General features: G+C 54.2%; 49 protein-coding genes and 1 pseudogene (2 of these 50 running past the window's edge). 30 read left to right on the top strand and 20 right to left on the bottom strand.

Annotation, left to right across the window (positions count from 1 at the left end; translation table 11 throughout):
* From ACR64Q_RS05835 to ACR64Q_RS05760, 16 genes are all read left to right on the top strand, one after another.
* On the top strand, positions 1-1,782 hold the 3' portion of the coding sequence (locus tag ACR64Q_RS05835; RefSeq protein WP_313733912.1) for a TonB-dependent hemoglobin/transferrin/lactoferrin family receptor. It extends 573 nt beyond the left edge of the window; only the last 1,782 of its 2,355 coding nucleotides appear in the window; its start codon lies off the left edge, out of view; its stop codon occupies positions 1,780-1,782.
* Between the two features lie 14 nt (positions 1,783-1,796).
* Positions 1,797-2,042 carry a hypothetical protein gene (locus ACR64Q_RS05830; RefSeq protein WP_313733911.1) on the top strand — a complete coding sequence of 82 codons (246 nt, stop codon included), beginning with the start codon at positions 1,797-1,799 and terminating at the stop codon, positions 2,040-2,042.
* Positions 2,043-2,188: 146 nt separating this feature from the next.
* The gene (locus ACR64Q_RS05825) at positions 2,189-2,920 is read left to right on the top strand and encodes a VPLPA-CTERM sorting domain-containing protein (RefSeq protein ID WP_313733910.1); all 732 of its coding nucleotides are present in this window, start codon (positions 2,189-2,191) and stop codon (positions 2,918-2,920) included.
* A gap of 122 nt (positions 2,921-3,042) precedes the next feature.
* Positions 3,043-4,044 (top strand): ChuX/HutX family heme-like substrate-binding protein, encoded by a 1,002-nt coding sequence (locus ACR64Q_RS05820; RefSeq protein ID WP_313733909.1) that lies wholly within the window; start codon positions 3,043-3,045, stop codon positions 4,042-4,044.
* A gap of 69 nt (positions 4,045-4,113) precedes the next feature.
* Complete coding sequence (locus ACR64Q_RS05815; protein ID WP_313733908.1) at positions 4,114-4,650, top strand: HugZ family pyridoxamine 5'-phosphate oxidase; 537 nt, start codon at positions 4,114-4,116, stop codon at positions 4,648-4,650.
* 249 nt (positions 4,651-4,899) lie between these two features.
* A complete protein-coding gene (locus ACR64Q_RS05810) occupies positions 4,900-5,835 on the top strand; it encodes a heme/hemin ABC transporter substrate-binding protein (protein WP_313733907.1) in 936 nt (311 codons plus the stop codon).
* A complete protein-coding gene (locus ACR64Q_RS05805; protein ID WP_313733906.1) occupies positions 5,832-6,926 on the top strand; it encodes a FecCD family ABC transporter permease in 1,095 nt (364 codons plus the stop codon). Before ACR64Q_RS05810 ends, ACR64Q_RS05805 begins: the two co-directional genes overlap by 4 nt.
* A 1-nt stretch (position 6,927) precedes the next feature.
* On the top strand, positions 6,928-7,743 hold the full coding sequence (locus ACR64Q_RS05800; protein WP_313733905.1) for a heme ABC transporter ATP-binding protein: 816 nt from the start codon (positions 6,928-6,930) through the stop codon (positions 7,741-7,743).
* A gap of 495 nt (positions 7,744-8,238) precedes the next feature.
* A complete protein-coding gene (locus ACR64Q_RS05795; RefSeq protein WP_313733904.1) occupies positions 8,239-8,865 on the top strand; it encodes a hypothetical protein in 627 nt (208 codons plus the stop codon).
* Between the two features lie 156 nt (positions 8,866-9,021).
* On the top strand, positions 9,022-9,354 hold the full coding sequence (locus ACR64Q_RS05790; protein WP_313733903.1) for a hypothetical protein: 333 nt from the start codon (positions 9,022-9,024) through the stop codon (positions 9,352-9,354).
* A gap of 191 nt (positions 9,355-9,545) precedes the next feature.
* Entirely contained in the window at positions 9,546-9,860 is a 315-nt protein-coding gene (locus ACR64Q_RS05785; protein ID WP_313733902.1) for a hypothetical protein, read from the top strand.
* 73 nt (positions 9,861-9,933) lie between these two features.
* Positions 9,934-10,140, top strand: a complete 207-nt coding sequence (locus ACR64Q_RS05780) for a hypothetical protein (RefSeq protein ID WP_313733901.1) — start codon at positions 9,934-9,936, stop codon at positions 10,138-10,140.
* Positions 10,141-10,744: 604 nt separating this feature from the next.
* The gene (locus tag ACR64Q_RS05775; RefSeq protein WP_313733900.1) at positions 10,745-11,077 is read left to right on the top strand and encodes an HlyD family secretion protein; all 333 of its coding nucleotides are present in this window, start codon (positions 10,745-10,747) and stop codon (positions 11,075-11,077) included.
* 40 nt (positions 11,078-11,117) lie between these two features.
* Entirely contained in the window at positions 11,118-13,874 is a 2,757-nt protein-coding gene (locus ACR64Q_RS05770; RefSeq protein ID WP_313733898.1) for a M16 family metallopeptidase, read from the top strand.
* Positions 13,871-14,296 (top strand): cysteine peptidase family C39 domain-containing protein, encoded by a 426-nt coding sequence (locus ACR64Q_RS05765; protein WP_313733897.1) that lies wholly within the window; start codon positions 13,871-13,873, stop codon positions 14,294-14,296. The genes ACR64Q_RS05770 and ACR64Q_RS05765 overlap by 4 nt, the downstream gene beginning before the upstream one ends.
* Positions 14,293-14,427 (top strand): hypothetical protein, encoded by a 135-nt coding sequence (locus ACR64Q_RS05760; RefSeq protein ID WP_313733896.1) that lies wholly within the window; start codon positions 14,293-14,295, stop codon positions 14,425-14,427. The genes ACR64Q_RS05765 and ACR64Q_RS05760 overlap by 4 nt, the downstream gene beginning before the upstream one ends.
* A gap of 117 nt (positions 14,428-14,544) precedes the next feature.
* Here ACR64Q_RS05760 and ACR64Q_RS05755 read toward each other — a convergent pair whose 3' ends face one another.
* Both ACR64Q_RS05755 and ACR64Q_RS05750 read right to left on the bottom strand, forming a co-directional pair.
* Complete coding sequence (locus ACR64Q_RS05755; RefSeq protein WP_020485534.1) at positions 14,545-14,790, bottom strand: hypothetical protein; 246 nt, start codon at positions 14,788-14,790, stop codon at positions 14,545-14,547.
* Between the two features lie 59 nt (positions 14,791-14,849).
* Positions 14,850-15,062 carry a hypothetical protein gene (locus ACR64Q_RS05750; protein WP_313733895.1) on the bottom strand — a complete coding sequence of 71 codons (213 nt, stop codon included), beginning with the start codon at positions 15,060-15,062 and terminating at the stop codon, positions 14,850-14,852.
* 436 nt (positions 15,063-15,498) lie between these two features.
* Between ACR64Q_RS05750 and ACR64Q_RS05745 the strand changes: the two genes are divergently transcribed.
* The 4 genes from ACR64Q_RS05745 (at position 15,499) to ACR64Q_RS05730 (ending at position 21,774) form a co-directional block, all read left to right on the top strand.
* Complete coding sequence (locus tag ACR64Q_RS05745) at positions 15,499-17,691, top strand: TonB-dependent receptor (RefSeq protein ID WP_313733894.1); 2,193 nt, start codon at positions 15,499-15,501, stop codon at positions 17,689-17,691.
* A gap of 118 nt (positions 17,692-17,809) precedes the next feature.
* On the top strand, positions 17,810-18,520 hold the full coding sequence (locus ACR64Q_RS05740; protein WP_313733893.1) for a PepSY-associated TM helix domain-containing protein: 711 nt from the start codon (positions 17,810-17,812) through the stop codon (positions 18,518-18,520).
* Positions 18,521-18,523: 3 nt separating this feature from the next.
* Positions 18,524-19,207, top strand: coding sequence for a Fe2+-dependent dioxygenase (locus ACR64Q_RS05735; protein ID WP_313733892.1), 684 nt, complete (start codon positions 18,524-18,526; stop codon positions 19,205-19,207).
* 557 nt (positions 19,208-19,764) lie between these two features.
* Positions 19,765-21,774 carry a TOL_0244 family TonB-dependent receptor gene (locus ACR64Q_RS05730; protein ID WP_313733891.1) on the top strand — a complete coding sequence of 670 codons (2,010 nt, stop codon included), beginning with the start codon at positions 19,765-19,767 and terminating at the stop codon, positions 21,772-21,774.
* A gap of 136 nt (positions 21,775-21,910) precedes the next feature.
* Here ACR64Q_RS05730 and ACR64Q_RS05725 read toward each other — a convergent pair whose 3' ends face one another.
* The 11 genes from ACR64Q_RS05725 to ACR64Q_RS05675 form a co-directional block, all read right to left on the bottom strand.
* Entirely contained in the window at positions 21,911-22,297 is a 387-nt protein-coding gene (locus ACR64Q_RS05725; protein ID WP_313733890.1) for a NifB/NifX family molybdenum-iron cluster-binding protein, read from the bottom strand.
* 109 nt (positions 22,298-22,406) lie between these two features.
* Complete coding sequence (locus ACR64Q_RS05720; RefSeq protein WP_313733889.1) at positions 22,407-23,252, bottom strand: class I SAM-dependent methyltransferase; 846 nt, start codon at positions 23,250-23,252, stop codon at positions 22,407-22,409.
* A 149-nt stretch (positions 23,253-23,401) separates the two neighbouring features.
* Entirely contained in the window at positions 23,402-28,237 is a 4,836-nt protein-coding gene (locus tag ACR64Q_RS05715; RefSeq protein WP_313733888.1) for a CheR family methyltransferase, read from the bottom strand.
* A 298-nt stretch (positions 28,238-28,535) separates the two neighbouring features.
* Positions 28,536-31,265: an EAL domain-containing protein gene (locus ACR64Q_RS05710; protein WP_313733887.1), complete on the bottom strand. Its 2,730-nt coding sequence runs from the start codon at positions 31,263-31,265 to the stop codon at positions 28,536-28,538.
* A gap of 6 nt (positions 31,266-31,271) precedes the next feature.
* Positions 31,272-34,571 (bottom strand): PAS domain S-box protein, encoded by a 3,300-nt coding sequence (locus tag ACR64Q_RS05705; RefSeq protein WP_313733886.1) that lies wholly within the window; start codon positions 34,569-34,571, stop codon positions 31,272-31,274.
* Positions 34,572-34,574: 3 nt separating this feature from the next.
* Complete coding sequence (locus ACR64Q_RS05700) at positions 34,575-35,195, bottom strand: YfiR family protein (protein WP_313733885.1); 621 nt, start codon at positions 35,193-35,195, stop codon at positions 34,575-34,577.
* Positions 35,196-35,317: 122 nt separating this feature from the next.
* Positions 35,318-37,780, bottom strand: a complete 2,463-nt coding sequence (locus ACR64Q_RS05695) for a TonB-dependent siderophore receptor (protein ID WP_313733884.1) — start codon at positions 37,778-37,780, stop codon at positions 35,318-35,320.
* Positions 37,781-38,067: 287 nt separating this feature from the next.
* The gene (locus ACR64Q_RS05690; RefSeq protein ID WP_026604096.1) at positions 38,068-38,511 is read right to left on the bottom strand and encodes a roadblock/LC7 domain-containing protein; all 444 of its coding nucleotides are present in this window, start codon (positions 38,509-38,511) and stop codon (positions 38,068-38,070) included.
* Positions 38,512-38,531: 20 nt separating this feature from the next.
* Entirely contained in the window at positions 38,532-38,945 is a 414-nt protein-coding gene (locus ACR64Q_RS05685) for a roadblock/LC7 domain-containing protein (RefSeq protein ID WP_020485519.1), read from the bottom strand.
* Between the two features lie 33 nt (positions 38,946-38,978).
* Positions 38,979-39,527, bottom strand: a complete 549-nt coding sequence (locus ACR64Q_RS05680; protein WP_020485518.1) for a V4R domain-containing protein — start codon at positions 39,525-39,527, stop codon at positions 38,979-38,981.
* Positions 39,528-39,550: 23 nt separating this feature from the next.
* The gene (locus ACR64Q_RS05675; RefSeq protein ID WP_313733883.1) at positions 39,551-40,396 is read right to left on the bottom strand and encodes an OmpA family protein; all 846 of its coding nucleotides are present in this window, start codon (positions 40,394-40,396) and stop codon (positions 39,551-39,553) included.
* A 326-nt stretch (positions 40,397-40,722) separates the two neighbouring features.
* Here ACR64Q_RS05675 and ACR64Q_RS05670 point away from each other — a divergent pair, with 326 nt between their 5' ends.
* On the top strand, positions 40,723-41,517 hold the full coding sequence (locus tag ACR64Q_RS05670; protein WP_313733882.1) for an EAL domain-containing protein: 795 nt from the start codon (positions 40,723-40,725) through the stop codon (positions 41,515-41,517).
* A 15-nt stretch (positions 41,518-41,532) separates the two neighbouring features.
* On the opposite strand, the gene amrS is transcribed toward ACR64Q_RS05670, so the two are convergent.
* Entirely contained in the window at positions 41,533-42,615 is a 1,083-nt protein-coding gene (gene amrS / locus ACR64Q_RS05665; protein ID WP_313733881.1) for an AmmeMemoRadiSam system radical SAM enzyme, read from the bottom strand.
* A 156-nt stretch (positions 42,616-42,771) separates the two neighbouring features.
* Between amrS and amrB the strand changes: the two genes are divergently transcribed.
* The 7 genes from amrB to ACR64Q_RS05630 all read left to right on the top strand — a co-directional run bounded on the left by amrB (position 42,772) and on the right by ACR64Q_RS05630 (position 50,740).
* Positions 42,772-43,551: an AmmeMemoRadiSam system protein B gene (gene amrB, locus ACR64Q_RS05660; RefSeq protein ID WP_313733880.1), complete on the top strand. Its 780-nt coding sequence runs from the start codon at positions 42,772-42,774 to the stop codon at positions 43,549-43,551.
* The gene (amrA, locus tag ACR64Q_RS05655) at positions 43,538-44,095 is read left to right on the top strand and encodes an AmmeMemoRadiSam system protein A (RefSeq protein WP_313733879.1); all 558 of its coding nucleotides are present in this window, start codon (positions 43,538-43,540) and stop codon (positions 44,093-44,095) included. The genes amrB and amrA overlap by 14 nt, the downstream gene beginning before the upstream one ends.
* Before the next feature lie 204 nt (positions 44,096-44,299).
* Positions 44,300-45,766, top strand: a complete 1,467-nt coding sequence (gene zwf / locus ACR64Q_RS05650; protein ID WP_313733878.1) for a glucose-6-phosphate dehydrogenase — start codon at positions 44,300-44,302, stop codon at positions 45,764-45,766.
* Between the two features lie 31 nt (positions 45,767-45,797).
* Positions 45,798-46,508, top strand: coding sequence for a 6-phosphogluconolactonase (gene pgl / locus ACR64Q_RS05645; RefSeq protein WP_026604089.1), 711 nt, complete (start codon positions 45,798-45,800; stop codon positions 46,506-46,508).
* Positions 46,509-46,612: 104 nt separating this feature from the next.
* Positions 46,613-48,433, top strand: coding sequence for a phosphogluconate dehydratase (gene edd / locus ACR64Q_RS05640; protein WP_026604088.1), 1,821 nt, complete (start codon positions 46,613-46,615; stop codon positions 48,431-48,433).
* A 141-nt stretch (positions 48,434-48,574) separates the two neighbouring features.
* Positions 48,575-50,020, top strand: coding sequence for a decarboxylating NADP(+)-dependent phosphogluconate dehydrogenase (gene gnd, locus ACR64Q_RS05635; protein ID WP_026604087.1), 1,446 nt, complete (start codon positions 48,575-48,577; stop codon positions 50,018-50,020).
* Between the two features lie 90 nt (positions 50,021-50,110).
* Complete coding sequence (locus ACR64Q_RS05630; protein WP_020485508.1) at positions 50,111-50,740, top strand: bifunctional 4-hydroxy-2-oxoglutarate aldolase/2-dehydro-3-deoxy-phosphogluconate aldolase; 630 nt, start codon at positions 50,111-50,113, stop codon at positions 50,738-50,740.
* A gap of 53 nt (positions 50,741-50,793) precedes the next feature.
* Here the strand turns inward: ACR64Q_RS05630 and ACR64Q_RS05625 are convergent, their stop codons facing one another.
* The 5 genes and pseudogenes from ACR64Q_RS05625 to ACR64Q_RS05605 all read right to left on the bottom strand — a co-directional run bounded on the left by ACR64Q_RS05625 (position 50,794) and on the right by ACR64Q_RS05605 (position 54,013).
* The gene (locus tag ACR64Q_RS05625) at positions 50,794-51,207 is read right to left on the bottom strand and encodes a Dabb family protein (protein WP_026604086.1); all 414 of its coding nucleotides are present in this window, start codon (positions 51,205-51,207) and stop codon (positions 50,794-50,796) included.
* Between the two features lie 49 nt (positions 51,208-51,256).
* Positions 51,257-52,270: a M48 family metallopeptidase gene (locus ACR64Q_RS05620; RefSeq protein WP_313733875.1), complete on the bottom strand. Its 1,014-nt coding sequence runs from the start codon at positions 52,268-52,270 to the stop codon at positions 51,257-51,259.
* A pseudogene (locus tag ACR64Q_RS05615) lies at positions 52,271-52,480 on the bottom strand (DUF898 family protein); the annotation flags it as partial.
* Between the two features lie 129 nt (positions 52,481-52,609).
* Positions 52,610-52,975, bottom strand: coding sequence for a DUF7092 domain-containing protein (locus ACR64Q_RS05610; protein WP_026604083.1), 366 nt, complete (start codon positions 52,973-52,975; stop codon positions 52,610-52,612).
* Positions 52,976-54,013: a YjgN family protein gene (locus ACR64Q_RS05605; RefSeq protein ID WP_313733874.1), complete on the bottom strand. Its 1,038-nt coding sequence runs from the start codon at positions 54,011-54,013 to the stop codon at positions 52,976-52,978. It lies immediately after the preceding gene.
* Positions 54,014-54,225: 212 nt separating this feature from the next.
* Here ACR64Q_RS05605 and ACR64Q_RS05600 point away from each other — a divergent pair, with 212 nt between their 5' ends.
* Complete coding sequence (locus tag ACR64Q_RS05600; protein WP_313733873.1) at positions 54,226-55,806, top strand: methyl-accepting chemotaxis protein; 1,581 nt, start codon at positions 54,226-54,228, stop codon at positions 55,804-55,806.
* A 112-nt stretch (positions 55,807-55,918) separates the two neighbouring features.
* Here ACR64Q_RS05600 and ACR64Q_RS05595 read toward each other — a convergent pair whose 3' ends face one another.
* A complete protein-coding gene (locus tag ACR64Q_RS05595) occupies positions 55,919-56,485 on the bottom strand; it encodes a thioredoxin family protein (RefSeq protein ID WP_313733872.1) in 567 nt (188 codons plus the stop codon).
* 97 nt (positions 56,486-56,582) lie between these two features.
* Here ACR64Q_RS05595 and ACR64Q_RS05590 point away from each other — a divergent pair, with 97 nt between their 5' ends.
* Positions 56,583-57,671, top strand: the start of a protein-coding gene (locus tag ACR64Q_RS05590; protein ID WP_313733871.1) for an AAA family ATPase. 4,032 nt of this gene lie beyond the right edge of the window; 1,089 of the gene's 5,121 nt are visible here — the first part of the coding sequence; it begins with the start codon at positions 56,583-56,585; the stop codon falls past the right edge of the window.

Below are 57,671 nucleotides of genomic sequence, written 5' to 3'. Positions count from 1 at the left end.
ACCGGCACCTTGGCCGGCGCGCTGGGCAGCTGGGAAAGCATGGCGCTATTCACCCACAATCAAAGTAACGAGACCGACAACAAGGGCACGGCGGATTTTGCCGACGGCCGTCGCACCACGCCCAGCCCGCAAGAAAACCTCGGCTATAACCTGCTAGCCAAGCTGCTGTACCGATTTAACGACGACAACGTGTTGCGCCTGACCGGCGAATGGCTGGACAGTCGATCAGATATCGACGCTTTGTATCTGCGCGGTGCCGACATCAGCCTGCGCAACGTCAACAGCATGCTCACTACCGATACCCAATCGCGTTGGCGGCTGACGCTGGATCATACTTTGCAGCATCTGGATACGCCGCTGTTCAACGCTGTGTTGTGGAAGTTTTACACGCAAAAATCCGCTACCGGGCAAGTCACTCTGCAAGATCGCACCGCCAACGTGGACGGCAACACGCTCACCGAGCGAATTTTCGATTATGCCAACGACGACTTCGGCGGCGAACTAAAACTGGGGAAAAACTTTGATTTAGGCGAGACCAGGCATGCGCTGCAATACGGCGGCCAAATCAGCAAAAACAGCATAGCGCAACAACGCGACGGTAGCTTTACTTGCGTCAGCGGCTCGGTTAACCCGCGCACCGGACGTCCTAATAGCATTTGTCCCAAAGGTCGTATCAGCAAGACCGTGACGCCGGACGAGTTTCCGGTACGGGATTTTCCCTTATCTACGGTGACTAAGGCCGGCGCGTATATCGAAGACGCCGTCAGCCTGTTCGACAAGCACATTGAGCTGATCCCCGGCGGCCGCTGGGAATATTTCCGGTTGTTGCCCAAATCCGATTATTTATTCGAAAAAGCTTCGGCGAGCGCGGTAGCAGAAGGTGCAGACCCAATAGTACCGAGCATTATCGACGCCAACGCCTTTTTGCCCAAATTCGGCGCCTTGCTACATCTCAACGAGATATTCACGGTGCACGGCCAGTATGCGCATGGCTTTCGCGGTCCCAACTTCAGCGAGAGCAATCTCGGTTTTACCAATATCACCGGCGGATACACCAATCTGCCCAATTACAATATCCAGCCGGAGACCAGCGTCGGCGCCGAAGTGGGTTTGCGCGGCCAGGGTATGGCGGGGACTTTCGACATAAGCCTGTTTCGTAACGATTACGACCACTTCATCTACAACGCGGTGATTTGTAACCCGGCGACCGCGGCCTGTCCGCCGTTGGGGTTTACCACCTATCAAAACATCAATAGCCCCGACCCGATCCGCATTCAGGGTATCGAAATCAAAAGCCGGTTTTATCTGGACTGGTTAAATCCGTCGCTAATCGGCGCCAGCCTGCTGTTCAGCGGTTCCTTTACTGAAGGCATGAATCTAAAGACCCAACGCAATGACGACGAGGCCCTCAGACAAATTAGCCCGATGAAAGCCGTCGTTGGTCTGCGCTACGACCAACCCAGCGGCGACTGGGGCACGGAAGTGAACCTGACCTTGGTCGGCGCCAAACAAGCCAATACCGCGCCGGCTGACGCCCTATTTCTGCCCAGCGGTTACGGCGTCATCGATTTCAATACCTACTACAACGCCAACAAGCATCTCTCATTCAATTTCGGGGTATTCAACCTGCTCGACAAGAAATATATCGATTGGGAAGACATCAACACCCGCGCCGGCGATCCACATACCACGCTGGGCAATTTCGCCGGTGCGGAGCACTGGGCCGACCGCTATTCTCGGCCCGGCCGCAATCTCGGCGTCACCGTAAAACTGGCCTTTTGATGGAGAAAAATCTTATGACCAAGGGATACAGGGCCAAGAAAGAGGCCCATAAAAAATTGGAAACACTGTTCGAAGAATTGCTGGAACACGAGGGTTTCGGTGAGCTGCGGGTAGACATGCGGCTGTTAAAGCGCGGGCAAAAGGAAGTGATCATCTATTGCGGCAAACAGTACCGCTATGTCCTGGACTTTCAGGTGCAAGACGCGCCGAACGGCAATCGCGACACCAACCCGCTGCTCGGATGCCGAGAGCCGCACTGAGTTTTAAATTTCCGCCACCGCAAAGGCCATTGGCCAGCGCGGATAGCCGGCACGGGGCCGAAGCGGCGGAAGCTATTTTTGACGACAGCAACGGATCGTCTTCGCGGTGAAGAGATGCGTCAATTTACTCACATAGGAAACCAACCATGAAAACTGCACAAAAACTGACCTTAATCGCCGGCCTGTTGGCTGTTTCCGGTAGCGCTTCGGCTGACTTGACCAATGGTCCCGACCCTTACGCCGCCGGCTCCGGCTTCGACACCCCAAGCGAAGCCAGCTGGGGCAACTGGAACCGTGGCGATGCCGGCACGCTGTATGCGGAATGGGACAGCTTCGTGGATAACTCTTATCCCGGCATCCGCACCGCGGCGGCGGATGTGGGCAGCGCCGGCACCACCGATGCCAATATCGGCTGGAACGCCGGCACATTCGCGGCCGGATCGGGCAATTTGTACAGCTTCAGCGTTACCGAGAATTTCACGGCTTCGCTGAGCGGCTCTACCAACAACGAGCCCTTAAGAGCAGCTTTGCAATTCGAAACCTGGGGCGTGCAAATGGACTACAACAGCCTGTTACTGAATGGCGTAGCGCCGACCTTTACGACGCAAACTTTCTACGATGACGACTACGAAAGTTCGTTCGGCCCTGTCGAACTGGTGCAATACCTGGCCTATTGGGACTTATCCGGACCGGCAAGCAATTATTTGTTCTCGTTCAATAGCGCCGGACATAGCTTGAGTTTGGGCCAAGTCGCTATCGACATTGGTCCCAGCACCGATCCCGTAACCAGTGTGCCGCTGCCGGCGGCAGTATGGCTGTTCGGCGCCGGCTTCATGGGCTTGCTGGGTTTAAATCGTAAAAAAGGCCTGGCGGCATAAACGTCGACCTGTAAACGCTTTGCATCCTGGCCGCGCGGCCCGGCTGCAAAGTCCCTAACCTGCGCTGACTTGGAAACATACAGCGCATTCGCTTAGCGGAGCTCAGCGTAATGGCAAAATCCATGACTAAACATCCCGAATCCAGCGCGGACACTTTGAAACAAGCTTGGCAAGACCTGCGCGCCGATCACCCGCATATGCGGATTCGCGACGCCGCAGCGACATTGGGCGTCAGCGAAGCCGATCTGCTGGCAACCGACTGCGGCAACCGGGTCACCCGTTTGCGGGAACACTGGCCCGCGCTGCTGGGCGCGGTAGGCACGCTGGGTCCGGTGATGGCTTTGACCCGCAACGCTTTTGCGGTGCACGAAAAAACCGGGCTCTACGAGGACATATGCCCATGCGGCGACTTTATCCTGATTACCGGACACCATATCGAACTGTGCCTATCGACCGGCGTTTGGCATTCGGGTTTCGCAGTGATGGAAGAAACGCATCTCGGCCCGCGCCACAGCCTGCAATTTTTCGACACAGGCGGCGAGGCCGTGCACAAGATTTATCTCACAGAGCATTCCGATGCCGGCCTTTACCGGCGCTTGATCGACATATTTCGTGCCGACGATCAGTCGCCCAATCTGGCACTACCCACCGATGGCGCCAAGCCGGCGCTTGGCGCCATCGCCCCATCCAAGGATTTGCCGGAACACTGGCGGCGCTTGCTGCTAGCCGACACGACCGAGGCTGCCGTCACAGGCCGGATTGCCGCACCGGCACTACGCGAACTCATGCTCCAACTGGCGGAACTGCTGTTGCCGATACAAGTGGTGGTCGGCAATCGCGGCGCCATGCAACTGCACGACGGCCCTATTCAAAACCTGAAAATTACCGGACCCTGGTTCAATGTTCTGGATCGGGATTTCAATCTGCATCTTAACGAAATGGCCGTGGCCGGCGCGGACATCGTCCAACTCACTTGCGGGCAGCAGGCTTTGACCGGTCTGCTGGTTCGCGGCCAAAACCAGCAGAGCATAGCGTCCGTTTTCGGCGGTTACGACGAAACCGACGGTGAAAGCTTTTTCTGGCGCGACTTGCTACTGGCCTCGGCGGTTACAGGAGGTTCCTAGCATTTTGCATCGCTACCCAAAACCGTAAACCGACACATTTTATTGATACCCCCACACCTGGAAACCAGCATGAACCACAAGACCATCGATCTCGAACAAGTCAGAGCCGCTTATACCGCTCTGCCGCAAACATTTTCCTCCGCGCTAATGGCCACGGTCAGCGCCTCCGGCGAACCCGAAGCCAGTTACGCCGCCTATGTAAGGCACGACGGTCATTATTACATGTATGTCAGCGAACTATCGGCGCACACCCAAAACCTGTTGAACAACGGCCGGGTTTGTCTTTTGTTCGTCGAGGACGAAGACAAAGCCGCGCATTTGTTCGCCCGGCAGCGGGTTACCTATCACTGCTCGGCCGGCGAGATCGACCGCGATACCGACGCTTTCGCCTACATCATGGGCTTATTCGAGGAAAAATTCGGCGCGTTCATGAAACAGTTACAAAACATGCAGGACTTTCATCTGTTTTGCATCCGTCCGCAACGCGGCAGTTTCGTGCAAGGCTTTGCCAAGGCATTTTCGATTGAAGGCGACGATCTGGCGCAAATCCGCCACGTCAACGATGTCGGCCACCAGACCCGCGAACCGGCCGAAGCCCCGGCGTAAGGCGGAGCGACTTTAGCCGCGAGCGAGGCAGCCTATCAATCCGCCATTAAATACCGTTCATCCTGAGCCTGTCGAAGGGCGAACTACCTCGGGCTTCGACGAACCCAGCCCGAACGGAGCACCAGGGATAAATAGGGCCTAATGAATAAATCAAACGAAAAACCGAACATGAAACAGACCACATCCCTATTGATCCGGCCTAGTGAAGTTTTAATATCCGTTCGCCTTGAGCCTGTCGAAAGACGGCTTGTGCTTCTACCAAATCAGCTCGAACGGTTCACACAGTTAAGGGCCGGATCAATACGCCATAAACTTGCTCGAGCCGCATGCGCGGCCTTCCTCTGGCTATCGGCCGCCGCGCCGGCCGACGCCACCGTGCCGGGCCGCATCGTCTCGGTCGGCGGCGCGTTGACCGAAATCGTCTACGCCCTGGACGGCGCCGAGCACCTGGTCGGCGTCGATAGCACCAGCCTGATGCCGGCCGCCGCCCAGGCGCTGCCGCAAGTCGGCTACATGCGCACGCTGTCGGCCGAAGGCGTTCTGTCGCTGCGTCCCGACCTGCTGCTGGCCAGCGCCCACGCCGGGCCGCCGGCGGTGCTGGAACAATTACGCGCGGCCGGTGTGCGTATCGAAACGCTGGCCGAGGACTATTCCGCCGCCGGCATTGCCGCCAAAATCGGCGCGATTGCCGCCTTGCTGGATAAACCGGAGCAAGGCCGGGAACTGGCCGGCCAAGTGCAAGCCGACTTCGACAGCTTAGCGCAGTGGCGCGCGCAAAGCCGTGAACAACCCAAGGTGCTGTTTTTGATGGCGGTGGCTCACGGCGCACCGCTGGCATCCGGCCGCGGCACCGCCGCCGACGCGGTGTTGGCGCTGGCCGGCGCCCGCAATGCCGCCGGCGAACTGCAAGGCAACAAACCCATCGGCACCGAAGCAATGGTCGCCGCCGCGCCGGACGTGATTTTGTTGACCGACGTCGCCGCCAACGCCATCGGCGGCCTGGAGGCGTTCTACCGGCAACCCGGCATCGCCCAAACCCCGGCCGGCCGGCAGCGTAAAGTCTTCGTGGTCGATACCATGGCCTTGCTCGGTTTTGGCTTGCACAGCGGCCAGGCGGTGCTGGAACTGGCCAAACGACTACACGGCGAGCCGGCGGTCGCCATCGACGCGGGTGCCGGCCGATGACCATCCATGCCGCGGCCGCAGTAGCCGGACCGCGTCTTCGGCTGAAACCGGCCATGAGCCGCGCCGGCCTGTGCTGGCTGCTGGCATTGCTGCTGGTTATCGCCGCCTTAGCCGCGCTGGGCAGCGGCGCGGTCGCCATCTCGGCCGGCCAGGCCGTCGCCATCGTCGCCGACCGGTTCGGTATCGCCCTGCCCTGGCCGTTCGGCGCCGACCAGCAAGCGGTGCTGTTGGCGATTCGCGCGCCGCGCCTGGTGTTGGGATTGCTGGTCGGGGGAGCCTTGGCCGCGTCCGGCGCGGCGATGCAGGGTTTATTCCGCAATCCGCTGGCCGATCCGGCCTTGATCGGCGTTTCCAGCGGCGCGGCGCTGGCCGCGGCGGCGGTCATCGTCTTGCGCGACAGCCTGTTCGGTGCAGTGGCCGGCGTATTCGGTGCCTATCTATTGCCGATCGCGGCCATAGTTGGCGGCTTTGCGGTCAGTTGGCTGGTGTACCGGCTGGCCGACAGCGGCGAGCGGCTGGACGTAGCCTCGCTGTTACTGTCCGGCATTGCTATCAACGCGCTGGCCGGCTCGGCCACCGGCTTACTGGTCTATCTGGCCGACGACGACCAGTTGCGCAGCTTGACCTTCTGGAGTTTGGGCAGCCTGAACGGCGCCGGCTGGGACGGCGTCGCCATCGGCGCGCCGTTTTTACTGGCCAATTTGCTGCTGTTGCCGTGGCTGGCCGATGCCTTGAACGCTTTGCTGCTCGGCGAGGCCGAAGCCGGCCATTTGGGATTTCCGGTCGAACGCATCAAAACCGGCGTGGTGGCCTTGGTCGCGCTCGGCGTCGGCGCGGCGGTGGCCTTGTCCGGCGTGATCGGCTTCGTCGGCCTCGTGGTGCCGCATCTATTGCGGCTAGCACTGGGACCGGATCATCGCTGGCTGTTGCCCGCGTCGGTACTGCTCGGCGCCTTGCTGCTGATCTGCGCCGACTATCTGGCCCGCACGTTGGCGGCGCCGGCCGAGATTCCAATTGGCATCGTCACCGGCCTGCTCGGCAGCCCGTTTTTTCTGTGGCTGCTGTTCCGGCAAAAATTGATGGGCCATTGACATGCTGCAAGCCATAGACCTGAGCTTACGCGTCGGCGCGAAAACCTTGCTGGACGGCGTGACGCTGGAGCTGCGCCCCGGCGAAGTACTGGCCGTGGCCGGCCCGAACGGCGCCGGTAAATCCAGCCTGCTACGGGCCATGAGCGGCGAGTTGGCGCCGTTCGCCGGCCAAGTGACGATGAACGGCCGGCCGCTGGCCGCATGGCCGCCGCAGCGAGCGGCGTTGCTGCGCGGCGTGTTGCCGCAAAGCTCCGGGCTGGCATTCCGCTTCACGGTGCGCGACGTGGCCCTAATGGGCCGCAGCCCGCAACGCAAAACTCACACCGCCGCGCAAAACCGGGCCATCGCCGAACAAGCGCTGGCATTGACCGATACCGGCCATCTGGCCGAACGCATCTACACCACGCTGTCCGGCGGCGAACGCCAACGGGTGCAGCTGGCGCGGGTGCTGGCGCAAATCTGGGAGCCGCAAGACCCGCTGCACCGCTATTTGTTGCTGGACGAACCGACCTCGGCGCTGGACCTGGCCCACCAGCACACGGTGCTGGCCATCGCCCGCCGCTTCGCGGATGAACAACAGGCTGGCGTGCTGGCGGTCTTACACGACCTGAATCTGGCTGCGCTGTATGCCGACCGCATCGCCCTGCTGCACCAAGGCCGACTGGCCGCCATCGGCACGCCCGCGCAAACCCTGAGCAGCGAGGTGATCCGGCAAGTGTTCGCTTACCCGGTCAGCATCAGTAGTCATCCGCAAATCCCGGGCGCGCCGTTGGTGATTCCGCGGCGGCAGGCCGCGCCGGGCGTTGTGGGGCAATGAAGGCCGGCGGCAACGAGGCTGCCAATCGAGCGCACCGGATTATTAACCAGACCCTTGATTTCACTGGTTCCGTCGTTCCGGCGTATGTGGGAGACGTTAGACCACACAGCGAATCCAGAGAGAACTCTGGACTCCCGCCCACGCGGGAGCGACGATGTTTGAGGGCCGGGTTAATGACACCCGATTTAGCGTGTTCGGAGGAATACGTTAACAACGCCGCCAGGGAAGGCGGCACCTTATGATTCAATGCCACACTTGTTTAGACATAACGATGGTGTTGTTGGAAGTAAAATCGAATAAACTGGCAGCGAACACTAGCCCTGTAGCAATCGGTCGATCCGGTGATTCAGTAACGGCGATTGCCCCGTTACCTGTCATTAGTTTTGATTGCCGATTGGTATACGGATAGGAAAATTCCATGCTAACCAATCAGTTATTGCAAAAATGAGTATTAGCTTGGTGATATAGGGAAACCTCTTAATAAAAGGAAGGATCATGACATCTCACAGAAGCAGAAATCACGCAGAACACATTGAAAGGAATTTGATTGCGTGCGCTCCTTGGGCAAAAGAACGCACTTACCTATTCGAATGGCTTTGCGCTGCAGAATTTCATTGGTTCTTTGTTCAAGGTTTAGATGCAATCCGTAATGAATTTATTGTTCCTGGCGTCTCTTCTCTGTTGAATGGCATAGAAGCCAGTCTTCGAGTAACTATCGAGCATTTACAAAGCCAAGAAAAAGCACCGCCAGAACCTTCCCCATACAAAGTTCTTAGTAATAACCTATTAGTTAGAGCTCAAGAAATGGGCATGCCAATAGGATTGCTGGCCTTTCCAGGTGAAGAAAATTATGACGAGAAGCTAAAAAGTCAAAAGCCAAATCGTGTTGATGTGGAAGTGGTAAGGTTGAGAAACAATATTTGTCATGGAAATATCTCTGAGTTTATCAACACTGAACTTGGGCCTGAAAACTCCTTTTTCACTCCAATGAGTTTGGCTAATATAGCTGATCAATTGCTGGCTGTAAGTTTTGATTGGGCTAAAGGGCTTGGTGAATATCGAAGAGAGCATGGACTGCTTCACTATGACGAGAGTAAGAAACCGAATGAAAATCCAGGCTAAAAAGGCAAATTCACACGGACTGCCAAAAGCTGCGCCGCTCGTTTCTCACCATGCAGCTTTTGGCACCCAAGAATTTGCGGCGTTATGCTACTTAACGTAAAACCAATTGGGTCCCTATACACCACTCAAAACGAGTCGGACATAGGAGAGCTTTCCTTGAGCAGATCCGGTTTGCGGGTGGTTGTTGGTACAAACCACAGTGGGAACAATGAAAGCCTATGGGTGGAATATCACTTTGATGCGCCTCGCGGGTTCAGATTTCTTGATGAAGGCGATCTGATCAGATACTGGGAATCAGGTGTGTTTACTCACGGCTATCATCTATTTGAAATTACGACAGGTGGTTGGCTTGAACAGGAAACGCAGTTGCCTGGAATGTTAAGCGTTACCTCGGCAGTGGGGACGTTCCGTGAGTGGTTCATTTGTACAACAAACGGATGCATCAATGTTTTGTCTGTAAAGGAACCCTTAATCCGGGAATTGGCCTGATCGAGCAGAAGCATAACAACGCCATCAACACGGACGGTCTCGGCGAACGTTAGCTAGGGTGGGCACGGTTTTTGTTTCCACGCGGATTTTCTGGTTCCCTCGCTTCCGAGTCGGAATCCATACATTGCCCGCAGTGCGCATCCAGCGATACCGACGCATAAACACAACGAGTTAAATTAACGAGTCCGAGCATGGCCAATAAATGGAACATTCCAGACTGGCTCGAACACGAAGTGCGTGAAAGAGACAAAGCCTGTGTCTATTGCGGTGTGAAGTTCACGCCAGCCCAGGTTTCTCGACGGTCGGCGGCCAGTTGGGAGCACATCAGCAACGACGCTGAAATCATCACCAGAGAAAATATCGCCCTGTGTTGTTGCGGCTGTAACGCCAGCAAGGGGCAAAGACAGTTATCGGTTTGGCTGCAATCGAAATACTGTTTAACTCGTGGTATCGGTCCGGCCAGCGTGGCGCCAATTGTGAAGCAAGCCCTCGGCAGTGGTTTGTAAATACACGTATAACCAGTCTGAGTGGACACGGTTTTTGTGCCCACACGAAATTTAAAACTAATATGGATGCGGTGTGCTGGCCGGTCTGGGCCTGGGCGGCGGCGTGCGCTATACCGGCGGCAATTACGGCGATTTGAGCAACAGCCAAAAGGCACCGTCGTATACCTTGATCGACACCTCGGTACATTACGAACTGGGCGCCGCAACGTGTTGGCAAGCTTGCGTTACAACGGGTGAACGGCAATTCCGGCAGGCGAGTTCCACCGGGATAGTCTATTAACCCGGTCCTTAGTTACCGTTCGCCAGTCGAAGTGTGTGCCAGCCTGGACTTCGATGAGCTCAGCCCGAATGGAATACCAGTGGTCAATAGGGCCGGGTTAATAATCGGTCTCGTTGTGCCGTTCTGGAAACGGATGATGAAATATCCGGACCAGCCAGGCCAGCCTGAAATCGTTACCGGGCTACACAAAAGATGAGTTGACAAACAACAGCGTTTTTTTAAAGTCCACTCAGCCTTCGTGCAGAAGGCGTATCGCCAGCCATGTCTCCTGACTAGCCAGCCCTCACGGTGCTAATCAATTCATCCAGGGGACCTTATGACCATATCATTTTTCGCTAGCCGCCATTTCGTTTCTAGCTTTCTCACTAAAGCCGCAAACTCCATCGGACAGCTGATTTTTAGCTACACGTTATTAACCCTGCCCTTAAATACCGTTAGCCTGAATGCCCTTGATGGTACTGAGCCTGTCGAAGGGCCAACCAGCTCAGGCTTAGCCGAGCTCGGCCCAAACGGGGCAGCAGGGATAAATAGGGCCGGATTAATAGCCTAAGCGGCCCAACGAAACGCCTCGCTGTCAAACATCGAAATCCGATAGGCAGGACGCATGTTCTCGACCAATCTTTATCGCGCAGAAGCCATGGCAGCGCAGACCGGACGCTTGGAAGGCGACATCCTGCTGGCGAGACCCTGGTCGTCGTGGCTTGTCTTCGGGATTGTATTAACGCTTGTCGCCATCACCGTTTTATTTATCAGCTTTGCCTCTTATACCAAACGAACCAACGCTAACGGTATGTTGGTCCCAAATGGCGGTGCGATCAGTATTGCCACACCCGCGCCAGGGCTTATTTCGGCCGTTCATGTTGAAGAAGGCCAAACGGTTCATGCCGGAGACACCTTATTTTACATTGAGAGACGAACGCCATCTTTCATCATTTAACAAACCTCGACTTATCCAACCATGGACAGGAATCTTACCCATGAATCGTACCCGCTCGACCTCAATAGCGTTTTTAATACTATCTTTCGTCAATGTTGTTACCGGGCACGCCACGGAAAATAAAACAAACGGGGCCGCCGCCGAGAAATACGGCGCGATCGAGCGGCAATTCGAGAACGGTTTCCGGGCCTTGTTGGTTCCCGATAGTAAGGCCGAGCAGACGGCAGTGACGCTGGTGTATTTCAGCGGTTCGCTCGCCGATCCCGAAGGAAAGGCCGGCCTCGCACATTTGCTGGAGCATTTGCTGTTTAGCGCGCCCACGACACCGGGCAATCATGCGCTGGTTAGCGAGATGGCGCGCCGCAACATTGCCTATAACGGCAATACCAATTTCGACCGCACTAACTACCACACGGCCTTTGCAAGCGACCAGCCCACTTTGAACTGGCTGCTGGAACAAGAGGCTTTGCGCATGCATAAACTGACGATTACGGAAGCGGATATTGCCAGAGAATTGCCCGTGGTATTGCGGGAAAAGGAGCTTGGCGATAGCAATCATCAGCAAAAACTATCGCTACAAATACTGCCGGTTGTCACTCGCTTTGCCCCGTATGTACGCCCGCCGATAGGTAACGAAGCTGAATTACGCAGTATCGCCATCGACGACGTCCGGGCTTTTTATCGGACACACTATCGCCCCGACAATGCGCTGTTGGTCATTACCGGTCGATTTGACGTTGCCGAAACCTGGAAGCAATTGGAAACTCATTTTGGTGAGATTAAATCTCCCAAAATCGTGCAACCACCCGCATTCCAGGTGGCGTCTGGACAGGAGAGTAGCGCCTCGCAACGGAGTTTTCGCGGCGAAGGCGATGTTGCTTCCGTCTCATTATTTTATCCGTTACGGCATTCGTTCGATGCCAAGCCTATAGCGGCCATGGGCCTACTGAGCGGGTTGCTGGCCGGTTCGCCGGCCAGTCGCTTACATGAGTCACTGGTTAGCGCCGGACAGGCGGCCTCTGTCTCGGCAATGCCGTTGCTATTACGCAATGCGGGTGCATTCGAAGTCACTGCGCACCCGCTGACGGCCGATAGCGAAGGGTTGGAGCAACTCCAAAACACCTTAGCAATCCAAGTGCGTTCGCTGGGCGATACCGCGTTCACGGAAAAAGAACTGGAACGTGCCAAAAACTTGTTACGCAACGAAGCGTTACACGTGCAATCTCAAGCCGCATCCTTTGGCTACCGATTGGCTGAATTTGCATCCATCGGCGACTGGCGGCTGTGGTTCGAGAGCATCGACGCGGCCCAAGAAGTGTCTTTGCCGGAGATTCAGCAAACGGCCAAAACGATTTTCCAGCAGAGTATCCCGGTTGCCCAGTTGATGAGCAAAAGGCATGCGGCAAGTATCGCGGCGGAAAAGGAATCCGTGGTACCGCACGCAACAACCGGCGAACCAGCCGCCGCGTCTGTGCCGGCGCACCTGCCGGAAACCGCGAGCCCAGCGGCTAACGATGTGACGGCGACGGCCCTTGATGCGCAAATCGAGCGCTTTAGCATTAACGATTCGCTGGCGGTTGCCCTCTGGCCCAAACCTATGCCGACCGGCCGGGTGCAGGGCCAGTGGAATCTGCGTATGGGCACGGCAGACAGTATGTTCGGCAAACGTATTTTGGCTGATTTGACCGGTAGCCTGTTGGCTCACGGTTCGGCCAGTTTAGATCGACAACAACTGTTTGATCGCTTGGTGGGTTTGGACGCCCACTTGTCGATGACGCCAGTTGATGACCGCTTGGCGATTCGCTTCGATCTGCCAGCTAACTCGTTACCGGAATTTCTTGGCGTTCTGATCGATGTTCTTCGTCATCCGGCGCTGCCGGAGCAGGGATTCAAAGAAGTCGGCAATCAGTTGCGTGTTGCCTACCAAAGCCAGGGCGCAAAACCGCAAGTCGTTGCGGAACAAGCCGTGACCGCATTCACCAGCCAATACCCTATCGGCGACATCCGTCGCGAGCCCGGCATGGCGGAAGCGCTCGCTGCGTTGGAAGGTATCGAATTGAACGATGTAAAAGCCTTCCATGCCGATTATTACGGTGTGAATGGGGAGTTGATGCTGTCCGGGGAGTTTGATGCAAAGGCAACACGCCGCCAGTTGGAAAGCCTGTTAGGCCCTTGGCGCAGCAAGCAGGCCTACCAACGGCCACCCGTACCTTACGCCGCATTGGCTCCCGGCCAGCATGTCATTGCTGTACCCGAGGGCGCGCACGGTGCTTATACGGCGCAGCTCAGACAGCCATTGCAAGCGAACGAGACTGACGCTCTGGCGTTAACACTGGTTAATTTCGCACTGGGCGAGGATGCGCTGCAATCCCGCCTCGGTCGCCGACTGCGTCAACAAGAGGGGATTTCGTACGGTGTGGCTAGCAAGATCAGCGCGTCTGCCTTTGAACCGCGCGCCACCCTGACTATCAGCGCGACCTATGCGCCGGCCCTGCGGCAACAGCTCTCCAAAGCCGTGCACGAGGAACTGGCCCTGCTGGTGAAAACTGGCCTCACAGATACGGAGTTCAGCAGCGCAAAAGATAACTGGCGGCGTCGCAACGACCTGAGCAAGCTGGATCACGACAAGCTGTTTGCTAAGCTGAATCTGCTATTGCGTTTGCGCCGCGATATGCAGTACTACGCCGAACTCAATACCCGTGTTGAAGCCTTGACGCTGGCTCAGGTGAATGCGGCGATTGCGCGCCACATCAATCCCGACCAGTTGCTGGAAGTGTTTGTCGATTCCGCACAATGAAACACTTTAGCCACTCGTATCATTCGTCTTACTTGCAAACCACCGCGGCCGAATGCGGCTTGGCCTGTTTGGGCTATGTCGCCGCTTGCCACGGCACCGAACACCCCATGAGCGAATTGCGCGCAAAGTATGCGGTGTCGCTACGCGGCTCCACTATGATGGATTTGGTCGGCATGGGGGCGGCTCTCGGGTTTTCGTGCAGGCCGCTGCGTCTGGAATTGGCGGAACTCGACCAACTCAGTCTCCCCTGTATTTTACATTGGCAAATGAGCCTTTTTGCGGTGTTAAAGAAACGCGAGTATGCCATGAGTATTTCGCAATTTGCATCGGTCCATCCAACCCGGCGAACACATCGCCATCGTCGGTACTGGTCCTGGACGAAGCGACCAGTCACTTGGATGTCGAAAAAGAGCGGAAGGTGAATTTGGCAATCAATTCGTTAAACATCACCCGATTAACTATCGCCCATAGAGCGGAAACCATAGGCATGGCGGACAGAGTCGTCTCTCTGGATAAGAGCATATACAGCGAAAGCAGAATGGGTAGTTTCTGAAGGCTATTCCGCCATCCGACTATTAAGTTGACCCTGAATAAATTCTAACCAATTGATTTATTCAGGGGCGACTATTTTAGGAAAACCGCCGGGGATTTTCCGGCAAGTGGCGTTTCGCTAATTCAGTCTGGTGCTGGATTTAACAACAGTAAATCCGGCGCGTTTGCTTTTGTCTTTTTGACCGGCTCTGGCCTGGTGCGCGGCTTCGGACATGGTGTCGGCAAAGCTCAGGAAGTCGGCAACTTCCAGGCGCAAGGACATGTTCTGCAAATGCAGGTGGACGACGCCGCATTCGCGGCAAATCAATACCTTACTTAACTCCGTCGCCGCCAAACATTCGTGGGTACAGGGTTTCTTGCTCATACGTTTACTCCTTCAAAAATCGTCTGGGATTAGGTAAAAACTTTTAAGCGCATTAAAAATTATTGCCGCTCCGGATTCGCTAAACCACGACTGAGCTTGGCTTTTGCCTGAGACAAGAACATTTTCCAAACGATTTGTTTCGACCCTAGATCAAGACATCGGAAATCCGTGGCATGGATTTCGCCTTTTTCGACCAATGCCGCCAAAACTTCCGGAGCGATTGCCAAGCGCACAGCCTCGGGTTCTCTAAATAAGGGGAATAATCTTTTCACGTCACGGCAGCTGATTTTTAATCTGTTTCAAATGATAATTATTCTCATTTGAAAAGTAAAGTATTTCTTCGCCCTTGAAAATTTCAGCCGTTAATTCGCCATTTTTTTTGCAGGCGTAAGGCTGCTTTCCGCAAACCTTTAGGCTACCGAGCTCCCGAAACGGCTCGAATGCTTTCAAAGATGTAAGCCTATCCAAACTTTGATTTCGAATGGGGAAACGGTCTGCACACAAATTCCGGAGTTGACATTAGCCTCAAAAAAAATAAAATGAGAATCGTTATTATTTGAGAATGATCTTATTTCTTGGCTTTTTGGAGCCGCATAGCTCGAATAGCGATCAATAACCGATGGACAATAACTGTCGGTTCGTAAAATCTTAGCCACCCAGCATTCCCAGCCAGGCAGCCAGCAACATTTATTTAGTCACGGGAATACTATGTCTGCAAACCATTCGACCACTAAAAAAAACACCCCTGCCAAGTGGCGCTTAGGGGCGCTCTTGCCGCTGGGCGCGGCTCTGAGCGGGGCGGCATTCGCCGCCGACTCGACCGCCGACGTAGCGGCCAACAATGATCAAGAAGTGGTTTTGGAAGACGTTAAAGTCAAAGCCAACCGCGAAAAGCAAGCCATTCGTTTCAAAGCCGAAACCTCGACCACCGGCAGTAAAACCGAGATGGCACTGCGCGATATTCCGCAGTCTGTCAGCGTGGTAAAAAAAGAACTGATCGAATCGCAAAACGCCTTCAATCTGCGCGATGCATTACGCAATGTCAGCGGCCTGACGATTGCCGCAGGCGAAGGCGGCCGGACCGGCGACTCCATTACCTTGCGCGGTTTCGCCGCCAGCTCGGATCAATACCTGGACGGCGTCAAGGACAACGGCCAATACAATCGCGACACATTCTTCATCGAAAAAGCCGAAGTGCTGAAAGGCGCTTCGTCGATATTATTCGGCCGCGGCGCCACCGGCGGCGTGATCAATCAAGTCGCGAAGAAACCGACCGGTAAAACCGGGATTAACGGCAGCTTTACCTATGGCTTGTACGACTTCAAACGCACCGCCATCGACGCCGAAACCAAATATCAAGATTTATCGGCCCGGCTGAATGTCATGTACCAGGATGCCGATTCCTATCGCGACTACAACTACAGCAATCGCTGGGGTATCGCGCCTTCGTTCAAATGGGACATTAGCGCCGATACCGATTTGACCCTAAACCTGCTGCATCAACAAGAAGAAGGCGTATTCGATTACGGCGTGCCTATGTATCGAGGCCGGCCGGCCGGCGTGCCTATCAACACCTTTTATGGCTTTACCGATAACCGGATGATGGACACCGATGTCAATGTGGCCACGGTGGCATTAACCCACCGTTTCAACCAGGATTTTTCGGTGAAAAACTCGATACGTTACGGCGATTACGAACGTAAATACCTGACGCATCTGTATTCCGGCGCAGCGGCCTATAGCGGCGCCGATGCCGGTACTATCGCCCGCTCGCAAGCCTTACGCCTGAACACCCAGGAAAACGTCTACAACCAGACCGATTTTGTCTACAAAAAGCCCTTGTTCGGCTTTAACAATACCTTGATGTTCGGCAGCGAATTCGGCTGGGAAGACTACGATTTCAAATCGAAAAACTCGACCGGCGTCAGCCGGGTGTCGATATTCAATCCGCGCCTCACCGCCAGCGTCACCGGCTTGGCGTACGACTTCAGCGGCACGCTGGCCACTGATCGACTGACGCAAGCCCAAACCTACGCCGGCTATGTGTTGGATCAATTCGAGATCAGTCCAGAATGGAAACTGTTAGCCGGCACCCGTTACGACGTGTTCGACGCGCAACAGACAGACAGGATAGGTACCGCCGACTTCAATAGTAGTGTCGATCAATGGAGCCCGCGCGGCGGCATCGTCTGGCAACCCAGCAAAGCGCAGTCCTATTATTTCAGTTACGGCAAATCCTTCAATCCTTCCGCCGAGAGTCTCAGTCTCTCGGCCAATAATGCCAACTTGCCGCCCGAGCAAAACCACAACTACGAAATCGGCGGTAAATGGGAGTTGTTCGACGGCAAACTGTCCGCTACCGCAGCTTTGTTCCGCCTGGAAAAAACCAATGCCCGCACTACCTCACCGCTGGATGCCAATCTGCAAATCCTCGCAGGAGAGCAAAGCACGGATGGCTTCGAAGCGGGTCTGGCCGGCGAAGTGTTGCCGAAATGGGATGTATCGCTGACCTATGCCTATCTTGATTCGAAAATCAGCAAATCTACATCAACGGCCACCGGCTCGGTCAGCGGCTTAGTGAAATCGTTTGAGGGGATGACGGCCGTCAACGTGCCGGAACACAGCGGCGTAGCCTGGAGCACCTACCACTTGACCGACAACTGGGAAGTCGGCGGCGGTGTGTACTACGCCAGCCACCGCTATGCCGACAGCGTCAACGAAGCGGTATTGCCGGGTTACGCCCGCCTGGATGCGGTGGTGGCCTATCACCAAAAACATTACGACGTGCAACTCAATGTGTTTAACCTGACCGATACCGTCTATTACGAATCCGGACAAACCAACTCGGCCTTGCCGGGCATGCCGGTGTCCGGGCAATTGACGGTGAGCTTTAAATACTAAACGCTGCGTGTTTGAACGGTTAAGCAACATCCGCCAGTAGCGCGATTGTTTAACCGTTCCACCCGATCCGCAAAACCCTTATTTGCAATTGCCATAGCGAGATTTTGGAACCCGACCCATGAACACCGCAACCGATTCATTATTGACGCCAGCCGCCCGCCCGCCCAAGAAAACCAACGGCGGCTATCTGTTTTTACCGAAAAACCTGTCGCGCGGCGCCTTCCTGAAATGGTTGCGCCGCACCCATGCCTGGTTCGGGCTATGGGGCGCGGCGCTGGGCCTGCTATTCGGCTTTACCGGGATTTTAATGAACCACCGCGACGTACTGAAAATTCCCATCGGTCGCATGGAACAGAAGGAAATTCAACTGGCATTGCCGGACCCTCATCCCACGGACCCGAAAGCGCTGGCGGCTTGGCTAGGCCAAACTTTGGGTGTAGATACCTCCCATGCCAAAATCCGCAAGGAACCCGGTAAAACCGTGACCTGGAACAATCAACCGGTCCAGCAACCGGCATCCTGGCAAATCAACGTCCGTAATCCGCAAAAGATATTGTCTGCCGACTACTGGGAAGGCAACGCCTTTGTCACGGTCAAGCAAGGCGAAGCTAATCTGCTGAACACGCTAAACAACCTGCATAAAGGCACCGGCATGGGCGTAGGCTGGGTATTGCTGGTCGATACGCTAGCCGGAGGTTTGTTACTGTTGAGTTTGACCGGCACTTTGCTCTGGACCCGCCTGCACGGCAATCGCATTGCGGCAGCGGGTTTAGGATTTGGGTCAATGAGTTTGGCGGTATTTTTTGCGCTGCAAGCGATCTTGAGTTAAACCATGTTGATCGAAATTCCGGAAGTTCTCTCCCCAGCCGAACTACAACAAGTTCGGGACCTATTGGCTGATGCCCCCTGGGCGGACGGTCGCATCACCGCCGGCAGTCAGTCCGCCCAAGTGAAAAACAATTGGCAATTGCCGGAGCAAACCGAGCAAAGTCACGCCGCCCGCGCCATTTTGCTGGGCGCCTTGAATCGCAACCCACTGTTTCTGTCGGCGGCACTGCCGAAAAAGATTTTCCCGCCTTTGTTCAATCGCTATGCCGGTGAACACAACACCTTCGGCAACCACATCGATAACGCCATCCGCCACTGCCCGATCAGCGGCGAACGGGTACGCACCGATTTGTCGGCGACGATTTTCCTCGCCGACCCGGACAGTTACGATGGCGGCGAACTGGTCATCGAAGACACCTACGGCGAGCATGCCGTGAAGCTGGCGGCTGGGGATATGGTGCTGTACCCCGGCTCCAGCCTGCACCGGGTGGCGCCGGTGACGCGCGGCGCGCGGCTGGCCTCGTTCTTCTGGCTGGAAAGCATGGTACGGGAAACCGAGCGTCGCCGCCTTTTATTTGAAATGGATATGGCTATCCTCGAATTGCGCAACACGCAGGGCGACAGCGCCCCGACCGTCAACCTGACAGGTTGTTACCACAACCTGCTAAGGATGTGGGCGGAGGTGTGAAACACGCCTGATGGTTATCCCGGCTCTTATAGGCCCAGTATCTTCATTCCCGCGAAAACGGGAGCGACAATATGTAGGGGCCGGGTAACAACAAGCCGCGTCAACTTCAGTCCTCTTGCCACTTCAGTTGGCATGCCGCTGAAAACTTTAACTTCATCCCTCCAACGGCCAACGGGATTCGCCCTCCGCCATTTGCTTAGCCCTCAGCGCCCCACGCTTCACCAAATCTTTACAATCAGCAACACTGTCAGCCATTAGATTGACCCATTTACCCAGCGTTTAATACCTTGCATTCGTCATTTCCGCTAAGGCGGGAACCCGATAGTCAAGGGCGCAAGAGCGGACATCCAATGCCATGGATGGCAAGCTTCGTCCCAGCGATGTGGCCTGGATTACGCCAATCGCTGCCGGAATGCCCAGCACCTTTGCGCATCTAACAAAGTAGAATGAATAAATGTTACAAAAACTTTGTGATAAACCGATGCTGCGCTACATTTGCAACTGAAGAATTAACCCGAGAGACACTCTGTCTCTCGCCATGCCCCATTTGCTACAGAATGAAAAATACCTTTTACACCGTTTGGATAGGTGCGCTATGTTTGGCTGTCCATGCGGAAATTGCTTCGGCCGATACCGATTTAACCGAGTTGAATATAGAAGAACTACTATCGGTAAAAATCACATCCGTTTCAAAAAAAGCCCAAGCGCTGGGCGATGCGGCGGCTGCGGTATTTGTCATCAGCAACGACGACATCAAACGCGCCGGCGCCACTAACATTCCGGACGCACTGCGCCTGGCGCCCGGCATTGACGTCGGCCGCATAGACGCCAACAAATGGGCCGTCAGCTCACGCGGTTTTAATGGCCGGTTTTCCAATAAACTACTGGTGCTGATCGACGGTAGAAATATCTACACGCCGGCTTTCTCGGGTGTGTATTGGGAAATGCAAGATGTGATGCTGGAAGACGTGGAGCGCATCGAGGTAATTCGCGGCTCCGGGGCAGCGCTATGGGGAGCCAACGCCGTGAATGGCGTGATCAACATCATCACCAAACATGCCGCAGATACCCAAGGCGGCTTGCTCAGTGCCGGCGGCGGCAGCGAGGAGCGCGGCTTCGGCTCATTCCGTTACGGCGGCAAACTCAACGAAACCACCAGCGGCAGGGCTTATATCAAGGGCTTTGAGCGCGACGCCCTCAGCAGACCTGCCGGCCAACCTGCCGGCGACGCCTGGAGCAAAATGCAAGGCGGCTTTCGCATAGACTCAGACTGGTCCGCCGCCGACTCCGCCACCGTGCAAGGCGATGTTTATCATAGCGATTTAAACCAACAAATCGGTTTAGCCGCGCTCACGACACCGTATCGAGAAACCATTTCCGACCAGGTCCAAGCCACCGGCGGCAACTTGCTTAGTCGTCTGCAACATCGCATTTCCGATACGTCAAATTACGCCCTGCAACTGTACTTTGACAGTTACGACCGCAGAGAAAGTTATATTGAAGAGGAACGCTATACCGGCGATGTGGATTTTCAACACCGCTTTGCTTTAAACGACTGGAACGACATAGTCTGGGGGGCTGGCTATCGGTATACCTACACCAAAGAAAACCAAGTTAAGCAAAGTATTGTTAATTTTACGCCACCTCAACGCGGTGAGAGTTATTTCAGTACGTTCTTACAGGACCAATTGACGTTAGTTGACGAACAACTGTGGCTCACGCTGGGTTCCAAACTGGAGCATAACGACTACACCGGCATAGAAGTGCAACCTACGGCCCGCCTACTCTGGGGACCGGACCCCAATCACCGGCTGTGGGCGGCGGTCTCCCGCGGCGTGCGCATTCCGTCGCGAGTGGATGCCCACATGGAACTGATCGGCCAAGTCGTGCCGCCGCTGACCAGCCCCAACAGCACGCCTTTACCGCTCGCCCTCGCGGTAACCGGTTCCAACGCTTTCCAAGCCGAAGAGGTGCTGGCCTATGAAACCGGCTATCGATACACGCCCAGCAATAGTTTTTCCATAGATTTATCGCTGTTTTATAACGATTATGAAAATCTGCGCTCTTACCATCCAGGGGCGACAGACCCGGCAAATGTGCCGTTTTTTATCAAACAGCCTTTGATCATCGACAACACCGGCAAGGGCAAAACCTATGGCGTGGAAACCGCAGTGGTTTGGAAGATGCTGGATTGGTGGCGCTGGGACCTGAGTTATAGCGTGCTTAAAACCGAGCTTTCCAGCAATCCGTATTATCAGGAAGCGGTATCGCCGCAGCACAAAACCTCGTTGCGCGCGATGCTCAATCCCACCGAAGACATTACCCTGGATGCCTGGCTGCGGTATGTGGACAATGCCAGCGCCTTTACCCTCAGCGGGCCAGCCTATATTAGAGCCTACACCACCCTGGATTTGCGTCTGGCCTGGAAGCTCAATCAAGCTGTCGAGCTATCGCTGGTCGGGCAAAATCTATTGGATAACCAGCATTTGGAATATGTCCAGGAAACCTTCACCCAAGCCACCGAAGTGCAACGCGGCGTTTACGGCAAAGTGGTTTGGGAGTTTTGAGTTTGTAGTAAAACGACTGCGCCGAGCCGGTTATTGACACAGCCACTTAAATTCCTTGGAGCCCAAGGGCCGCGTAGCAAACCTAGTCAGACATCCCGGCTCCCGCCTGTGCGGAGCGACGCTATTTAAGTTCGAATCACTGATCGCTAGTTTTTAGGCAATGTGCTTCCTCATGCGGCAGGCCATCGACAAGTTCGCCGGCCAGATAGGCGGCCACCGCTTTCAAAGGCGATGTCTCGCTGGTGGTATGCAGCTCGGTATTTCTCTCCAGCAGGTTACGCTTTACCCCGTCTCCCGCCGATCCGGCAATCGCTACATCCACATAATGCAGCGGGTGCCGATTGCCGTCGCCGCGCACATGCCATTCATGCAGGCTGCCAATCTCGGTTAGATCAAGCGTCCAAGCCAGACTCGCTTCCGCTGCATTTCCAGCAACATAGACCAGCCAGCGCGACGCCCTGCCGGCATGTGGCGCAATATTCCCACCGTTTTCAACAGCTACGGCAATCAGTGTTTCGTTCATCGATTCGGCACCTTTGACAAAGAAAATTTGTTACGGAGTAAATCCCTTCTATTCGAAATAGTCAACGTTATCTGTCAGCAAATATCTTTTCGCTGGTTAACTTCTACACCTATTGAACAGCACTGAGCGCCGTTCCAGGCTTTATAAACCGCAAGGTCATACGATCACTTTCGCCAATCGCGGCGTATTTCTCTCTATCCTTGCTACCGAGGCTGAATGCTGGCGGCAAACTCCATACCCCGCCCTCGTGATCTTTGCTGTCCAACGGGTTGGCATTGATCTCGCTGGCTGCCTGTAACACAAAGCCGGCCGCACCGGCCCCAGCAATCAGTTGATTTTGCCCGATATAACCCGAAAAATCGTCGTCCGCCACGTCGCCATTCGCCCGATGTTCCACCAGACCCAGCGTGCCGCCGGGCTTGAGTACGTCGAAAAACCCCTTGAACATCAATGCCACGCTATCCGCTTCCCGCCAGTTGTGGACATTGCGGAACGTCAATACCACATCCACTGACGCGGGTGCGCCGAAGGTTGGCTTAGCTTCATCAAAAAGCCGGATCTCCGGACTGCCATATAGATTTGGCAATGCAAGAAATTTGCGCTCAAGCGCGTTAAGTTGCTTCGCGTAGTAATTCCTAGCGCTTTGCTTGACGGCACTATCAGGGTTTATCACGGCGGCAACGTAGTGACCATTTACTCTGAGCAGAGGCGCCAGAATCTCGGCATACCAGCCATAACCCGGCGTAACTTCGATCACAGTCTGCCCAGGACTCACGCCGAAAAACGCCAACGTTTGCAAAGGATGCCGCCACTTGTCGCGAGCGACATTAGCGGGATCTCGCCACTCACCAGCAACAGCCGCTTCCAGTGTCAATGGCGTCTTCGGATTTTCATCCGGCGGTGCACAAGCACTAAGGATGGCAATAGCGGCTAGAAGTATGGAAATTCGAATCATGGCAACGTCATTCCAGGTAGTTGAGATTATTAACCCGGTCCTTAAATATCGTCACTCCCGCCTTCGCGGGAATGACGACTCCAGGGAATTTACAGTAAAAACCAACAACACCATGATGCGCATCGAGAACAAGCAGCAAAACGTCCAATTCAAGCCCGCGCACTGTGCTCCAACCAATGCAACAGTCGAGCACAAAGGCTGGCGGGATCAAACGGTTTGGAGAGAAAATCATTCATACCCGCTTGCAAACACAACTCACGGTCTTCAGCAAAAGCATTTGCGGTCATCGCAATAATCGGTACATTTTGCCAGCCATCCAGCAAGCGGATCTGCCGGGTAGCCTCAAGCCCATCCATCACCGGCATCTGCATGTCCATAATCACTAAAGCAAACCGCTGTTGTTTGGCCAGCGCCAATGCGTCGGCACCATTATCCGCTACCGTGACCTCAAAACCGGCCGCTTCCAGCAGAATGACGCCAACCGCTTGATTGATCGGTTCGTCTTCTACCAGCAACAAACGGGTACCGGCATATTGGCTAAGCAAAATCTGCTCCGCTGTATCGTCGCTGCCATCCAACAATTGCCTGCTGCCGCTAATATGGCTGCCCTTGGTTAACCAAGCGGTAAACCAAAATGTACTGCCGTGTCCTACCGCGCTCGTGGCGTCGGCCTGACCGCCCATTAGCTCAGCGAGCCGTTTGGTAATTGCCAAGCCCAAGCCGGTACCGCCGTGCTTGCGGGTGATGGAAGTATCGATTTGCTCGAACGCGGAGAACAACTTTGGAATCATATCCGACGGGATGCCGCGACCGCTGTCACGCACTTCCACCCTCAACAGCACTTTATCGCCCTGTTCGCTGACCGGGAAAATCCGAACCTGCACAAAACCTTTGTCAGTAAACTTGATCGCGTTGCTGATGTAGTTTATTAACGCCTGACTAAAGCGGATCGGATCTCCACACAATAGATAGTTTAAAGTTGCGCAATCCACGCTTAAGCTCAGGCCTTTGTTTTCAGCCAGTTCGTGCATAATCGTCCGGACCTTGGCCGCCGCTTCACCTAAATCAAACTCCACGGATTCCAACACCAACTTTTCTGCCTCGATCTTGGACAAATCGAGAATATCGCTGATCACGCCAAGCAAATGTTGGGCCGAGTCGCCAATCTGCTTCAAGAAATTGGTTTGCTCAGGGTCCGTCACTTTGCGAGACAAAATATGGGTGAGACCGACAATGGCATTGAGCGGGGTGCGAATTTCGTGACTCATATTGGCCAAAAATGCCGTTTTTGCCTGGTTGGCGGTATCGGCACGCAGATTCGCTTCAACCAGTTCGTCCAAGCGCTGGTGCATCTGCGTAATATCGATATGACACCCCACCATCCGAAGCGGCTCGCCGGTTTCCGCCCACTGTACCACCCGGCCTGCGCAAATCACCCACACCGTGGAGCCGTTTTTGTGTCGATACCTTACTTCGTTGTAATAAGGTTCTGCACCATGACTGGCCACATGGCGCTCGAACTTCTCAAGGACACTGGGTAAATCCTCGCTAAAAATGAGTTTTTGCCAGGTTTCAGGGACATTAGGAAGTTCGTCGCTCAGGTAGCCCAACATGCGACTAAACGTATCACTAAAATATTCAGTGCCTTTAGAAATATTCCAGTCCCAATACCCCGCAAAAGTGGACTCCAAAAGACCCTGCAAGTGGTTTAGCTCTTCTTCCAACTGGATATTTTTGCGCAATTGCTCTTCGGATTTCTTCCGTGCGGAAATATCGATCACCACACCGATGTATTTGAGCACGCTGCCATCCTCATTCAGGATGGGCCGACCACGAGCCATGAGCCAGCGCGACTCCTGGCCTGCCGGGAGCAGTACCCGCCATTCCGATTCAAATGCCACGGCACGCGCGACCGCTTCTGAGTTAATGGCCTCTACCTGTGCGATATCGTCCGGATGCACCGTTTTGCGCCATGCCGCATAACTGGGTTCCACCGAGCCGTAGGGGATATTGTATAAATCCCATATCTCGTCAGACCAATAATTCCGATTAGTCGCCAATTCCCATTCCCACGAACCGCCCCTGGCTGCGTCCATGGCCAAACGTACCCGTTGCTCGCTGTCGCGTAGCGCTCTCTCTGCTTGCCGCTGAGACGTCACTTCTGTAGCCACCCCGGCGACATAACACCGGCCCTCCACGTCGCAGAAGCTAAACTTGCTACTGTGCCAAATTTGTTCGCACCCATCTTTTTCGATGATCGTTTCATCTATTTCTAAAGCCTGACCCGTCTGCACGACTAACAGGTCATTGGCGCGCAATTCTTCGGCAACGCTTTTCGGCCACATATCAAAGTCGGTTTTGCCCTGCCAGTCTTGGAGCTTGGTATGAAAGCGCTGCTCGAATACTCTATTCAAATACACGTAACGACCGTCTTTGTCTTTAATCCAAGCCGCAGCGGAACTGTTATCCATAAACAGCCGGAAGCGGGCTTCGATATTTCTTTGGGCTTCTTCGGCGGAATACAATTCAGATATATCGGAAAAGCTCAACACGGCGCCGGCAATATCGCCCAATTCGTTTTCGAACGGATCAATTTGCATCAAAAAATGAAAATCACCGTGGTGAATCTGTTCCACCACCGACTCGCCACTAGCTACGACGTTGCTTACGTAATCTCGTAACCTGGGTATGGGGATATGACAGGGAATGCCGTACAAAAATTGCCCAATATCGTCGGGGACCAAGCCGAACACGCGGGTAGCGAAGGCGTTGTAGCGCGTGATATGCCCTTCTTTGTCGACAAGAACCAGACTGCTGCGCAGGGAATTTTGGATACTCGTCAGCGTGGCATTGAGTTGGGCAGACTCCACTGACTTGACCCGCAACTCATCGTTTAGCGTGGTTAATTCTTCATTCGAGGCTTGCAATTCCTCATTGGAGGCCTGTAATTCTTCGCTGGAGCATTGCACTTCCTCCCGCAGTATTTGCAATTCGGTATTGGCAGATTCGAGTTGGTTAATCACGCTGTGCAACAGTTCGCGACTATCCGCCAATTCTCGGCGAATTTGTTCTATTTCGGCGTTGGGTTGTTCGGCTGTTACCAACGTATTTTCGGCTAGCAAAACCGGTGCTACCTCGATAAACGTAATCAAGATGCCAAACTCATGGCTGCCAGGCGTCTGCTCAACGCGTGTGACTTTCGGCCTAACCCGGCATGCTGCGCCATCAATACTTATGTCGAGCGTCACACCCTCGGCAACGTTAAGGTTTTCTTGCATCAACCTGAAACAGAGCGCTTTCAGCTCATTTCGCAACTCGGGCAAACACAGCGAAAACACTGAAAAATCGGTACTTTCTTCAGGCAAACCGAAAAAGCGGCGCCCATTGCCAAAAAAGCGTAAGGGTTCAAAATTATCATTGATCAGCACGCCGGCCGGCGCGAAATCCCGCATCAAAGCATTAATAGCTAGCTCGGTTAACGCTTGCCGATAGTGCGCGTTGCCCATAGTCAACTTGGCTCCGTTGGTTTCGATAGCAGTATTAAACGGCGAATAGCGAAGTACATGCCGCGTTTCCACAGCCCGCCGGCGATAGAGTTTGTTACTGCCATCCAATATCTCAAACAAAGGCGAATTTAGCCCTACTGATTCTGATTTTCCCAAAAACAACAAGCCGTCAGGTTTCAGGGCGTAATGAAAAGCGTTGATCAAATCCGATTGCTGCGCCGGTTTGAAATAAATCAGCAAATTCCGGCAACTCACCAAATCCATATTAATGAAGGGTGGGTGATGGATAATGTTGTGCGCGGAAAATATGCATAATTCACGGATGACCGGCTGAATCCGCCAGCCGCTCCCCTCATTTTTAAACCAGCGTTGCTGCCGCTCCGCGCCCAAATTGGTCATTTCTCTGGATGTGTATATCCCGGCCCGGGCAAACTCGATGGCTTCATCGCGAATGTCGGTCGCAAACACCCGCACCTCGAAAAGGCTTAACCTGTCTCCCAAGATCTCGGCCAAAACCATCGCGATGGAATAAGGTTCTTCACCGGTTGCACAGCCCGGCACCCAAACCCTGATCGAATCGCCGGCGGCTTTACCAACGACCAAAATCCGCAATGCGGCTTCCAATGCCGCAAAGGCGGTTTCATCCCGAAAGAACGATGAGACCGATACCATAAAGCGCTGTTGCAATAGGCTAAGCTCTTCCGGATGTTCTCTGACATAATCGACATAATGTTCCAAGGAGTCGATTTCCAGGCTGCGAAACCGGCGAAATGCCTGGCGACGCAAGGTGCCTTCCTTGTAACTGTTTACATCCAGCCCAGTCGTGTGGTGGACCAAACGGATTAATTCGGAAAATGCGTTCGCGGAACCCATCACTTCATCGTTGATGACGCCATCGATGTCGTCGGTGTGATTCAACCACTCGGCAATCTGTTGCGAGCTACCCACCAAATCCGCAAAACCTAATTTGATGACCGACTCGGGCATTGCGCTATGCACGGCGTCTGCCGGGTTTTGCAAGATAACCAAGCCTTCGGCCGCGGCCACTGCTTCAGCGCCCAAGGTACCATCGTGTCCCGAGCCGGATAGAACGACAACAATGGCTTTTTCCTGGCGGCTGTCAGCGATGGAACGAAATAATCGATCTATCGACGGCGCGATGGGTTGCGCTTCTTCGGCATGAAACACTAGCAATTTATCATCCACCACCTCGATATTGTGTCCCGGTGGACAGGCATACAGGTGATCAGGCACTAGTTCAGTACCATCCTGAGCCCAGGAGACCTTGAGCGCACATTTATTCTGCAACAGTTCTATCAGTGAACAGGGCTTATCGGGCGATAGATGGTGAGCCAAAACATAGGCAAATCTCCCCCGCGGCTTTAATGCGGAAATAGCCGGGATTAAGGCCTGTAGCCCACCCGCCGAAGCGCCAATACCGACGACTTCGCACTTTTTTTGTTTTCCCTCGCTGCCCACCAACAACCCCTTCGCTTATTATTTTTATAATGATTATTTACAGCTCAACCACTGGTTGTTGCCGTTTTACCTGGGTAACTTAATCTAATCGCATGCCAGCGACAACAGGTTCAAAATTGCGTTTCAAGGCTATCTCTTCGAAGCGGCAACAACCCCTGAGCCACTCCAAGTTTGCCAGCCTAAGCTTTTGATGTCTTGGGAATCGGCGCTTGAAAACAAAGTAAGCAGCATAGACACATAGACTATACCGCCAAGCCTCAGCCTTTGTGCAGGCAGAAGATGGGCAAGTCATCCACCTCTAACTTTCTTTAGCCCGTAAACCGAGCTGCACCGAATAATCGCATTGGGCTTCAAAATCAGCCAACGGTACCGGTCTACCGAAGAAATAGCCCTGATATAAATGACACCCTTGCTGTTCCAAGAATCTCAACTGCTCTTCGGTTTCAACGCCTTCGGCGATACTTTCGATACCTAAGTTGTCGGCCATGCCGATGATGGTTTGCACAATCACCGCATCACTTTGGGATAACTTAATATTACGTACGAAGGACTGGTCGATCTTCAACTGATCAATCGGTAACTTGGTCAGATAGTACAGGGACGAATAACCGGTGCCAAAGTCGTCCATCGAGAAACGCACGCCAAAATCTCGCAGTCGCTGCATTTTTACAATCGCATCGTCAATGTCGTCCAGCACCAAACTCTCGGTGAGCTCAAGTTTCAGCCGATTAGGACTCAAATCGTAGCGCGCCAACGTTCGCTGCACTTGCTCAGCGAAATCCTCTTGATGAAACTGCATGGCACTGACGTTAACCGCAAGCTGTAGCTTAGACTTGAACGGATCGTTTTCCCAAGCTTTGAGCTGGGCGCAAGCCGAGTCCATAACCCATTTGCCTATCGGCAAGATCAAACCGGTATCCTCAGCCAGTGGAATAAATTCCAAAGGCGAAACCAAACCGCGTTGCGGGTGCTGCCAACGTATCAATACCTCCGCGCCGAGAATCTGACCGGCGTGGTTGACTTGCATCTGGTAATACAGCACCAATTGCCGCTCGCTCAGTGCCACGCGCAAATTGCTTTCCAATACCGCGCGTGTTTCCAAGGCGGCCTGCATGACCGGATCGTAAAACAGCAGCTTGTTACGGCCGCCGCGCTTGGCTTGGTATAGGGCGGTATCGGTGTATTTCAGCAATTCTTCCGCCGTAGTAGGTTGATTCCGGAACATGCAGATCCCCATGCTGGCCGAACAATGGTGATCGTATCCCTGCAAAGAATAGGGTTGATCAATAGCAGAAAGGATTTTGCCGGCCAGCTTTTTGGTATGAGCAGACGCCAGCGTTTCATCCGGGCTCAGACCGTTGAGGATCATCACAAACTCGTCGCCGCCCAGCCTGGCGACGGTATCACCTTCGCGCACACAATCTCGGAGACGTTGGGCGACTTCGATCAGTAGCAAGTCGCCAATCGTATGGCCTTTGGTGTCGTTAAGCGCTTTGAAGTTATCCAGGTCAATAAACAAGGCCGCGCCGTGTTTATCATGCCGGGCATTAGTCACTATTGCTTGTTGCAGGCGGTCGTAAAGCAGACGGCGATTCGGTAGATTGGTTAGCGGATCGTAAAACGCTAAACGCTCGATCTCCGCTTCCGCTTGTTTTTGGGCCAACGCGCGGCTGAAATTTTCCAAGGCAAAGTTAATATCCATCGACATTTCGACCAACAGGTCGCGCGCAGCATCGTCGAAGGCGTTAACCTCGTCAGCGTATAGTACGAATGCACCGACCACCCTGTCGTTTCTAAGTAACGGCAACGAAGCCGACGCGGCCCAGCCGGCGCGCAAACCTTGTTTTCGCCACGGCAGGGTAATCGGATCGTTAATAAAATCCTGGCACCAGTAAGGGCGTTGTTCACGGATCGCGATGCTGGTAGGGCTGTGGCCGAAAGCGCTGTCGGCAGCCATGGACATGTCTATCGTGGCCAACTCTTCCGCACCTTTGCCGAAACTGGCGACCGGGCGTATGCAGCACCGATCAGCGGCAAATAAGCCAACCCATGCCATTTTCATACCGCCAAACTCCACGGCGGCGCGGCAGATTCCCAGAAACAATTCGGTTTCGTCGGCGCTGTGTACGATGGCTTTATTGCACTGACTCAAGGCCGCATACAGCTGCATGTGGCGTTGGACTTTCGCTTCTGCCGCCTTACGTTCGGTCACGTCGCGGGCAATTCCGAGCACGCCTATCGGTTTGCCGTCCTGATTCAACACCGGTGTCTTCAGGGTTTCGAACAAGCCGTAGTAACCGTTATCAGCGAAAGTCAGCCATTCTTCGTTGGCGCAAACCTGGCCGGCAGCCAGGGCTTTGCGATCATTCTCCCGGAAAAAGTCGGCCAGTTCCCTGGAGGTAAACTCGTAATCGGTCTTGCCGACAATGTCGGCTTCCTTGGCGCCGTATAAGCGTTCGAATTGCAGATTGCAGGTGATATACACGCCCTGTGGGTCCTTTAACCAGACCAGATCGGGAATAGTGTGCAGCAAGGTATGCATTAGGCTATGAGCCGCCACCAGGTCGTTCAGACTGGTCCTGAGCTTTTTCTCGCTTTCCAGTAGTTGGTGGCTGCGCTGTTCCACCAGTTCTTCCAAATGATTGCGCAAGCGGTCGATTTCCAGATGCGTACGCACGCGCGCCAGCAACTCCTCACGTTGATACGGCTTGGTCACAAAATCCACCGCGCCGAGTTTGAAGCCTTGGACTTTTTCATCCGGCTCGGACAGCGCACTGATGAAAATAATCGGCACATTGCGGGTATCGGGATGCGCTTTGAGCAAACGGCAAACCTCAAAGCCCCCCATACCGGGCATCAGAATATCCAGCAACACCAAGTCAGGCGGATTGGCGATGGCAAAATTAACCGCCAGCTCGCCGTTTATCGCCGAGCGCACCTCATACCCTTCGGCCTTGAGAAGGTCCGACAGCAACTTCAAAGACGCCGAAGTGTCGTCAACGACCAGAATTTTGCCTGTATTTATCATGATGTTTTAGTTCGTCCCCAGTACCTTGAGTATCGTCGGATACTCATAACTTTCGGCAAGCCGAGTCAATGCGGCGGTCACCCGCAGATCGTACGCTGCAATCTGCTGAATAATGCCACCTATACGCTCACTATCCAGATTTTTCACCGCCAACTCCAAATCCTCGCGTAAATTCTGCGGCACTACTGCGAGCATCTCCGGGGTCAAAATCAGGTCCTCGGGCAGCATTGCCGGCGGGTCGGCATAAACATAGCGCACGCCCAATAGCCGGGTCAGACAGTCGTAGATTTCGTTGGCTCGGTAAGGCTTACAGATTAAGTCGTCCATGCCGGCCGCCATGATATCCGTCCGTTGTTCGGTGAAAGCCGACGCCGTGACCGCCACTATTTTCACCTGTTTGCCGCCCGGCAAGGTTCGAATGATTCTAGTCGCTTCCAAACCATCCATGACCGGCATCTGCCTATCCATCCAGATTAAGTGCGGCTGCCAGCTTTGGAATAATGCCACGCCCAACTCGCCATTTTCGGCTACCTTAACCTGAAAGCCCACCGCTTCCATCAGATTCACCAGCAATAATTGATTCTCCAGCTGATCTTCGATTATCAGAATCCGATAATTATCCTGCCCAGGCATCAGCCCCAGAACCATGCGTTCTTCCAATCGGTACAAATCGGTAATATCGGCTGCCTGCGCCTGCTTCAGCGGCACATCGATGCGAAACAGCGAACCCTGTCCCGGTGAACTTTCCAGACTGATAGAGCCCTTCATCAATTGCACAAATTGCCGGGTGATGCTTAAACCCAACCCCGTGCCTTTGTTGTCGGCAAGCGGCCCGATCTGCACAAAGGGTTCGAAAATGTGCTTTTGGTCTTCAGCCGTAATACCAGGGCCGGAATCCTCCACTTCAATCAACAGATGGGCAATAGCGTTGTTCTTGGTGGACAGGCGTATTACGACCCCACCTTGCTGGGTAAATTTCAACGCGTTGCCCACCAGATTGATCAATACCTGGCGCAAACGGGCCTGGTCCCCGATGATATAGCGCGGAAATGCCGAAGACTGATCGACGACTAATTGCAGGTTTTTCTCGGCAGCGCGTACCTGCATCATCTTTATCACATCCAGCACCATTTCCCCCAAATCGAACGGAGCCTCTTCCAGTTGGACGCGGCCAGCTTCTATCTTGGCCATTTCCAACACCTCATTGATCAAGTTCAGCAAGTGTTCGCCGCTACGATTGATAATTTCGACGTTGGCGCGATCACTGTCCTGAAGCCGGGAGTTTTTCAGCAGAATGCCGGAAAAGCCGAGAATAGCGTTCATCGGTGTGCGCAGTTCGTGGCTCATATTGGCCAGAAACACACTCTTGGCTTTATTAGCCGCTTCGGCGGCATCGCGAGCCAGCAGCAGTTCAGCCGTGCGTTGCTGTACCGTATTTTCCAACTCATTTCGATAGCGTATCAGTTCGTTTTCCGCGCGTTTGCGATCAGTGATATCGCGGGCAATTTTGGAAGCCCCGACAATTTGGCCTTGCGAATTTCGCAGCGGCGACACCGTTACCGAGACATCAATCAATTGCCCATGCTTACAGCGGCGGACCGTCTCATAATGTCTGATCGATTCTCCGCGTCGCACTCTATCCAGGATTTCCCTCTCTTCATTCCGGCACTCGTCGGGTATCAGGATAGCAATCGAATCGCCGACAATCTCGTCGGCGCTGTAGCCGAACATGCGCTCCGCACCCTTGTTCCAGCTGGTGATGATGCTGTCGAGGGTTTTACCGATGATGGCATCTTCAGTGGATTCAACAATCGCGGCGTATTCAGACAACAATTTCTCGGCGTTTTTGCGCTCGCTAATATCCCGGCAAATTGCCAGGTTGTATATCTTCCCGTCGAACTCAAAGTAGTTACCGGTCACTTCTACCGGGAACACACGGCCATCACGCGTCCGGTGATGGGTTTCGAATTGCATTTGGCGGCGCACAGACAACTCCGGCCAAAATTTCTCCCACACTTCCGGCGACCAGCCGGGATCAATGTCAAACACCCCCATACCGCTGGTAAGCTCATCACGGCTGTATCCTAGTTTGGTGGCGGCACCCTGGCTCGCATAGAGAAACTTCGGATCGTTCTCCGGCATCAGAAATATGGATTCCTTCACCTGATCCAGGGCAAAAGTCAGCAATTGCAGTTGGTGCTGGGCCTGTTTACGCTCGGTAAGATCGTAGATCAAGCCGACGAATCCGCTGATGCCGCCGTCCTCATTCTGCAAGGCCGTTATGGAAAGATTCACCGGCACGCGTATGCCGTTCTTGCGGATAAAAGTCCACTCGTTTTCTTCGGACAGATTGCGCAGGGGACGCGCGGTAAAGACGTCGAATCCCGGAGAAATCAAGACACCCAGTTCTTCAGTCAATTTCTGAGCGTACCGCTCGACCTCTGCCCTATCATGCCAAAGCGCCGGCGTTTGTTTGCCTATCAACTCATCGGCCGTATAACCCAACAAGCGCTCCGCCGCTAAATTGAAGCTGGTGATAGTGCCGTCCGTGGTGGTAGAGACAATAGCGTAGGCCGCATTGTCCAAAATCGTGCGATGAAAGACGTTAAGCCGGGACAGTTCGATTTCGCGTTCCTCCACCGCAGCCATCATCGCGTTGAAACTTTGCGCCAAACGCGCTACCTCATCGGTACCGACGGCAGGAACTCGATGCCGGTAGTCAGCGGATTGCCGAACCCGCTCGGTAGCGACTGTTAAGGAAGCAATCGGCCGGATGATAGTGCGTCGCAGCACCGCCAGCTGCCCTAAGGTAGCCGCCAACAGCACCAGCATGCCGGCACCGAATAACCAGAATAACTGGTGCGTTTGCTGACTCAATTGCTCCAAACCCATCACAATGCGCAGACGCCCGCCTTTGCTTAGCCCCTGCAGCAACTCTGCGGTATCGTGGTTTAAATAAATACCATCGGGCAAGGCAGGCATATTCCGCGGCGGCTCGGAGGCGGTGTGGTTGAGGCTGGCCAGCATCCTTCCTATATCCAAAAAAATATCCGCCTCTTGAATTTGCGGATTGGCGCGCAAGGTATCCAGAACTTCCTGAGCCCGCACGGGGTCTTCGAAAGCCACCGCCGCCTCTGTACCCACGGCGACCAACTGCGCGTAAGGTTCCATGATCTGCCGGACGCGTTGTTCCAAGGTCATGCGGTGAAACAGTGCCAGCCCAGCCACAGCCAACACAAACGCCAACAGCGCCGCCCCCCAAAGCACGGCCGCAAGTCTGTTGTAAATAGTGGCATGGATGGACATGGCTTATCTCATTCGGCGCATCTCGCCGTTTTCCAAAATCTCGCTGGAAACTTCCAACATTTTGGTCTGAATCGTCAAGGAAACCGCTCGGGCTTGGTCGAGGTTGATGCTCATCCGCACCCTATCCGTCACTTGAAACCCTATGACTCCACCATCCGGTAAGAATTCCGGCTCGTCACTGACCGTCAGAACCGGTTGCTGTTTTAATACAGCAAGCGCCGTGCGCCGTTTAGCGGGATCCGCATAAGTCATGAACACAATCTGACACGGCGGCAACTCTGCCAGGGTAGCGGCGCGAACAATGACAAAAGTACGGCCCTGCTCCGTCCGCCCCCGCAAGGTCGTTTCCAAAATATCGCCAAACGGATCGGGTCCGAGAATTCCGATACACCAAGGCGCATTGCCGGCTGGAAGCGCCTGTTCCGGCCAAACGACGTAATGGGCAAAATTGCGCAGAAAGGCCGCTTTTACTTTGTAGGGGTTATCTACTACCACCTCCTGGCCGACTGCCAACCCGGGCAACAGCAGTAGCGCAACCAGCCAAAGAGCTGCCTTGGCATTGCGCCTCGAACATACCCTATTGCCGGCGCAGTGTTCGCAACACAGCTCCCCATTCGCGCTCAAACCCCTACTCCTTGCGTAACACATCCAGCATAAATCCCAATATCGGCAACGTCCAAGGCGCACCGGCTTACCGCAGCGAACCGATACCAATAGTCGGCTAGTTTCATAGTCTTAGCCCCTGGTCAGAACTTCACCGAAAAGTTGATCATCAACTCGCGGGGCCTGCTACGGCTGCTTTGCGAAGGCCGGTATTGTTCGTCAAGCAGATTTTTGCCCATCAGATCCACGCTCATACTATGCCCGCCCACTTCCCAGGTATAACCAATCAAGGCGTTCAACAAGGCATAAGTTTGCCGCGAGCTAGCCGGGCTATCGGGTAACAAAGTCTGATCGAAGACCAGATTGACACCGCCGCCCAGATGCAGGCCGCGCAGCGCCTCCACACTAAAGTCATAACGCGTCCACAGGTTGGCCAGATGCGGTGCGCTCATTTGCAGCGGAGCGTTGTGGAAACGATTGACGTTCTTGTAGTTAGCCCGCCCAGCCGCGTCGAGCGTGCTGGGATCTTGGGCGAGGATGGCATAGTCCCGACCGCTGAATTCGGTGATCCTGGCGTCCATGTAGCTGTAGGATAGATAGAGTTGCCAGTCGTCTGTCAGTTTAGCGGTGGCGTCCCATTCAATACCCCTGGAACGCTGTTCGCCGCTTTGCAGACCGTAGATGGTGATGCCGCCGGCGGAGTTGGTCAACGCCATATCGTTGACGATGTTTTTATTTAAGATCTCGAAGTAAGTCAGCGTGCTGGACAACCGACCGCCAAACCAGTCCGCCTTAACGCCGACATCGTAGCCCCAGCCCTCGGTCGGCTTAGGAATCGACGAGGTGCCATCGAGATTGTTGACCGGAAAAGTGCCGGGCACAAAGGATTCGGCGTAGCTGGCGAACAACGACCATTCGGGTGTCAGTTTGTAGAGTAGGCCATATTGGGGTGTGACCGTGCTCGCGGTGGAAGCTTGGGCCTGGCCGGTCTGGCGGTTTGTGTATTGGCTTTCTGTCGAAGTCCAGCGCCAACCGGTCAACAACAACAATCGGTCATCGAAAAAACCGAAGGTAGAGCTGCCGTAGACCGATTTGTCCACCGCATTCAAATTCTCGTCGGAGCCGCTGGTCGTCAGCCGGGATAAGGGTATCGCCGTATTGCGGTTCCAGGTGCTGGGATTGCCAAGATCCCACAAAGGCAAGGGCGAAGCGGTGGGAATACTGCCCAAGGCCGGATCGTTAGGCGCCTGGCCGGCAGTGCGATGGAAGTTGCGATCGATGTATTGACCGCCCAGCAGCAAGCGCAGACTGGCGAAGCCCAGGTCATACTTGCCGACGCCTTGCAGTTCTATCGTGTCGTCGCGGTTGCTATAGGCTTGCTGCCTGACCCGGCGACCCTGCAACAACGTGGTGTTATTACTCATGCCTAAGTTACCGGTAAACAACGCATCGACATCGTATTCCAGATGCGAATAGCCGGTACGCAGATTCCAGTGTTCGTCAGCCTTGAAATCTATCCAGGTGCTGAGATTATGGGTGTTGCTATGCCGATAGTCGCTGTAGGCCATGCTGTTCCAATTATTGGGCAAGCCTGGAACATCGACGCCGGAGAGGTTGGGGTCCGCGGCAGAAGGCAACACGCCGGCCTGGGTGCTGTAGCCGGGCTTTTGCATCAGCTGGGGCTCTTCAATTTTTTCGAAGTTTTCGTATTTTACCGAGACGCTGAGGCGGTCGCTGGGTTGCCAAAGCAAAGAAGGCGAGATATTCCAGGAATGCGCATCGTAGGGCTCCCAGTAATGCATATCCTGGTCGTAGGACGCCGCCAACCGGTAGGACAAGGTTTTTGTAGCCGGTCCCGTCACGTCAACATCGAAACGGTACTCGCCGTAGGAGCCGTAACGCGCATCCGCATTGGCGGCAAATTGACGTTGCGGATTTTTGGTGATGACGTTGACAATACCGCCCGGTGCGACCTGACCGTACAGAAACGATGCCGGCCCCTTGACCACTTCAAGCCGCGAGATATTGGTGAAATCCAGAATGGACGGACCGTGGACGCCGTCGCGCAGCGTGTGGATATTGCCGCCGGCCAAAGATCCAACCGCGAAGCCGCGAATGGCCAAGTTAGCGTTGCCTTCGTTGAAGTCGTTGCTGCGGTAAGTGACTCCTGGCGAATATCGGGCTATGTCGAAAATATCGCGGGGCTTTTGATCCTTGATGAAGGATTCGGTGAAGGCTTGCAGCGCAAACGGCAAGTCGCTGATCGGCGCATCGAAACGGGAGCCGGACACTGAATTCGAGGCGAGGTACCCGCTATCGAGCTGAGAGGAGACATCGAACGGCGACACCTTGACATTCACCAGCTCCAGCAGATCCATATCCGCAACATCCCTGCTGGCGTCATCGGCCTGTTCGGCAAGATTGGTGCCGGTAACGGTATCGTCAGCCGCTTTCATATCAGCCGAAAACGTCTGGCCAGCCTGGGAATCAGCTTCGAAGTCGCCGCCGATTTCCGCCGCCATCGTGATCGGCTGGCGCAGCACACCAAACACAAAAGCCAGTCTGATAGCCATGCCGACGCCAAATTTAGACCAGTAGTCTCTCATTTTGCATCCCCCTCAGTGATTTATTAACCCGGCCCTTAAACATTGCCCACACCCGCCTGGACTTCGACGAGCTCAGCCCGAACGGCATCCCCGTGATCAATAGGGCCGGGTAAATAACGATGATCTAGTTATTCTTTTTTGAAACCGCGGGACAACACCCGCCGTTCACTAATCAGCTTAGTTCAGTTGGTAACGGAGGGCAATTTCTACGAAGAAGGGGAATGGCGTTTCTCGCAACCACCCTGCGAGAAGGAAGAAAACGACGTTGTGTAGACAGCTGCCGCTGTCTATTTGGCCTGACTCAACACAGAGGCCAAATTGACGCCCTTAGGACTGGAGATACACAAAATGATAGGCCCGACGCTGAGCATTGCCAGCTTGTTTACGGCACCGACAATGACGATCTGTTCGATCTCGCCCAGACCCAGCGAGCTTTCACCGTGCTGAGCGGCACGAATGGTTTCCTGAATAATCGCCCCGAACGCATCCATATTGGACGCTTCCGCAGATTGGGCCAGAATCAGGCCGTCGTGGTAGGCTGCGCAAGCGCTTACGCCATCGATCTTGACCACTTTATCCACCACAGACTGCACGGCGTCGATAAATGCCGCGCGCTTTAGGCGGGTGGCTTCGCTGACATTGACGATGTCGGCCGCAGGTTGTCGGCGCGCGGCGAGATAATCGTCGGCGAGCGTATCGAGCTGCGCCAACTGCGATTCAAACCAATGCATATTTAGGCTCTAGGCAGCGGTTAATTGGCCAGATAACTGGTGAACAATTTTTTCAATACCGGAATGGTTTCTTTCAATTCAAACCGCACCCGGCCCAACAAGGCTTCCCGCTGGGTTACCAGAGCCAAAATGAAGCCCCCGTCAATCGGCGTGGATAAAATATAACCATCGTTGTTTTCGCAAATCACCATATTGGTCAAATGATGGCCGACGTGTTGCGCCGCTTTCGCCGCCGCGCCGAATACCACCTGCACGGAGGCGCCGATGGCGTCGGTGTTGATTTCGAAATCGCGGTGGATATGCGTGACAAAGCCGTCGCTGTCGACAATGGCCGCCGCCGATACGCCCTGGATGTTCATCAGATTACGCAAAATGGAATCGATTTCGTTGTTCTGAGATTTTCGCGGGTCGAGAAATTGGACATTACTACTCATGCTGCTCTCCTGATTCTTTTAATAATTATCAACCTACAGTAAATCGACGCGGATTAAACAAGTCTTGTCGCCCAGCGCATTGCACTTGGTTTCGGTCGCCTTCACATTGCGATTGAAAAAGGTTCTGACGATGCCGCCGACCATGCCGGCTTCGAAATGGCAGATAGGCGCAGACACATGATGGATACCGGCACAGGAAACGCATTCGTCCACCCTTAACTCCAACACCCCCGCCGACAAGTCCACTTTATCCGGCACTACCAAGCCGATGCTGAGCTGCCGGCACAATAATTTGATTTTGCCGACATAGGTTTCCAAATCCTTATCGATATTGGCGGCGGCAATCTGCCCCATGGCCAAGCCCAAACTCTGGCCGGAATGGTAAACCAGCGACGGCGCGCCCTGCCCTAATATGTCTTCCACGTTCGATCCCAACGCCACCATGCGCAGGGCTTGAAACAAGCGGATTGGAATTAAGGGCCCCAAATCTTTGCGGTTTTCGATATCGAACTCGCCTGAAATAATGCCGTCGAGAATTTGCTGTTGGGCTATCTGATAGTCTGATTTACTGTTTTGTATCATGGCGTCTACCCTCTTCAATTCGGTTAATTATCCACACACTGCAATTCGACCCGACGATTTAAGGCCTGGCCCTCTTTGGTATCGTTCGGCGCCGCCGGTTTTCTCATGCCCTCCGATGCGGTGAAGATGGCTGTTGAGCCGATACCTTTGGCGATCAACAGTTTTTTAACGGCATTGGCCCGCGTCAAGCCCAACTGCAAGTTGGCGGCATCGCTACCCAAATTGCAGGTATGCCCGATCAGCTTTATCCGCTTCTGGCAGCCTTTGGCCGCGCTCAATAGTTCGTTGCCGCTATTAGCTGATTCCGGCGTCAATTTGCTGGAATCGAATTTGAAATACACGGTAAAAGGCGTCGTGACAGAGGTTTGCACGACGCTATCCGCTGACGCTTTGGGAATACCCGCCGCTGTCGGTTCGGTGGGTAACTCAGGCAACGCGTCAGGGGTCAGAATGTCGGCATCGCCGGCAGCCGATTGTTGCGCGTTTTGATTTGCTGCAAGCGCGTGATCCGATTTAGCCTCGGCAACCATTGTTGGAGCCGCTTCGGCTGGGGGCTGCGGCGCTGGGGTATCAGTATTTTCCGCGGCTACAAGCGGCTCTGACGCCGGGCTTTTGACTGCCGTTGCCTGATTATTTAGGGCTGCGGCCTGGGTAACGGCTTCCGGCTTTTGCGTTAAATCCGGCACAAATACCGCAAGCAAGGCCAGTGAACCAATCACACCAAGCAACCATGGCACATTGCTGTGCATAGGCTTTTTTAGGGTTTTGTCTGATTTGCCTTGCGGATTGCCGGATTTAAGCCGCGCTTTGTCCGTAGACGGAATGATGCCATCCAGGCCGTCGTGATCGAGTGATCGAGGTTTTTTCATGGAATTCCCTTAAGTTCCGTTTGCCAAGCCTGCTGAATATTTGCAGGGACAGTGTGAGCAGGCACCGACTTAAATTTGTTGGACTATCATATGCAAGTTTCCATGCATAATCAAAGTTCATGCTGGTTCAAATAATTAAATCTTAGGATTTGACACTTAACTACTTAAGTGAATCCTGAAATCAAGCTGCTCCAGTAACATCAAAAGCTTGCGAATTAAACATTTATTCCAATGAACTTCGCTACACTTGATAATTATGACCGCAAAGAACGCCCCCGCTTAAGCAAGGATGGCTAACATCCTGATATCGATTTCGAGAATACGCTATGCCAGAAAAAACCGCGCCAAATTCCCCACAGACCAACGTCAGTAACGACCTACCCGGTTGTAACCGTTGCCGAGACTTGGAGGAACTGGATTTCGACTTTAGTTTTGCCTATCAACCCATCGTCAATTTTTTTGCCCGAACCATTTTTGCGCACGAAGCTCTGGTGCGCGGCGTTAACGGCGAATCGGCCGCATCGATATTAGGCAAAGTGACCGATGCCAACCGCTATCGCTTCGACCAAAACTGCCGGATTAAAGCCGTGGAAGGCGCAGCGAGATTGGGTATCCAAGAATTTGTGTCGATTAATTTCATGCCGAATGCCGTTTACCAACCCGAAGCCTGCATCCGCTCGACTTTTGAGGCTGCGCAACGCTACAACTTTTCCAAAGACCGCATCATTTTCGAAGTGGTCGAGGGCGAGGATGTGTCCGACCGTCCGCATTTAATCGATATATTCACCGAATACCGGCGCTTCGGTTTTAAAACCGCAATCGACGATTTCGGCGCGGGCTACGCCGGCCTGAACCTGCTCGCCGAATTCCAGCCGGATGTACTGAAACTGGACATGGATTTAGTACGCGACATCAATCTCAGTAAGCCCAAGCAGGCGATTGTCGCCGGGGTTGTGCAAATCTGCCGCGAACTCGGCATCGAAGTGCTGGCGGAAGGCATTGAAACCAAGGCCGAGCGCGATTTTCTGTTGGCCTGCGGCGTCACGCTATTTCAAGGTTACTTATTCTGCAAACCCGCATTTCAGGCTATCGGCCAAATCAATGCGGACGCTTGGTCTTAGCGGTAAATCAGCCAATTAAAGCCTTACCGCCTGGCGTTTAGCGCCCCAATCGCCCGGTAAGGGATTGAATACGCCCGCGCAGGAACTACCGCAAAACCGGCAATTGCCGGCGGCGTCCAAATTCCAATCCGACAACTCATACCAATCACGACCGATCAAAATTTTGCCGCAACTATGGCAATAAGTGCTCTCCGCCGACTTGTCGTGAACATTGCCGACATAGGCGTAACGCACGCCGTTTTTCAAGGCAATGCTGCGCGCCAGCAATAATGTGGATCGCGGCGTGGGCGGCGTATCCGTCATCTTCCAATCCGGATGGAACGCAGTGAAATGCATGGGTACATCCGGTCCCAAATGTTCGACCACCCATTGCGTCATGGCTTCCAATTCCGTCTCGGAATCGTTTGCGCCGGGAATCAGCAAGGTAGTCAACTCCAACCAGACCGGAGTTTCGTGTTTTAAATATTGCAGCGTTTCCAGCACCGCTTGCAAATGGCCGCCGGTGATCTTGTGGTAAAAATCTTCGGAAAAAGCTTTTAGATCGACATTGGCGGCATCCATGTAGCGATAAAACTCGACGCGCGGCTCCGCACAGACATAGCCGGCCGTGACCGCCACAGACTTCAAACCCAGCTCCCGGCAGGCTTGAGCCGTATCGATGGCGTATTCGTGGAAAATCACCGGATCGTTATAGGTATAGGCAACGCTGCTGCAACCATGTTCCAAAGCGGCCCTGGCTATCGCTTCCGGCGCTGCCCGGCTCATCAAGGTGTCCATTTCCCGCGACTTGCTGATGTCCCAATTCTGGCAAAACTTGCAGGCCAAATTGCAGCCGGCGGTACCGAAGGAAAAAATCGGCGTGCCGGGTAAAAAATGGTTTAGCGGCTTTTTCTCGATAGGATCGATAGCAAAACCGCTGGAGCGGCCGTAACTGGTCATCACGATTTGCCCGTCCAAATTCTGGCGCACAAAACACAAGCCACGTTGGCCTTCATGCAATTTGCAAAAGCGCGGACACAAGTCGCACTGCACCTTGCCGTCCGCCAACACATGCCAATAACGGGTGGCTGCGGTATCCGCGCTGAGTAAAGTAGTCATGGCGATGCTCCTTGAACCCCAAGCATAAAATCGGGTCGTTATCTGCAAGAGTTAGCAGTAGAATAAACCCTGGGCGAGCGTGGTATTCAATTTTTTGATAGGCCGCGGTCCACCCGGCCTCTGATCGTATTAAAACTTTAAAAAAAGGATCAGCGCATGAACAGAAAACCCGCCGTGGCAGGACGGTTTTATCCTGCCCACCCCCGACAACTCCATGACGCGGTGTCCGGCTATTTGCAGGACGTCAGCCCAACCGGCAAAGTACCCAAAGCCATAATCGTGCCGCATGCCGGCTACATTTATTCCGGGCCGATAGCGGCTACCGCCTATGCCCGTTTGAAGCCGGCCGCTGCCAGTATTACCCGCGTGGTACTGATCGGTCCCTCACATCGCGTGGCGTTTCGCGGTCTGGCTGTCAGTAGAACCCACGCTTACACCACACCGCTCGGCGATGTCGAGGTAGATAAAGCCGCCATCGAAGCCTTATTGAATTTGCCGTTTGTCGAATACATTGAACAAGCCCACACCCTGGAACATAGCCTGGAAGTACATCTGCCGTTTTTGCAGGCCGTGTTACAGCAATTCACATTGGTCCCCATCGTGGCCGGCGACGCCAGTCCCGAGCAAGTCAGTCAGGCGCTGGAGCTGTTGTGGGGCGGCGATGAAACCTTACTGGTCATCAGCTCGGACCTAAGCCATTATCACGACTACGACACCGCCAAACGCCTGGACCAGGCGACCAGCCGAATGATAGAGCATTTGCAATACACCGAAATCTGCGGCGAGGCCGCCTGCGGCAAGGTGCCGGTCAACGGCTTGCTGAAACTGCTGCAACAAAAAGGCCTATCAATTAAAACCATAGACCTGCGCAATTCCGGCGACACGGCAGGCGATAAACAACAAGTGGTGGGATACGGTGCGTATGTCGTTGACTAAAACCTTGCAAACTCGGTTGCTGGAACTAGCCCGGCAATCCATAGCCCACGGCATGCAAACCGGTCGGCCGTTACCGGTCGATTTGGAGAGCTATCCAGCGGAATTACGCGAAATCTGCGCGACTTTCGTCACGCTGGAACGCCGTGGCCAATTGCGCGGTTGTATCGGCATGCTGGAAGCGGTAAGGCCTTTGGTGGAAGATGTAGCGGAAAACGCCTTTGCGGCGGCTTTCCGCGACCGGCGTTTTCCGCCGCTGGCGGCCAAGGAACTGGCCGATCTTGATCTGCATATTTCCGTACTTAGCCCCGCCGTAGCGATGAAATTCGCTTCGGAAGCGGATCTGATTGCACAACTTCGCCCCGGCATCGACGGCATCATCTTGCAGGAAGGCGGCCGGCGCGGCACTTTCCTGCCCTCGGTATGGGATGATTTACCCGATCCCGCCCAGTTTTTACAACACCTAAAACAAAAGGCCGGCTTACCCGCCGCCTATTGGTCGGACACGATGCAAGCCTATCGTTATACCACCGAGATGTTCGGCTAATAAGCAACCGTTTCGTGCCCCACCAACCCAAGTAAATCCGGCCCTGGCGGCCTTTGATCTTGTTCCGAACCGGCAACGAACATTATAATAGCGGCATTTTCGACTGATCCGGGCCCAGAGTTTCCTGCAACGTGCGTTTATTTTGCGCGCTGAAATCGACATGCCAAAGCCGATCAACCCTCTTCTTCATTCCTGGTATCACTGATGAAAAATCAAAATTACAAACCTTGCGACCTGGTGATTTACGGCGCATTGGGTGATCTATCGAAACGAAAGTTACTGATTTCGTTGTATCGTCTGGAAAAATCCAATTTGCTGGAAGCCGATACCCGCATTATCGGCGTTGATCGACTGGAGGAAACCAGCGAAGGCTTCGTCCAAATTGCTCATAACAGCCTGAAATCGTTCTTACACAAAGAGATAAACCCCGAAATCTGGGGCCGGCTGTCGCAAAGATTATCGTATCTGAAAATCGACCTGACTCAACCGGAACAATATCTACAGTTGAATGCCGCAGTTGATCCGGAAAAGCGGGTGATGGTCAACTATTTCGCCGTGGCGCCGTTTCTATTCAAAAGCATTTGCCAGGGTCTGCAAGGTTGCGGTGTATTGACTGCCGAATCACGGATGGTCATGGAAAAACCCATCGGCCATGACCTGAAATCCTCCAAGGAAATTAACGATGTCGTCGAAGAAGTATTCCAGGAAGATCAGGTCTACCGTATCGACCATTACCTGGGCAAAGAAACCGTATTGAACCTACTGGCCCTGCGTTTTGCCAATTCCATTTTTACCACCAACTGGAACCACAACACGATTGACCACATCCAGATTACGGTCGGGGAAGACATCGGCATCGAAGGCCGCTGGGAATACTTTGATAAAACCGGCCAGCTGCGGGACATGCTGCAAAACCATTTGCTGCAGATTCTGACTTTCGTGGCGATGGAGCCGCCGGCCGATCTGGAAGCGGAAAGCATCCACATGGAAAAAATCAAGGTATTAAAAGCCTTACGGCCGATTACTGCGCGCAACGTCGAAGAGAAAACCGTGCGCGGCCAATATACCGCCGGTTTCATCAAAGGCTCGGCGGTGCCGGGTTACCTGGAAGAGGAAGGTGCCAACAAAGAAAGCACCACCGAAAGCTTCGTGGCGATTCGGGTGGACATCGACAACTGGCGCTGGGCCGGCGTGCCGTTTTATATGCGTACCGGCAAGCGGATGCCCAATAAGCGTACCGAAATCGTCGTCAACTTCAAGCAGTTGCCGCATAACATCTTCAAGGACAGCTTCCGCGATTTGCCGGCCAACAAACTGGTGATCCATTTACAGCCCAACGAAGGCGTGGACGTGGTGATGCTGAATAAGGTGCCTGGCATAGACGGCAACATCAAATTGCAACAAACCAAGCTGGACTTGAGTTTCTCGGAAACCTTCAAGAAGAACAGCATCTTCGGCGGCTATGAAAAACTGATTCTGGAAGCCCTGCGCGGCAACCCGACGCTGTTTTTAAGCCGCGAGGAAATCGAACAAGCCTGGGCCTGGGTCGATTCGATCCAAGATGCCTGGGAACAAAGCCACAGCGCTCCAAAATCTTACCCGGCGGGCAGCTGGGGGCCGATTGCCTCAGTGGCATTATTGGCCCGCGACGGCCGCTCCTGGGAAGAGTAATCAATCTGTATCCATCACGAGAACAACGAACATGGTTAGAGAATTTTTTTTCGAACAACGTAGTCACCTGTTTACCGCCTTGGTCGCCGAATGCCAGGATGTTTTATCCGAAGCCGTCAGCAAACACGGTCAAGCGACTTTATTAGTATCTGGCGGCACTACCCCTGCCCCGCTTTACGAAGCTTTGTCCAAATCCGATTTGAATTGGAAAAAAATCAAGGTGGCATTGGTGGACGAACGCTGGGTGGATAATCAACACAGCGCCAGCAACGAGGCATTAATCCGCCGCAGTCTGCTGATCAACAACGCCAAAAACGTCGAGTTTATCGGTATGAAAACCCTGGCTAGCACAGCCAAACAAGGCCAAGCCGAAACCGAAGACCGCTACGCCAAACTGCCGCAGCCTTTCACGCTGAGCATCGTCGGCATGGGACCGGACGGTCATACCGCCTCGCTGTTTCCGCACGCCGAAGGTCTGGCCGATGCGTTAAGCGAGGACAATCAAAATCTGACCGCAGCCATCACCGCCATTCAGAGCGAAGTGACCGGCCCCAATACGGAACGCCTGACCTTGACCCGCAGCGCCTTATTAAAGTCAGAACGCATCGTTATTTTGTTCACCGGCGAAGATAAGTTGGCGGTATTCAACAGCGCCCAGAAACCGGGTCCGTTAGAGGACATGCCGATCCGGGCCTTATTGAATCAGGAAGACGTGCCGGTGGAATTGTATTGGGCACCTTAGTCGCTTAATTTTAGGGTGGGTTAGACGCGCATAACCACTTACTCTCGATTCCAAAACGCCGTTCGGCGCGTCGACACCACCCCATCTGCTGCCCTGGAGAGCTTATGCATCCTGTTTTAGAAAAAGTGACCGCCGACGTGGTGGAACGTAGCCGAGAAAGCCGCGCTGCCTATCTGGCCCGCATTGATGCCGCTATTGCCAACGGCCCTCAACGCACCAACCTGCCTTGCGCGAATCTGGCCCACGGTTTTGCCGTGTGTTCAGCGGCTGAAAAAGACGCCCTGTCGCATGCCGTGAAAGCCAACGTCGGCATTATCTCCGCCTACAACGACATGCTGTCGGCGCACGAACCGTATCAACACTATCCGGAATTGATTAAGCAGGCCGTACGCGAAGCCGGCGGTGTCGCCCAATTTGCCGGCGGCGTACCAGCGATGTGCGACGGCGTGACGCAAGGCATGCCGGGCATGGAGTTATCACTGTTCAGCCGCGACGTCATCGCGCTCTCCACCGCTATCGGCTTGAGCCACAACATGTTCGACGCCGCCCTGTATTTGGGCGTGTGCGACAAAATCGTGCCCGGCTTGCTGATCGGCGCCTTGAGCTTCGGCCATCTGCCGGCCGTTTTTGTACCCGCCGGCCCGATGACCACCGGCATCTCCAACAAGGAAAAATCCCGCACTCGGCAAAAGTTCGCCGAAGGCAAAGTCGGCGAAAAAGAACTGCTGGAATCGGAATCCAAGGCTTACCATAGCCCCGGTACCTGCACGTTCTACGGCACCGCCAACAGTAACCAGATGATGGTGGAAATCATGGGCTTGCACTTGCCCGGCAGTTCCTTCGTCAACCCATATACCCCGTTGCGCGACGAACTGACCAAGGCTGCCGCCAAACAAGTGTTGAAATTCACCGCGCTGGGTGACGACTTCCGGCCGATTGCTCACGTCGTCAACGAAAAAGCCATCATCAACGCGATTATCGGCTTGCTGGCCACCGGCGGCTCGACCAATCACACCATCCATTTGATCGCCATCGCCCGCGCGGCGGGCATTATCATCAACTGGGACGATTTCGATAATCTGTCAAAAGCCATCCCGTTATTGACCAAGATTTATCCGAACGGCCCGGCCGACGTCAATCAGTTCCAGGCCGCCGGCGGCATGGGTTTATTGATCCAGGAATTGCTCGAGCATGGTTTATTGCACGGTGACATTCTGACCATCGGCGACCAGCGCGGCATGGCTCAATACAGCCAAGTGCCCACTTTGAACGGCGACAAACTGGTTTGGGAGCGAGGGCCTGCCAGCTCACTGGACCCGGAAGTGATTAGCAGCGTAGAACAACCCTTCGCTACGGGTGGCGGTCTGCATGTGATGCACGGCAACCTGGGCCGCGGCGTATCGAAAATTTCCGCTGTTGCGGAAAAACATCAGGTAGTGACTGCGCCAGCGATGGTCTTCGATGACCAATTGGACGTGGTAGCGGCCTTTAAACGCGGCGAACTGGAAAAAGACGTGATCGTAGTGCTGCGCTTCCAGGGCCCGAAAGCCAACGGCATGCCGGAATTGCATAAACTGACCCCGGTGCTGGGCGTATTGCAAGACCGCGGCTTTCATGTCGCCTTGGTCACGGACGGCAGAATGTCCGGCGCGTCCGGCAAGGTGCCGTCGGCGATCCACATGTGGCCGGAATGCATAGACGGCGGTCCGCTGGCTAAAGTCCGCGACGGCGACATCATTGCCTTAAACACCCAAACCGGCGAAGTCAACGTCCAAGTGGATCAAGCCGAATTCGATGCCCGGGTGCCGACTCCGAACAGCGCTACCGGCCACCATTTCGGCATGGGCCGCGAACTGTTTGGCGCAATGCGAGCAAACGCATCCACCTCGGAAACCGGGGCGACTAATCTGTTTTTCGTGGACTGATATTCATACGTTTTAAGCAATGCCGTCTTAGTTTCACTTTGCCAAATCCGTCCTTCCACGGAAGGACGTCTTTCTTGAAACCAGAATTAAGCAACATTGTGTCATAACCCCACAACGACAACGTTTACAGTAGGCAAGCACATGAAAGCAAATATCGGTTTAATCGGCCTGGCCGTCATGGGACAAAATTTGGTCCTGAACATGAACGACCACGGATTCAAAGTGGCGGTGTATAACCGCACGACCAGCAAAGTCGATGAGTTTCTCGACGGCCCGGCTAAAAACACCCAAGTCATTGGCACGCATTCCCTGGAACAGTTGGTCAATAGCCTGGAATCGCCGCGCAAGGTGATGTTAATGGTCAAGGCCGGTACTGTCGTCGATCAATACATCGACGACTTGCTGCCCTTGCTGTCAGCCGGCGACATCATCATCGACGGCGGCAATTCGCTGTTTACCGACACCAACCGCCGCACTCAATATTTGCAGGAAAAAGGCTTACTCTACGTAGGCACCGGCGTATCCGGCGGGGAAGAAGGCGCCCGGCACGGTCCGTCTATCATGCCCGGCGGTAACCAAGCAGCCTGGCCGGCGGTTAAGCCGATTTTTCAGGCGATCAGCGCCCATGTCGACGGCGACCCCTGCTGCGAATGGGTAGGCGATAACGGCGCCGGCCACTACGTAAAAATGGTGCATAACGGCATCGAGTACGGCGACATGCAGCTGATATGCGAAGCGTATCAATTGTTGGCCGAAGGGCTGAACTTAAGCACCGATGAAATGCAGGCAATTTTCGCCGAGTGGAATCAAGGCGAATTAAGCTCTTATTTGATCGAAATCACCGCCAACATCCTGGCTTACAAAGAAGACAACGGCCAACCCTTGCTGAACAGCATTCTGGATACCGCCGGCCAAAAAGGCACCGGCAAATGGACCGGCATCAATGCGCTGGACCTAGGTATCCCGCTGACACTGATCGGCGAATCTGTCTTTGCCCGCTGTTTGTCCGCGCAAAAAGACGAGCGCATCCGCGCAGCCAAAGCCTTGCCGAAAACCAGCGCCAGCTTTAGCGGCGACAAAGCGGCGATGATTCAGGCTATCCGCCAAGCCTTATACGCTTCGAAAATCATTTCCTACGCACAAGGTTTTCGGCTGATGCGCGAAGCCGCCAAGGAATACAAACTGGCGCTGAATTACGGCGAGATTGCCTTGATGTGGCGCGGCGGCTGTATCATTCGTAGCCAATTTCTGAACGACATCAAACAGGCTTACCAGCAAAACCCCGATCTGGAAAACTTGCTGCTGGCCGATTTCTTCGTCGATGCCATGAAACAAGCCGAAGCGGGCTGGCGCCAAGCCGTGATACTGGGCATACAATTGGGCATTCCAACGCCGGCCTTCTCGTCTGCCTTGGCCTATTTTGACGGCTACCGCACCGAAAGACTGCCAGCCAATCTGCTGCAAGCACAAAGAGACTATTTCGGCGCGCACTCGTATGAACGTACCGACCGACCCAGAGGCGAGTTTTTTCATACCGACTGGACCGGACACGGCGGCAAAACCGCATCGACAACCTATACGGTTTAAGGCTAAGGCATTAGACCGTTACTGTTTTGTCAAACACGCACGCTTAACGGCGTGGGTTTTCCAAGCACCATCACATTAGGAAAATAAGAAATGACCGTATCAATAAAAGAAGTCATGACCACCTCGCCGGTAATGCCGGTGATGGTAATCAATCAACTCGATCAAGCCGTGCCTTTGGCCCGCGCATTGGTGGAAGGCGGATTAAAAGTATTGGAAATCACCTTGCGCACGCCGGTAGCACTGGATGCCATCCGCCGCATCAAAGCCGAAGTACCGGGCGCAATTGTCGGTGCCGGCACCATTATCAATACCCAAACGCTGAAAAACGCCATTGATGCCGGCGCAGAATTCATCGTCAGCCCAGGCGTCACGGACAGTTTGCTGGATGCGGCTCTGGCTTCCGGCGTACCGATTTTGCCCGGCGTCATCACCCCCAGCGAAGTAATGCGTTTGATGGACAGAGGCATTACCGCGATGAAGTTTTTCCCGGCCGAAGCGGCGGGCGGCATCCCGATGCTGAAATCCATCGGCGGCCCCTTGCCGCAAGTGACCTTCTGCCCGACCGGCGGCGTCAATCCGAAAAACGCGGTGGAATATCTGGCGCTAAGCAATGTCGCCTGCGTGGGCGGCTCGTGGATGGCACCATCCGAACTGGTCGATGCCGGCGATTGGGCGGAAATTACCCGCCGCGCCGCGGAAGCCTCCGCTTTGAAAAAATAGACTACAGAGTCGGGTTGCGGCCAGCGCCCAACCCGACTCAAACTTGCTCGGTATCATTCAATAAAATCGTAAACCCTATACTTATCCACTAAGGGCCGCAGCACCTGTTGCGCCACGCGCAGATAGTCCGGATTTTTTAAAAACGCCTCGTAAGCCTGCTGACTTTCGTAAACGCTGGATATCGCCACATCATAGCTTTCATCTAACGCAGCATTCGTTCGTCCACGATTAATCGCCGCCGGTGTACCGACATCGTAAGCCAGCACGCCCGGCAATTTAGCCAAGCCTGCACTGTCTTGAATATATTGTTGCCGCAGTTTTTCATCACCAGCCTGTTTCAACCAGACTATGACCACGTGATGCACTTTGCGATTTTGCGCCTGCTGGTCTGGCTTGGCAGTATAGGCACAGCCGGTTCCGCCGGCTGCCAGTAGCCCCACCAGCGCTAGGACATAAAGACGTTTCATGGTTTTTTGTTCTCCTGATACATATCAATTAATCCGGCTGCCGAGCATGTTACAAGCCGCGCAAGCGCTTGATCCGTTCCTCGGTGTTGGGATGGCTGGATAAATAATCCAGCGCTTCAACCGACTCTACCGGCTGTTTCGGCGCCGCGGTTTGGTGAGCCGCCTCCAGTTTTTCCAATATATCGGCCAGCCGGCTAACCGGAATACCGTTAGCGCGCAACAATTCGGCGGAAAAAGCATCGGCCCGGCGTTCGAAATCGCGCGAATAGCGGGTTTGTAATAATACGGTCGGCGCGACGGCCAGCAGACTACTGACATCGCCAATGTACCAAGCCATCGCCAAACCGACCACGGAAGCCTGTAACATTTGTCGCAAGGCATGTTTTTCATGAACATGACCCATTTCATGGGCCAGAACCGCCAAAATTTCTTGGTCGTTACTTGCCAAATTCACCAAGTCATCAAGTACAAGTACGCTGCCGCCGGGCAAAGCGAAGGCGTTGGCGCCCAATGTCGGGCTAGCGCGAAATTCAATGTGCGCCGGACGGTCCTGACCCGGAGGCAAGACCAGGCGCTGCATGCCATCCTGAACGGTGTGCCGACGTTCCTCGGCTAGTTTACTGGGCATCAACAAGGTTTGATCGAGGCTGGCGAAAAACTGATTATCCATCCGCTCCAGCAGATAAACCGGCACCCGGTCAGCCACGACCCGCGCCACATAAGGCAGTCCAAACAAATACACAACCGCAAGCAGGCTCAAAGTTAGCAGCAGCGCCGCCAACGCATACCACCAGCTATTCTCCATACCGGCCACCGCACTATTACCTGCATCCTGCAACATCTCGGCAAAGCCTTGCCGATCGGCCACTTCGCAACGGCCGCCGTCTGCGAACAAAATCAGGCGCGGCGTGCTGCCGAGCGGCGGCGGAATTTTCAGACTGGCTAAATCTTCACGACGGACAATGTCCCGGCCCTGCAACAACAGTTTGTCGCCCTCCACACAGAGGGTAACCGGATGCGGCCGGGCTTGCCGCCCGTCGTAGTACACAGCCGTGAGCCACATTTACAAGGCAATATCGAAATCAAACATCTCAGCCATTTCCTCGCCGGCGGCGGAAGTATTGGTTTGCACACCGGCTACACACTCGTCGATGCTCCCGCGCGTTAATAGTGCGACGCACTCGATGCGATACAGCGCCAAGCGAATAGCGGCAAACTGCTTGTACAAGCCCAAAGTCCACAGTACATTACCAAACATAATACCCACCATCTCCCGCGCCCCAAACCGGGCCTAAAAACCAAGCGGTCCAAATTGCATGTTATTTCTGACTAAGTTCTGCGAACGCGCCGCGACGCAGGGATAGGCCAGTAAAAACAAGGCCAGATAAGTACCCCAAAACACTCATCGCATCCACATGATGTGCAGAGTCACATGCTGCAGAGCAAACAAATACAACGCGACAAGCAGACTCAAAGTTAACAACAACACTGCCAACGCATACCACCAGCTATTTTCCATACCGGCCAGTGCTCTATCCGGCAACATCTCGGCAAAACCTTGCCGATCGGCAACTTCGCAACGGCCGCCGTCGGCGAACAAAATCAGGCGCGGCGTGCTGCCGAGCGGCGGCGGAATTTTCAGACTGGTTAAATCTTCACGACGGACAATGTCCCGGCCCTGCAACAACAGTTTGTCGCCCTCCACGCAGAGCGTGACAGGATGTGGCCGGGCTTGCCGCCCGTCGTAGTACACAGCCGTGAGCCACATTTACAAGGCAATATCGAAATCAAACATCTCAGCCATCTCGTCGCCCGCCGCCGAGCTATTGATCTGCAAACCGGCCACAAAATCGTCAATGCTGCCCTGTGGCAACAAGGCCACGTGTTCGATGCGATAACGCGCCAAACGTATGTCGGCAAACGGCTTGTAAAGCCCCAAGGTCAACAAAGTCAACAGTACATTACCAAACATGATGCCTAGCATCTCCCGCGCGCGCAACTGGGCCTGAAAACCATGCGGCCCCAATTGTGTGTTATTCCAGACCAAATTCTGCAAACGCGCCGCGACGTAGGGATAAGCCAGTAAAAACAAGGCCAAATAGGTGCCTATCGAGGCTACCAATACACTCATCGCCACCAATTGTTCTGCCTCTACTGGGATCAACTCCTTGCTGCCAAGCAACATGACGGAGGCCATCAGGCCGGCAAACACCAGCACGCCTATGAATATCGTCATCAGATAGATGCGGTAGTAAGTGCTGCTAGTAGCGAAGAATTTAAAAAATTCGCTGCCATACGTGCTGTTTTCGCGGGTGTAACGGGCCATGCGCTGCTGCGCCAGCGGCCACAGCAAGCCTAAGGTCAACGCCGATAACACCGGCAATAGCAGAAAATTGAAATACGCAGCCCCGGTGCTGCCATGAAAGGCAAAACGTAAGCCCCGATAACTGGTGTTATGCATTCTAAAACGGAGCGAACGCATCAACAGCCAGGGCATCACCGATACGATCACCAGCAAAATGGCCAAGCCTGCAACCTGATCGAATTTACCGACCAAGGTATAACAAGCAAACAATAGAAAAGCGACGATGCGTCCTTTCAAGATCGCCTTAGGATCGCCGTGGTAATCAAAACTCGCACCGGCCAGCGTGGTGTGCCGGTAAAAATATTGATTACGTTTGACTTTGGCCCAGGCCGAATAAATGCCCAGGGTGACGATACTCAAGCAGACGTTGACGATCCAAATCCGGAAATACTCGCCACCGCGACCGCTGAATTGCAACTGCCGTGATTGATATTCTGTCATTTCCATCCTCATTTTAGGTTTTTCCGTTGCAAGCATAGTGCATCGCCGGTATCTAACAACAAAAACGAGTGCGGATAACACACGCTAGTCATTGGCCGGCTTTTGCAAACGCGGTAAAGCCCTTTATACTTCGTCAACAATAGCGGTGCAGACAAGTCAGCAAGCGCTTGAGTGGGAACTTACCTTTCTATCTCTGCCGACCCGGTATAAAAATGAGAAAAAACCTACCCGTTACCCAACGTGAAGTGATTTACGCGTCTTCGGCCACCATCACGTCCGGGACAGATCCGGCCGGTAAGATCAATTATGTCAACCAAGATTTTTTGGAGATTAGCGGCTTTAGCGGGGCAGAGCTGTTAAACCAGAGCCATAACATCGTTCGCCATCCCGACATGCCCTCCGCCGCATTCGCCGATTTGTGGCAAACCGTGAAGAGCGGCCGGCCGTGGATGGGAATTGTGAAAAATCGCTGCAAAAATGGCGACCATTACTGGGTGGATGCTTTTGTCACACCCCGCTTCGAAAATAGCAAGATCGTCGGCTACGAATCGGTGCGGGTTAAACCGGACAGCACTAGCGTAGCCCGCGCCAATGCTGTCTACGAAAAGCTGAACAATGGCAAAAATATCGATTCACCTTTGAGCCGCATCGGTTTGTCCGGCAAACTGACCGCCGGGTTGGCGCTGATTCAATTGACGACCGCCATCAGCCTATACCTGACCGAAACGTGCAGTTTTGGCGTAGCGGCAGCAATCTTCGCCGCCCCCTTAGCGGCTGGTTGTGCCTGGATTTGGCTTATATTACGACCTTTAAAAGACGCAGCGGAAGAAGCACGCCGGGTCATCGACAATCCGGTAATGCAGCAAATTTACACCGCTGACGGTGGCGAGGCTGGACAATTACTGTTGGCGGTGAAACTGTTAAAAGCCAAGTCCAGAACCATCATTCGCCGTCTCACCCAAGCGACAGAACCGCTGGCAGGCAAAGCAGATACGAGCTACCAGGCAGTCAACCAAGTTAGCGTGGCAATGGATAGACAGCTGGCGGAAATCGAACAGATTGCATCGGCGATACACGAAATGAGCGCCACAGTCAGCGAAGTCGCCCGTAGCGCAGCCAACGCCGCTCAAGCCGCGAATGACGTCAATCAGCAATCGCAAGAGACGCTATCGCGGGTCAACAATACCATACAAATGATAGAGCGCTTAGTGATCGCAGTCGACCAAGCCGAAACAGTCATCAAAATTGTGGCCGATCATAGCAAGAAAATCGGCGGCGTACTTGATGTGATTCAAGGGATTGCCGAACAAACTAACCTTTTGGCACTCAATGCCGCCATCGAAGCGGCGCGCGCCGGCGAGCAAGGCCGGGGATTTGCCGTCGTGGCCGACGAAGTCAGAACCTTGGCTGGGCGCACGCAAAAATCCACGGAGGAGATCCATAAAATGATCGACGGCCTGCGCTCCGGCGTGAATAACGCCGTACAGGAAATGGCTAAAGTCAGGGAAATGGCGGCAACCGGCGCGGAACACGGAAAAAACTCCACCGAATCGCTGCAACAAACCACACTGTCGGTCAATATCATTAACGACATGATCGTGCAAATCGCCAGCGCCGCTGAACAGCAACATATTGTTTCCGAAGAAATTTCCAGAACGGTAGAAGCTGTCGGCACCTTATCGCGACAAACCACAGAGCATGCGGCTCATGCCAGTGCGGCCAGCGGCGGCGTCTCGGCACTCAGCAAAGAACTTGATATGTTGGTTGAGCAATTCGACGATATACAACGCTAGAAACGCACACAGCAAAATCTGAGTGCGAGCCTGCACCAGCAGAATCCAGGAAAGGTCAAAAACCTGAGCGGCGGTTTTAACGGAATGACAACTTGTTCCGGATTACCGTCATTTACTCCGCAAGTTTCCATTTGATGTTACAGCCAATGCTGGGAATTTGTGCCGTATCGATAGGCTTTCCCGCCAGCAAATTATCCAAGGCATTGCGCAAATCCTCGCCGGTTACCGGCACCGCGTTCTTCGGTGTGGAGCCATCCAGGCGGCCCCGATAAACGCACACCAAATCGGCATCGAACAGATAAATATCCGGGGTACAGGCAGCCTGGTACGCCTTGGCCACCGCCTGCGATTCGTCGTACAAATACGCGGCAAAGGGATGCCCCCATTCCGCCATCATCTGCTGCATTTTATCCGGCGCATCCTGCGGGTAGTTTTCGATGTCATTGGCACTGATCGCCACCGTCGCAATGCCTGAGGCGGCGTATTGCCGGGCAATGGCGATCAACTGCTCTTTGATGTGCAACACATACGGGCAGTGGTTGCAGATAAACAAAATCAAGGTGCCGCGCTCGCCTTTCAAGTCCTGCAAAGCATACTCGCGGCCGGTTACGGTATCCGGCAAACAAAAGTCTGGGGCGATACTGCCCAGAGGCAGCATAGTGGAGGCTGTCGCGGCCATGGCTAATCCTGTTGAGTCAAAACAAGACTAGAATTATAAAACAGCCCGCCCCCGGAACTGCCGCGAAAATCGCCTTAACATTTCCACTCGCCAGCGCATGATCGACATAAGTACCCGAACAGTTCCACTCCAAAACGCTCCGCAACTGGACAGCTACGTGCTGACCGACAAACTCGGCGAGAGCCTGCAAGCCACGGTTTACAAGGGCTATCATAAACATGTGCCGGAATACCCGCTGGTGGTTAAATACCTGAAACTATTGTCGAGCTGGGACGACCAATCCCGGCATCTGCGGCAAAAAATCGAACGCCTGAAAGTATTGCACGACCCGCGCGTCTGCACGCCGTTGGCTTTGGAATCCAACGACGGCGATCAATTTATCGTCCAGCCCTGGTTCAACGGCCAACCACTGAATGTATGGATCACCCAGCAACAGGCGGTGAATCTAGCCGATTTTTTTACGCTGGCCTGTTCGTTAGCCGACACCTTGCAATCGGTGCACGATGCCGGCATCACCCATGGCGGCATCAAACCGCACAATATTTTGGTGCAATCCAGCAGCTTGAATCTGCGCCTGACCGACTTCATCACCCCGCTGGACATCCGCGATGTCAGTCATTTTATTTACGATCCGGAATTTGTCCGCAACACCTTAGCCTATACCTCGCCTGAGCAAACCGGACGCATCAACTACCGGGTCGATTTCTCCACCGACTTATATTCGCTGGGTATCGTGTTTTACGAACTGCTGACCGGCCGACTGCCGTTTTTTTCCGACGATCCGTTGGAACTGATCCACTCGCATCTGGCCGAGGAAGCGGTCAAAGTCCACGACATCAGTCCCGGCATTCCCAACACGCTGAGCGAAATCATCGCCAAACTGATTTTGAAGCAACCGGAAAAACGCTACCAAAGTGCCTCCGGCTTGCTGGCGGATTTGCTGCGCTGCCAGAAAGAGCACGAAATCACCGGCAGCGTATCGGATTTCGGCATAGGCCAGCATGACCGCAGCCGCCGGGTAATTTTCATTTCGAAAATGGTCGGCCGGCAAAGCGAAACCGAGCTAATCCGCCAAGAATATAGTCAGGTAACCCAAGGCCGGTTTCGTTCGGTATTTATATCCGGCCTATCCGGCATCGGCAAAACTCGGCTGATTCAAGAACTGCAAAAACCGCTGGTAAAAAAT

Source organism: Methylomonas sp. 2F7 (assembly GCF_057126975.1).
This window is presented reverse-complemented; position numbering and strand designations above follow the sequence as displayed.

Coding starts and splice junctions, on each gene's coding strand:
- amrB (WP_313733880.1), top strand. CDS start 42,772: ATGAACAGAAAACCCGCCGTGGCAGGACGGTTTTATCCTGCCCACCCC.
- amrA (WP_313733879.1), top strand. CDS start 43,538: ATGTCGTTGACTAAAACCTTGCAAACTCGGTTGCTGGAACTAGCCCGG.
- ACR64Q_RS05755 (WP_020485534.1), bottom strand. CDS start 14,790: ATGAGCAAGAAACCCTGTACCCACGAATGTTTGGCGGCGACGGAGTTA.
- ACR64Q_RS05830 (WP_313733911.1), top strand. CDS start 1,797: ATGACCAAGGGATACAGGGCCAAGAAAGAGGCCCATAAAAAATTGGAA.
- ACR64Q_RS05610 (WP_026604083.1), bottom strand. CDS start 52,975: ATGTGGCTCACGGCTGTGTACTACGACGGGCGGCAAGCCCGGCCACAT.
- ACR64Q_RS05805 (WP_313733906.1), top strand. CDS start 5,832: ATGACCATCCATGCCGCGGCCGCAGTAGCCGGACCGCGTCTTCGGCTG.
- ACR64Q_RS05620 (WP_313733875.1), bottom strand. CDS start 52,270: ATGTGGCTCACGGCTGTGTACTACGACGGGCGGCAAGCCCGGCCGCAT.
- ACR64Q_RS05625 (WP_026604086.1), bottom strand. CDS start 51,207: ATGAAACGTCTTTATGTCCTAGCGCTGGTGGGGCTACTGGCAGCCGGC.
- ACR64Q_RS05820 (WP_313733909.1), top strand. CDS start 3,043: ATGACTAAACATCCCGAATCCAGCGCGGACACTTTGAAACAAGCTTGG.
- edd (WP_026604088.1), top strand. CDS start 46,613: ATGCATCCTGTTTTAGAAAAAGTGACCGCCGACGTGGTGGAACGTAGC.
- ACR64Q_RS05710 (WP_313733887.1), bottom strand. CDS start 31,265: ATGATAAATACAGGCAAAATTCTGGTCGTTGACGACACTTCGGCGTCT.
- ACR64Q_RS05795 (WP_313733904.1), top strand. CDS start 8,239: ATGACATCTCACAGAAGCAGAAATCACGCAGAACACATTGAAAGGAAT.
- ACR64Q_RS05735 (WP_313733892.1), top strand. CDS start 18,524: ATGTTGATCGAAATTCCGGAAGTTCTCTCCCCAGCCGAACTACAACAA.
- ACR64Q_RS05725 (WP_313733890.1), bottom strand. CDS start 22,297: ATGAACGAAACACTGATTGCCGTAGCTGTTGAAAACGGTGGGAATATT.
- ACR64Q_RS05705 (WP_313733886.1), bottom strand. CDS start 34,571: ATGTCCATCCATGCCACTATTTACAACAGACTTGCGGCCGTGCTTTGG.
- ACR64Q_RS05730 (WP_313733891.1), top strand. CDS start 19,765: ATGAAAAATACCTTTTACACCGTTTGGATAGGTGCGCTATGTTTGGCT.
- ACR64Q_RS05630 (WP_020485508.1), top strand. CDS start 50,111: ATGACCGTATCAATAAAAGAAGTCATGACCACCTCGCCGGTAATGCCG.
- gnd (WP_026604087.1), top strand. CDS start 48,575: ATGAAAGCAAATATCGGTTTAATCGGCCTGGCCGTCATGGGACAAAAT.
- ACR64Q_RS05745 (WP_313733894.1), top strand. CDS start 15,499: ATGTCTGCAAACCATTCGACCACTAAAAAAAACACCCCTGCCAAGTGG.
- ACR64Q_RS05685 (WP_020485519.1), bottom strand. CDS start 38,945: ATGAGTAGTAATGTCCAATTTCTCGACCCGCGAAAATCTCAGAACAAC.
- ACR64Q_RS05815 (WP_313733908.1), top strand. CDS start 4,114: ATGAACCACAAGACCATCGATCTCGAACAAGTCAGAGCCGCTTATACC.
- ACR64Q_RS05775 (WP_313733900.1), top strand. CDS start 10,745: ATGTTCTCGACCAATCTTTATCGCGCAGAAGCCATGGCAGCGCAGACC.
- ACR64Q_RS05690 (WP_026604096.1), bottom strand. CDS start 38,511: ATGCATTGGTTTGAATCGCAGTTGGCGCAGCTCGATACGCTCGCCGAC.
- ACR64Q_RS05800 (WP_313733905.1), top strand. CDS start 6,928: ATGCTGCAAGCCATAGACCTGAGCTTACGCGTCGGCGCGAAAACCTTG.
- ACR64Q_RS05765 (WP_313733897.1), top strand. CDS start 13,871: ATGAAACACTTTAGCCACTCGTATCATTCGTCTTACTTGCAAACCACC.
- ACR64Q_RS05695 (WP_313733884.1), bottom strand. CDS start 37,780: ATGAGAGACTACTGGTCTAAATTTGGCGTCGGCATGGCTATCAGACTG.
- ACR64Q_RS05740 (WP_313733893.1), top strand. CDS start 17,810: ATGAACACCGCAACCGATTCATTATTGACGCCAGCCGCCCGCCCGCCC.
- pgl (WP_026604089.1), top strand. CDS start 45,798: ATGGTTAGAGAATTTTTTTTCGAACAACGTAGTCACCTGTTTACCGCC.
- ACR64Q_RS05670 (WP_313733882.1), top strand. CDS start 40,723: ATGCCAGAAAAAACCGCGCCAAATTCCCCACAGACCAACGTCAGTAAC.
- ACR64Q_RS05720 (WP_313733889.1), bottom strand. CDS start 23,252: ATGATTCGAATTTCCATACTTCTAGCCGCTATTGCCATCCTTAGTGCT.
- ACR64Q_RS05605 (WP_313733874.1), bottom strand. CDS start 54,013: ATGACAGAATATCAATCACGGCAGTTGCAATTCAGCGGTCGCGGTGGC.
- ACR64Q_RS05680 (WP_020485518.1), bottom strand. CDS start 39,527: ATGATACAAAACAGTAAATCAGACTATCAGATAGCCCAACAGCAAATT.
- ACR64Q_RS05785 (WP_313733902.1), top strand. CDS start 9,546: ATGGCCAATAAATGGAACATTCCAGACTGGCTCGAACACGAAGTGCGT.
- ACR64Q_RS05595 (WP_313733872.1), bottom strand. CDS start 56,485: ATGGCCGCGACAGCCTCCACTATGCTGCCTCTGGGCAGTATCGCCCCA.
- ACR64Q_RS05825 (WP_313733910.1), top strand. CDS start 2,189: ATGAAAACTGCACAAAAACTGACCTTAATCGCCGGCCTGTTGGCTGTT.
- ACR64Q_RS05675 (WP_313733883.1), bottom strand. CDS start 40,396: ATGAAAAAACCTCGATCACTCGATCACGACGGCCTGGATGGCATCATT.
- ACR64Q_RS05600 (WP_313733873.1), top strand. CDS start 54,226: ATGAGAAAAAACCTACCCGTTACCCAACGTGAAGTGATTTACGCGTCT.
- amrS (WP_313733881.1), bottom strand. CDS start 42,615: ATGACTACTTTACTCAGCGCGGATACCGCAGCCACCCGTTATTGGCAT.
- ACR64Q_RS05770 (WP_313733898.1), top strand. CDS start 11,118: ATGAATCGTACCCGCTCGACCTCAATAGCGTTTTTAATACTATCTTTC.
- zwf (WP_313733878.1), top strand. CDS start 44,300: ATGAAAAATCAAAATTACAAACCTTGCGACCTGGTGATTTACGGCGCA.